The sequence below is a fragment of the Mesorhizobium sp. M0676 genome, from assembly GCF_040320535.1.
Classification (GTDB): domain Bacteria; phylum Pseudomonadota; class Alphaproteobacteria; order Rhizobiales; family Rhizobiaceae; genus Mesorhizobium.
Genome location: NZ_JAMYPU010000005.1, coordinates 1 through 56,122 on the forward strand (window position 1 = coordinate 1; position 56,122 = coordinate 56,122).

The 56,122-nt window shown below is 63.1% G+C and carries 53 protein-coding genes and 2 pseudogenes (1 of these 55 cut by a window edge); 33 read left to right on the top strand and 22 right to left on the bottom strand.

Features of this window, described 5'->3' with window-relative positions; genetic code table 11:
- From NKI35_RS06775 to NKI35_RS06795, 5 genes are all read right to left on the bottom strand, one after another.
- A partial coding sequence (locus tag NKI35_RS06775) for a helix-turn-helix domain-containing protein (protein ID WP_352739200.1) occupies positions 1-558 on the bottom strand: 558 nt, incomplete at its 3' end.
- 123 nt (positions 559-681) lie between these two features.
- Positions 682-987, bottom strand: a complete 306-nt coding sequence (gene clpS, locus NKI35_RS06780; RefSeq protein WP_023683679.1) for an ATP-dependent Clp protease adapter ClpS — start codon at positions 985-987, stop codon at positions 682-684.
- Between the two features lie 135 nt (positions 988-1,122).
- Positions 1,123-1,470, bottom strand: coding sequence for a hypothetical protein (locus NKI35_RS06785; RefSeq protein WP_352739202.1), 348 nt, complete (start codon positions 1,468-1,470; stop codon positions 1,123-1,125).
- Between the two features lie 154 nt (positions 1,471-1,624).
- Entirely contained in the window at positions 1,625-1,855 is a 231-nt protein-coding gene (locus tag NKI35_RS06790; RefSeq protein WP_023670004.1) for a hypothetical protein, read from the bottom strand.
- Between the two features lie 39 nt (positions 1,856-1,894).
- A complete protein-coding gene (locus NKI35_RS06795) occupies positions 1,895-2,197 on the bottom strand; it encodes a hypothetical protein (protein WP_023670003.1) in 303 nt (100 codons plus the stop codon).
- A 258-nt stretch (positions 2,198-2,455) separates the two neighbouring features.
- Here NKI35_RS06795 and NKI35_RS06800 point away from each other — a divergent pair, with 258 nt between their 5' ends.
- From NKI35_RS06800 to NKI35_RS06810, 3 genes are all read left to right on the top strand, one after another.
- Positions 2,456-3,172, top strand: coding sequence for a response regulator (locus NKI35_RS06800; protein ID WP_023744277.1), 717 nt, complete (start codon positions 2,456-2,458; stop codon positions 3,170-3,172).
- Positions 3,169-4,578 (top strand): ATP-binding protein, encoded by a 1,410-nt coding sequence (locus tag NKI35_RS06805; RefSeq protein WP_023670001.1) that lies wholly within the window; start codon positions 3,169-3,171, stop codon positions 4,576-4,578. Before NKI35_RS06800 ends, NKI35_RS06805 begins: the two co-directional genes overlap by 4 nt.
- Before the next feature lie 93 nt (positions 4,579-4,671).
- Complete coding sequence (locus NKI35_RS06810) at positions 4,672-5,076, top strand: YciI family protein (RefSeq protein ID WP_352461960.1); 405 nt, start codon at positions 4,672-4,674, stop codon at positions 5,074-5,076.
- 18 nt (positions 5,077-5,094) lie between these two features.
- Here NKI35_RS06810 and NKI35_RS06815 read toward each other — a convergent pair whose 3' ends face one another.
- Positions 5,095-6,570 (bottom strand): pyridoxal phosphate-dependent decarboxylase family protein, encoded by a 1,476-nt coding sequence (locus NKI35_RS06815; RefSeq protein WP_023754940.1) that lies wholly within the window; start codon positions 6,568-6,570, stop codon positions 5,095-5,097.
- A gap of 19 nt (positions 6,571-6,589) precedes the next feature.
- Positions 6,590-7,675, bottom strand: coding sequence for a PLP-dependent cysteine synthase family protein (locus tag NKI35_RS06820; protein WP_023754941.1), 1,086 nt, complete (start codon positions 7,673-7,675; stop codon positions 6,590-6,592).
- 201 nt (positions 7,676-7,876) lie between these two features.
- Between NKI35_RS06820 and NKI35_RS06825 the strand changes: the two genes are divergently transcribed.
- A complete protein-coding gene (locus NKI35_RS06825) occupies positions 7,877-9,904 on the top strand; it encodes a transcriptional regulator (protein ID WP_352739205.1) in 2,028 nt (675 codons plus the stop codon).
- 97 nt (positions 9,905-10,001) lie between these two features.
- Here the strand turns inward: NKI35_RS06825 and choV are convergent, their stop codons facing one another.
- The 3 genes from choV to NKI35_RS06840 form a co-directional block, all read right to left on the bottom strand.
- Entirely contained in the window at positions 10,002-11,183 is a 1,182-nt protein-coding gene (choV, locus tag NKI35_RS06830) for a choline ABC transporter ATP-binding protein (RefSeq protein ID WP_023669996.1), read from the bottom strand.
- Positions 11,180-12,034, bottom strand: a complete 855-nt coding sequence (gene choW / locus NKI35_RS06835; protein WP_023817402.1) for a choline ABC transporter permease subunit — start codon at positions 12,032-12,034, stop codon at positions 11,180-11,182. The genes choV and choW overlap by 4 nt, the downstream gene beginning before the upstream one ends.
- A 137-nt stretch (positions 12,035-12,171) precedes the next feature.
- Positions 12,172-13,107 carry a choline ABC transporter substrate-binding protein gene (locus NKI35_RS06840; RefSeq protein ID WP_023686157.1) on the bottom strand — a complete coding sequence of 312 codons (936 nt, stop codon included), beginning with the start codon at positions 13,105-13,107 and terminating at the stop codon, positions 12,172-12,174.
- Between the two features lie 237 nt (positions 13,108-13,344).
- Between NKI35_RS06840 and NKI35_RS06845 the strand changes: the two genes are divergently transcribed.
- From NKI35_RS06845 to NKI35_RS06875, 7 genes are all read left to right on the top strand, one after another.
- Positions 13,345-13,956 (top strand): thymidine kinase, encoded by a 612-nt coding sequence (locus tag NKI35_RS06845; RefSeq protein WP_023683669.1) that lies wholly within the window; start codon positions 13,345-13,347, stop codon positions 13,954-13,956.
- A gap of 14 nt (positions 13,957-13,970) precedes the next feature.
- Positions 13,971-15,149, top strand: coding sequence for a glycosyltransferase (locus tag NKI35_RS06850; RefSeq protein WP_352739208.1), 1,179 nt, complete (start codon positions 13,971-13,973; stop codon positions 15,147-15,149).
- 86 nt (positions 15,150-15,235) lie between these two features.
- Complete coding sequence (locus NKI35_RS06855) at positions 15,236-15,619, top strand: c-type cytochrome (RefSeq protein ID WP_352739210.1); 384 nt, start codon at positions 15,236-15,238, stop codon at positions 15,617-15,619.
- A gap of 321 nt (positions 15,620-15,940) precedes the next feature.
- A complete protein-coding gene (locus tag NKI35_RS06860) occupies positions 15,941-17,029 on the top strand; it encodes a hypothetical protein (RefSeq protein WP_023669990.1) in 1,089 nt (362 codons plus the stop codon).
- Positions 17,030-17,056: 27 nt separating this feature from the next.
- The gene (locus NKI35_RS06865; RefSeq protein WP_352739212.1) at positions 17,057-18,202 is read left to right on the top strand and encodes a hypothetical protein; all 1,146 of its coding nucleotides are present in this window, start codon (positions 17,057-17,059) and stop codon (positions 18,200-18,202) included.
- A gap of 48 nt (positions 18,203-18,250) precedes the next feature.
- Positions 18,251-19,030 (top strand): Fic family protein, encoded by a 780-nt coding sequence (locus tag NKI35_RS06870; protein ID WP_352459836.1) that lies wholly within the window; start codon positions 18,251-18,253, stop codon positions 19,028-19,030.
- Positions 19,031-19,032: 2 nt separating this feature from the next.
- On the top strand, positions 19,033-20,943 hold the full coding sequence (locus NKI35_RS06875; RefSeq protein WP_352739214.1) for an ATP-binding protein: 1,911 nt from the start codon (positions 19,033-19,035) through the stop codon (positions 20,941-20,943).
- A gap of 67 nt (positions 20,944-21,010) precedes the next feature.
- Here the strand turns inward: NKI35_RS06875 and NKI35_RS06880 are convergent, their stop codons facing one another.
- Positions 21,011-21,148, bottom strand: a complete 138-nt coding sequence (locus NKI35_RS06880) for a hypothetical protein (protein WP_352739216.1) — start codon at positions 21,146-21,148, stop codon at positions 21,011-21,013.
- 127 nt (positions 21,149-21,275) lie between these two features.
- Here NKI35_RS06880 and NKI35_RS06885 point away from each other — a divergent pair, with 127 nt between their 5' ends.
- The 3 genes from NKI35_RS06885 (at position 21,276) to NKI35_RS06895 (ending at position 25,713) form a co-directional block, all read left to right on the top strand.
- A complete protein-coding gene (locus NKI35_RS06885; protein WP_352739218.1) occupies positions 21,276-22,580 on the top strand; it encodes a DUF6638 family protein in 1,305 nt (434 codons plus the stop codon).
- Positions 22,581-22,596: 16 nt separating this feature from the next.
- Positions 22,597-23,721, top strand: coding sequence for a DUF2333 family protein (locus NKI35_RS06890; protein WP_352739220.1), 1,125 nt, complete (start codon positions 22,597-22,599; stop codon positions 23,719-23,721).
- A 312-nt stretch (positions 23,722-24,033) separates the two neighbouring features.
- Positions 24,034-25,713 (top strand): formate--tetrahydrofolate ligase, encoded by a 1,680-nt coding sequence (locus NKI35_RS06895; protein ID WP_352739222.1) that lies wholly within the window; start codon positions 24,034-24,036, stop codon positions 25,711-25,713.
- Positions 25,714-25,785: 72 nt separating this feature from the next.
- Here the strand turns inward: NKI35_RS06895 and NKI35_RS06900 are convergent, their stop codons facing one another.
- The gene (locus NKI35_RS06900; RefSeq protein ID WP_352739224.1) at positions 25,786-26,421 is read right to left on the bottom strand and encodes an isochorismatase family protein; all 636 of its coding nucleotides are present in this window, start codon (positions 26,419-26,421) and stop codon (positions 25,786-25,788) included.
- Between the two features lie 128 nt (positions 26,422-26,549).
- On the opposite strand from NKI35_RS06900, the gene NKI35_RS06905 reads away from it, so the two are divergent.
- Positions 26,550-27,545: a GlxA family transcriptional regulator gene (locus NKI35_RS06905; RefSeq protein WP_023749107.1), complete on the top strand. Its 996-nt coding sequence runs from the start codon at positions 26,550-26,552 to the stop codon at positions 27,543-27,545.
- 15 nt (positions 27,546-27,560) lie between these two features.
- On the opposite strand, the gene NKI35_RS06910 is transcribed toward NKI35_RS06905, so the two are convergent.
- On the bottom strand, positions 27,561-28,118 hold the full coding sequence (locus tag NKI35_RS06910) for a sugar O-acetyltransferase (protein ID WP_023728279.1): 558 nt from the start codon (positions 28,116-28,118) through the stop codon (positions 27,561-27,563).
- 154 nt (positions 28,119-28,272) lie between these two features.
- Between NKI35_RS06910 and NKI35_RS06915 the strand changes: the two genes are divergently transcribed.
- From NKI35_RS06915 to NKI35_RS06930, 4 genes and pseudogenes are all read left to right on the top strand, one after another.
- On the top strand, positions 28,273-28,734 hold the full coding sequence (locus NKI35_RS06915; RefSeq protein ID WP_352739226.1) for a DUF4126 domain-containing protein: 462 nt from the start codon (positions 28,273-28,275) through the stop codon (positions 28,732-28,734).
- A complete protein-coding gene (locus NKI35_RS06920) occupies positions 28,731-30,122 on the top strand; it encodes an FAD-containing oxidoreductase (RefSeq protein ID WP_352739228.1) in 1,392 nt (463 codons plus the stop codon). Before NKI35_RS06915 ends, NKI35_RS06920 begins: the two co-directional genes overlap by 4 nt.
- 115 nt (positions 30,123-30,237) lie before the next feature.
- Positions 30,238-31,417: pseudogene (locus tag NKI35_RS06925) on the top strand (MFS transporter).
- A gap of 91 nt (positions 31,418-31,508) precedes the next feature.
- On the top strand, positions 31,509-32,564 hold the full coding sequence (locus NKI35_RS06930) for a succinylglutamate desuccinylase/aspartoacylase family protein (RefSeq protein ID WP_352739230.1): 1,056 nt from the start codon (positions 31,509-31,511) through the stop codon (positions 32,562-32,564).
- A 1-nt stretch (position 32,565) separates the two neighbouring features.
- On the opposite strand, the gene NKI35_RS06935 is transcribed toward NKI35_RS06930, so the two are convergent.
- Complete coding sequence (locus NKI35_RS06935) at positions 32,566-33,336, bottom strand: isocitrate lyase/PEP mutase family protein (protein WP_023683653.1); 771 nt, start codon at positions 33,334-33,336, stop codon at positions 32,566-32,568.
- Between the two features lie 321 nt (positions 33,337-33,657).
- On the opposite strand from NKI35_RS06935, the gene NKI35_RS06940 reads away from it, so the two are divergent.
- Positions 33,658-35,847 (top strand): anthranilate synthase, encoded by a 2,190-nt coding sequence (locus NKI35_RS06940; RefSeq protein ID WP_352739232.1) that lies wholly within the window; start codon positions 33,658-33,660, stop codon positions 35,845-35,847.
- 23 nt (positions 35,848-35,870) lie between these two features.
- Positions 35,871-36,800, top strand: a complete 930-nt coding sequence (locus tag NKI35_RS06945; protein WP_196815238.1) for a cation diffusion facilitator family transporter — start codon at positions 35,871-35,873, stop codon at positions 36,798-36,800.
- Between the two features lie 259 nt (positions 36,801-37,059).
- Here NKI35_RS06945 and NKI35_RS06950 read toward each other — a convergent pair.
- Both NKI35_RS06950 and NKI35_RS06955 read right to left on the bottom strand, forming a co-directional pair.
- Positions 37,060-37,862: pseudogene (locus NKI35_RS06950) on the bottom strand (DUF4272 domain-containing protein).
- Positions 37,792-38,841, bottom strand: coding sequence for a hypothetical protein (locus tag NKI35_RS06955; RefSeq protein WP_502897129.1), 1,050 nt, complete (start codon positions 38,839-38,841; stop codon positions 37,792-37,794). The pseudogene NKI35_RS06950 and the gene NKI35_RS06955 overlap by 71 nt, the downstream one beginning before the upstream one ends.
- Positions 38,842-38,989: 148 nt before the next feature.
- On the opposite strand from NKI35_RS06955, the gene NKI35_RS06960 reads away from it, so the two are divergent.
- The 5 genes from NKI35_RS06960 (at position 38,990) to NKI35_RS06980 (ending at position 42,626) form a co-directional block, all read left to right on the top strand.
- Entirely contained in the window at positions 38,990-39,418 is a 429-nt protein-coding gene (locus tag NKI35_RS06960; RefSeq protein ID WP_352654030.1) for a DsrE family protein, read from the top strand.
- Between the two features lie 74 nt (positions 39,419-39,492).
- Positions 39,493-40,272, top strand: a complete 780-nt coding sequence (locus NKI35_RS06965; RefSeq protein ID WP_352739236.1) for an SDR family NAD(P)-dependent oxidoreductase — start codon at positions 39,493-39,495, stop codon at positions 40,270-40,272.
- Positions 40,273-40,350: 78 nt separating this feature from the next.
- Positions 40,351-40,659, top strand: coding sequence for a putative quinol monooxygenase (locus NKI35_RS06970; protein WP_023686181.1), 309 nt, complete (start codon positions 40,351-40,353; stop codon positions 40,657-40,659).
- Between the two features lie 80 nt (positions 40,660-40,739).
- Positions 40,740-41,828: an AbrB family transcriptional regulator gene (locus tag NKI35_RS06975; RefSeq protein WP_023751272.1), complete on the top strand. Its 1,089-nt coding sequence runs from the start codon at positions 40,740-40,742 to the stop codon at positions 41,826-41,828.
- A 45-nt stretch (positions 41,829-41,873) separates the two neighbouring features.
- Complete coding sequence (locus NKI35_RS06980; protein WP_023669968.1) at positions 41,874-42,626, top strand: SDR family NAD(P)-dependent oxidoreductase; 753 nt, start codon at positions 41,874-41,876, stop codon at positions 42,624-42,626.
- 56 nt (positions 42,627-42,682) lie between these two features.
- Here NKI35_RS06980 and NKI35_RS06985 read toward each other — a convergent pair whose 3' ends face one another.
- Complete coding sequence (locus NKI35_RS06985) at positions 42,683-43,579, bottom strand: LysR family transcriptional regulator (protein WP_352739238.1); 897 nt, start codon at positions 43,577-43,579, stop codon at positions 42,683-42,685.
- A 146-nt stretch (positions 43,580-43,725) separates the two neighbouring features.
- Here NKI35_RS06985 and NKI35_RS06990 point away from each other — a divergent pair, with 146 nt between their 5' ends.
- Complete coding sequence (locus tag NKI35_RS06990) at positions 43,726-45,261, top strand: MFS transporter (RefSeq protein ID WP_023686183.1); 1,536 nt, start codon at positions 43,726-43,728, stop codon at positions 45,259-45,261.
- Between the two features lie 10 nt (positions 45,262-45,271).
- Here the strand turns inward: NKI35_RS06990 and NKI35_RS06995 are convergent, their stop codons facing one another.
- Genes NKI35_RS06995 through NKI35_RS07005 form a run of 3 tightly spaced genes read right to left on the bottom strand, consistent with a single transcriptional unit; the run spans position 45,272 to position 47,534 of the window.
- A complete protein-coding gene (locus NKI35_RS06995) occupies positions 45,272-45,586 on the bottom strand; it encodes a nuclear transport factor 2 family protein (protein WP_031192978.1) in 315 nt (104 codons plus the stop codon).
- A complete protein-coding gene (locus tag NKI35_RS07000) occupies positions 45,586-46,362 on the bottom strand; it encodes an esterase family protein (RefSeq protein ID WP_023705945.1) in 777 nt (258 codons plus the stop codon). The genes NKI35_RS06995 and NKI35_RS07000 overlap by 1 nt, the downstream gene beginning before the upstream one ends.
- A gap of 5 nt (positions 46,363-46,367) precedes the next feature.
- Positions 46,368-47,534, bottom strand: coding sequence for an ATP-grasp domain-containing protein (locus NKI35_RS07005; protein WP_023821621.1), 1,167 nt, complete (start codon positions 47,532-47,534; stop codon positions 46,368-46,370).
- 482 nt (positions 47,535-48,016) lie between these two features.
- Here NKI35_RS07005 and leuA point away from each other — a divergent pair, with 482 nt between their 5' ends.
- From leuA to NKI35_RS07025, 4 genes are all read left to right on the top strand, one after another.
- Positions 48,017-49,693 carry a 2-isopropylmalate synthase gene (leuA, locus tag NKI35_RS07010; protein ID WP_023744262.1) on the top strand — a complete coding sequence of 559 codons (1,677 nt, stop codon included), beginning with the start codon at positions 48,017-48,019 and terminating at the stop codon, positions 49,691-49,693.
- Positions 49,694-49,886: 193 nt separating this feature from the next.
- Entirely contained in the window at positions 49,887-51,656 is a 1,770-nt protein-coding gene (locus NKI35_RS07015; RefSeq protein WP_023831449.1) for a tetratricopeptide repeat protein, read from the top strand.
- 103 nt (positions 51,657-51,759) lie between these two features.
- Positions 51,760-52,563: an alpha/beta fold hydrolase gene (locus NKI35_RS07020; protein ID WP_023695841.1), complete on the top strand. Its 804-nt coding sequence runs from the start codon at positions 51,760-51,762 to the stop codon at positions 52,561-52,563.
- Positions 52,564-52,647: 84 nt separating this feature from the next.
- Positions 52,648-53,265, top strand: coding sequence for a hypothetical protein (locus tag NKI35_RS07025; protein WP_023695842.1), 618 nt, complete (start codon positions 52,648-52,650; stop codon positions 53,263-53,265).
- Here NKI35_RS07025 and NKI35_RS07030 read toward each other — a convergent pair whose 3' ends face one another.
- Positions 53,266-54,192, bottom strand: coding sequence for a metallophosphoesterase family protein (locus tag NKI35_RS07030; protein ID WP_023695843.1), 927 nt, complete (start codon positions 54,190-54,192; stop codon positions 53,266-53,268).
- 71 nt (positions 54,193-54,263) lie between these two features.
- On the opposite strand from NKI35_RS07030, the gene NKI35_RS07035 reads away from it, so the two are divergent.
- Positions 54,264-54,764, top strand: a complete 501-nt coding sequence (locus NKI35_RS07035; protein WP_031197573.1) for an NUDIX domain-containing protein — start codon at positions 54,264-54,266, stop codon at positions 54,762-54,764.
- A 16-nt stretch (positions 54,765-54,780) separates the two neighbouring features.
- Here the strand turns inward: NKI35_RS07035 and NKI35_RS07040 are convergent, their stop codons facing one another.
- A complete protein-coding gene (locus NKI35_RS07040) occupies positions 54,781-55,767 on the bottom strand; it encodes a glutathione S-transferase family protein (RefSeq protein ID WP_352667071.1) in 987 nt (328 codons plus the stop codon).
- 271 nt (positions 55,768-56,038) lie between these two features.
- On the opposite strand from NKI35_RS07040, the gene NKI35_RS07045 reads away from it, so the two are divergent.
- Positions 56,039-56,122: the 5' end (the start) of a GNAT family N-acetyltransferase gene (locus tag NKI35_RS07045; RefSeq protein WP_023823375.1), read on the top strand. 453 nt of this gene lie beyond the right edge of the window; 84 of the gene's 537 nt are visible here — the first part of the coding sequence; the start codon lies at positions 56,039-56,041; its stop codon lies beyond the right edge, outside the window.

Sequence of the window (56,122 nt, forward strand, 5' to 3'; positions counted from 1 at the left end):
GGCCGTCGACCCCGTCGCTTCGAGCGCCAGAAGATAGCGGCTCGACGCATCCATCACCGTCAAGGGTTCGCAACGCCAGCCGTCGCGGGTCCGGAACCAGCCCTTGTGATCGCCAGTCCACACCGCGTTCGGTTCTTGCGGCTGTGGCCAGGGTCCATTGCCGCAGGCCCGCAGGCGGGGTCGCTTGCGGGCGCGGACAAGCCCATGCCGCGCAAGGATCGCGCCGACCGTCGAGGCTGAAGGCCACATGAACTCGGGAGCCGTGCGCCTGAGCCGTGCCACGATCTTCTTTGGACCCCAAAGCGGATGCAGCTCCTTGGCCGCCACAATCCGCTCAACCAGATCCTGAGCTGTCGCCCGGCCATGATTGAGCGGGGCTCGCGGCAGGTCGTGCAAACCCTCAGGCCCAAACGTCCGATAGCGTCCTAGCCATTTGTAGCCGTTCTTGCGTGAGATCCCGTAGGCCGCACAAAGCGCAACCATCGTCTCATCCCCAGAAAGACACTCCACAACAAACCGTAGCCGCTCGTCCATGATGCCAGTCTCTCGCCAAACCATCGCCGGTCCTCCGGCGGACAAGAAAACTGTCACCCATGCTATCGGTCCATTCTGTTACCTATCTATCCGGTTCGGACACCGGACATTTCTCCCCGTATAGTGAGGGGGAGAAAGACGCTCAACCTACTCCTCCGGCTCCGTCGTAAACAGCAGCGGGTACCCCTTGGCCTTGGCCGCGTCGATGGCCCGTGTCGCCTTGGTCTCGGCCACATCCCTGGTGAAGACGGCAACGACGCAAACGCCGAGCCGGTGCGCGGTGATCATCACCCGGTTCGCCTGGTCTTCGCTGAGCTTGAACTCGCCCTTCAGCACCGTCACCACGAATTCGCGCGGCGTAAAATCGTCATTGATGAGGATGACCTTGTAGAGCTTCGGTCGCTCGGTCTGCGGCTTGGTCTTGGTCCGGGGTTTGGAGCTGATTTCAGGCATAGGGAACCGCGGTATCGCGCGAGGGGTAGCTCTCACTTTGTCATGGGGGAAAGCCGTCGTCCATTTTGATCGGCGCGCCAAACCGGCTTCCCGGAAGTGCTGCCGTTCACAAATTTAGGAAGTGTACGCTGCGGTTCAACGGCCCTGGCGATCGGCGACGCGACGAGCCTGGAATTGCCGTGCGCTGGATGCCGCATCCGGCCTTGATCCGGCCGCCTTGTATTCGACCCAGGCGACCGCGAGCGAGCCGAAGAAGCAGGCCAGCGCCGCGCCGGTGATCACGGTAAGCAGCAGGCTTTGCCATGGTGTGATGTATTGCCAGCTGCTGGAGATTGCCGGTGCAAACAGCGACGGCTCCGTGCGCCCGCTCACCGGATCGGGCACCGGGCTGGCGGTAAACTGGACCAGCACCCTGACCATTGCCGAGGCGACAAGGCCGCCGATGGCCATCGACCGCAGAATGGATGAAAGCCGCTTCTTCATGCGGGCTGTCCTACTGGACCGGCATTGCAAACGGGTTAAAGATCTGGGTGGCCGGCACCCATCAACGGGTAATCATGCTCTCACACGACAAGGCCGCTCCAGCCGGGGGGTGCTGGAGCGGCCTTGTTACAGACAAGCCTGTTGGCTGTCTGGATCAGGCCTTCGGGGCGTCCGTCTTGACGACCTTCTTCGCCTTCTTGTGCTTCTTGACGGGCTTCTTGGCGACGACCTTCTTCACCGGGGGCTTGGCGGTCGTGGTCGCCGGAGCGGTGGTCGTGGAAGCAGCCGGAGCAGCGGTCGTGGTGGCAGCGGCATTGCCCAGAGCCGGCATTGCGAAAGCGAGAGCGACGGCGAGACCGGTGGCGGAGAGGATGGACTTTTTCATGGCTTCATTTCCTTCTTTGTGCGGGTCGAGTTTCGAGTGTCACTGAACCGGGTCGATCGGTGTCACTCCAAGCAGCTTCAAAGCGTTCGCGAGCATCCGGATACCCTGTGCCTGTTTCTTGTTGGCGCAGAACCGGTTTCCCTTTCTTTGCAGTGCTTTCGCCGCGGTGACCTGCGTTGCCGCGGCATGGGTTTCGAGGGCTTCGTCTACCTGGCGATTGAGATCGATACAGCGCTCGCTCCTTGTGATCGGCGTCACCTTTGCGGTTGTGGCTCCGACCGCGGCTGTGACGAGCGGAATGCTGAGCAGCGCACCCATCAAGCTGGTCGTGAACCTGTGCATCGGTAATGTCCGTTACTCCGGAGACTTCGCGTCGCAGCCGATGTCCTGACCGCCACGACACCCTTTATGCCCTTGATTTTTTTCGGGAGTTTTTCCGGACTATAGAATTTTGTTTCTGGATTGTTTCTGGCAAATCGGCTTTGCGGGCGATCATCGCCGCTGGCCAACATGTGGCCAGAATTCTATCGTGTGGGTGACGCCACAGAAGCAGACTCAGAAGGCAGCCGCCGACCGGCCGCCAGCAATGACAGGATCGCCGTGAAATCCGATGCGCACATACTGATCGTCGACGACGACAAGGGCATTCGCGATCTGCTTCAGGAATTCTTCCAGAAGCGCGGCCTGCGCACCACGGTTGCCGCCGACGGCATCGAGATGGAGGACATACTGCGCCGCACGCAGGTAGACCTGATCGTGCTTGATGTGATGCTGCCGGGAAAAAGCGGGCTGGAACTCTGCCGCGACCTGCGCGCCAGCTACTCGACGCCGATCATCATGCTGACGGCGGTGACCGAGACCACCGACCGGGTCGTCGGCCTGGAGATGGGCGCCGACGACTATGTGCCCAAACCCTTCGATCCGCGCGAGCTGCTGGCCCGCATCCGCGCCGTTTTGAGGCGCAATGGTGCTGCTGAGCCGAAGCGCGCCACCACCAAGCAAATCTACCATTTCGCCGGCTGGACGATGGACTGCTCGCGCCGGCGGCTGATGGCGCCGGGCGATGTCAGGGTCGAGCTGACGATGGCGGAGTTCAACCTGTTGCAGACCTTCGTCAAAAGCGCGCAGCGCGTGCTCACCCGCGACCAGCTCATCGAGCTTTCCGGCGGTGACAGCGACTATTCCTTCGATCGCAGTATCGACATCCTGGTCAGCCGTCTCAGGCGCAAGATGGAAGACGACCCCAAGACGCCGAAACTGATCCTGACCGTGCGCAGCGGCGGCTACCAGTTCCTGCCCGAGACCACCTCCGAATGAGACGGTTCCTGCCGCAAACCCTGCCGGTCTGGGTTTTGCTCATCGTCATTGCCGGCCTGCTGATCAGCCAGGTCGCTACACTCTATATCGTCTCGCGCGATCGCGCCGTCGCCAATGACGAGGTCGATCTCTACCGGCTTAACGACCGCGCCTATTCGCTGGTGCAGCTGATGCATGACGACACGCCGGAGCAGCGCAAGCTGACGGCCTCCGGTCTGTTCAACGCCACCTATGCGCTGACCGTGTCGGACACGCCCGCGGTCACCTCGTCGATCGCCGGCGACGACGAACTGGCCGAACTCGAGGACATCCTGGTCGGGCGGCTGTCGAAATTCGGCATCACCGACGCCCGCGTCCGGCGCGATCCGGCAACCCAGGCAGCCAACGCGCCTGGCGGTGTGGCCGTGACCAAGGATGTCGGCGCGGTGGAGCGTGACCTGTTATCGCTGGCGGCCAGCTTCGCCCAGAGCGACAAGCTGACGGCATCTGTCCGCTTCGCCGACGGCCAATGGCTGAATTTCACCGAGCCCAACACGCCGGTCGGACCGATATTGAGCTTCGACAGCCTGCCGCTCTATTCGCTGATCGCGGCCCTGGTGGTGATCATGTCGATCTGGTCGCTGCGCCGGCTGACGGCGCCCTATCGGATGATGGAAACGGCGGTCAACCGGATCGGCACGGACCTGAAGAGCCCGCCGATCGCCGAGACCGGCAGCCGCGAAATCCGCGCCGCGGCCAAAGCCGTGAACGCCATGCAGGTGAGGCTGCGCGACTATGTCGAGGACCGCGAACATCTGGCCGCCGCGCTCGCCCACGATCTGCGCACGCCGCTGACCCGCATGCGGCTGCGCCTCGAACTGTTGCGCAGATCGACGGCGCGCGAGGCGCTCGCCCACGACCTCGCCGACATCGAGAGCATCGCCAGCTCCGTCATCGACTTCGCCACCTTCGAAGTCACCGAGGAGAAGAGCGAGCGGATCGATTTCTGGTCGCTGGTGGAATCCATCGCCGACAGTTTCGAGGACGTCACGTTCGACCATGACGGCGCCAGGCCGCGTGGCATGATCTGCATGGCGCGGCCGGTGGCGCTCAAGCGCTGCGTCAACAATCTGGTCCAGAATGCCGTGACCTACGGCAAGAAAGCCCATGTCAGCCTGCGGCAGTCGGACGGCACGGTCACGCTGGTTATCCGCGACGAGGGGCCGGGCATACCGCAGGCGCAGCTCGATCAGGTGTTCGGTTCCTTCGTGCGGCTGGAGCAATCGCGCAACCGCCAGACCGGCGGCCTCGGCCTCGGCCTGACCATTGCCCGCAACATTGCGCGTGCCGCCGGCGGCGATGTCAACCTGTCCAACCATCCCCGCGGCGGCCTGCTGACGGAGCTCAGCCTGCCGCTGGCGGCATAAGGCAGCAGACTAGCGTCTCGATGGGCTCCGGGGGTGGATCAACCAACCCGCCCTTGCAATAGTGCGGCCGCTCGAACAGGAGGAGATCGCCGCATGTTTTACGCCATCCTGGCCTATCACGTCGAACAGACCATCCAGTCCCTGACGCCGCAGCAGGATGCGGCGCTGATGCACGACCTGCTCGAAGTCAACGCCAGGCTGACCCGCGAAGGCAAGCTTGGGCCGGCGGCAAGACTGGGCGCGACCGCCGAGGCCGTCACGCTGCGCGGTCCGGGCGAAGGCATCGTCATCGACGGGCCGTTTGCCGAGACCAAGGAACAATTGCTGGGTCTTTATGTCCTCGACTGCGCCACGCAGGAGGCGGCGATTGCGGCTGCGCGCGACTTGCGCCGCGTGAATCCCTCGGCAGTCTACGAAATCCGGCCGATCACATTTTACCTTCCCGGCGTGACGTTTCCCGCTACGGAGAGCGATTTAAAGGAGGCCGCCAGCGGCTGAGAACTACCCCATGGCCGGTCAGGCAGAAGCGATCTCGTTGCCCAGGCGGACCGTTTCGGCGACGAGAAGGTCGAGATCCTCGCGCCGGGTCCGGTGGTTGTTGATCGCCACCCTGAGGCAATGCCGGCCTTGCACCGTGGTATCGGAAATGGCGGCGGTTCCGTCTTCCTGCAGCCTCAGCATGATCTCGGTGTTGAGCGCTTTCGCGCGCTCGCCATCGAGACCATCCGCGCGATAGCGGAAGCAGACGATGTTGATGCTGGTCGGCGCCGTCAGTTCGAGCGCTGACTCGGCCGCGATCAGCCCTGAGAGATACTGCCCCTGCGCAATGTTCTGGTCGATCAGGCGGCCGAATTTTTCGACACCGTGTTCTCGCAACGCCATCCACACTTTGAGTGCCTTGAAGCCACGTGTCGTCTGCAGGCCATAGTCGTGCAGCCATTGGCCGGAGGCGAGGCCGCGCGGTGTCGATTCCAGATATTCCGGCGTCACCGCGAAGGTCTTGCGATGCGCCGAGGCATCCCTGACCAACGCGCAGCCTGCCTCGAACGGCGCATGCAGCCATTTGTGCGGATCGAGCGCGATGGAATCGGCCCATTCGATGCCGGCGACGCGATGCGCATTCTCGGGCGCGATCGCGATCAGCGCGCCGATGCAGCCGTCGACATGGAACCAGAGATCCTCCTCATGCGTCAGCTTGGCCAGCGCCTGCAGATCGTCGATGGCGCCGGTGTTGACAGTGCCGGCATTGCCGATGATGCAGGCCGGCTTGAACCCGGCCGCGCGATCTTCCGATATCGCCGCCCGCAAAGCTTCGATGTCGATGCGAAGTCCGGCGTCGCTGGCAATGCGCCGCAGCGCCTTGTTGCCGAGGCCGAGCGCTTCCATCCCCTTGCGGTGACAGGAATGGACCTGGTCCGAGCCATAGAAACGCAACGGCTTTTCGATGGCGGCAACGCCGTGCTCGCGCACGTCGATGCCGGCCTTGGTGTTGCGCGCCACGGTCAGCCCGATGATGTTGGCCATCGAACCGCCGCTGACCAGCGTGCCGCTGGCCGAAGCCGGCATGCCGGTCATCTGCTTGCACCAGTCGACCACCTGGCCGTCCATCAGGGCGGCGGCATGGTTGCCGCCGCCGAGATTGGAGCCCTGGATTGCCGCCAGGAAATCGCCGATCGCGCCGGTAAAATTGCTCGACCCCATATACCAGGACCAGAAGCGCGGATGGATGTTGCCCATCGGATAGGGCATCACCTTGTCCACGACATCGCCATAGATGTCGGCAAGCGGGGTCGGCGATTGCGGCAGAGAGGCGGTGAAGAAATCCCTCACATCTCCAGGCATCTCCTGCCACACCGGCCGTTGCCTGACATCGCGCAGGTAAGCGACGGCATCGTCAACGATCCGATGCGACAGGCTTTGCACATCGGCCCAGTCCGAGGGGTCAAGCGTTTCCTCGGTACTGGTAGCCGAGTGTCCAGGCATCGCGTCCATGCAATTTGCTCCCGCGTCATCATGCCGGGAACTGGCAACCGGGCGTCGAGCGCGAGAGAGCAAGCTCTTCCGCATTCATCTCGGCCTCGATGCCGTCGAACAAAGGCGTGGTCATGTAGCGTTCACCGGTATCGGGAAGCATGCACAGGATCACCGATCCGGCCGGTGCCGTGCCGGCGATCTGGCGCGCCACGGCAAAAGCCGAACCGCCGGAAATGCCGGTGAAGATGCCTTCCTGCTGCGCCAGCGCCTTGGCCCATTTCATGCCCTCCGGCCCGGCGATCGGCATCACCTCGTCATAGAAGTTGCCATCGATGGCCTCCTGCAGGACGTGCGGGATGAAATCCGGCGTCCAGCCCTGGATCGGGTGCGGTTCGAAAGCCGGATGGCTGGCGGCCGGCGCTCCGCCGGCGCCACGCATCTGCGGCTTGCCGCTGCCGACAAGCTGCGCATTAACCGGTTCGGTGAGCACGATCCGAGTCTCAGGCCGCTCGCGGCGCAGCACCCGCGCCACGCCGGCGACGGTGCCGCCGGTGCCGTAGCCAGTGACGAAATAGTCGAGCCGCGAGCCGGCGAAATCGTTGACGATCTCGCGTCCCGTGGTTGCTTCATGGATGTCGGCGTTGGCCTCGGTCTCGAACTGGCGGGCCAGGAACCAGCCATTGGCTTCGGCCAGTTCCACCGCCTTCTTGTACATGCCGAAGCCTTTCTCGGCGCGCGGCGTCAGCACCACCTTGGCGCCCAGCATCCGCATCAGCTTGCGGCGCTCGACCGAGAAACTGTCGGCCATCGTCACCACCAGCTTGTAGCCCTTCTGCGCACAGACCATGGCAAGACCGATGCCCGTGTTGCCGCTGGTCGCCTCGACGATGGTCTGTCCCGGCTTGAGCGCGCCGGTGCGTTCACCTTCCTCGATGATGTTGAGCGCCAGCCGGTCCTTCACCGACGCAGCCGGATTGAAGAACTCGGCCTTGACGTAGATGGTGGCGTGCGCCGGTCCGAGATTATTGACGCGGATGACCGGCGTGTCGCCGATGGTGTCGAGAATGCTGTCGAACAGGCGGCCGCGGCCGGCCGTGGTTCTGATTTTCTGCTGATGCAACATGGTAGACTCCTGGTTCTTGCTCACGGGCCGGTACACACCGGCGGTTTGAGCGGCGAGATTTCGACACCTTGCCGCACTACAGGTCCTTGACGTGCGGCAGTGTGGTAAACACCACATTCGGCGCACAAATTTTGCCAGCCGGGTGCACTTTGTCGTGCTCGGTGGTAAAGCAGGGGCCGGCAGGTCAGCGTGGGAGCAGGCGTGGTATCTGGCGTGGAATCGAGCCTGGCGAGCAGCCATCAAGGTGTTGTCGTGCGCCTGTTTGGGCCGCCGACAATTGCGCGCGACGGCGTCCCGGTGGTCTTGCCGGCATCGCGCAAGCTGCGCGCGCTGCTGGCCTATCTGGCGCTGGCGCCCCATCCGGTCGGACGTGGCAAGCTCTGCGAGTTGCTGTGGGATGTTCCAAATGATCCCAGGGGTGAGCTGCGCTGGTGCCTGAGCAAGCTGCGGGCCGCGCTCGACGAACCGGGCCGCCGCAGGATCGAAACATCGGGCGATACGATCGCGCTCGATCTCGACGGCATCTCAGTCGACGTTCTGGATGTCGCGGCGGCTGCCGCAGGCATCGAAACGCTCGAGCCGACGCGACTGCAGTTGCTCTCCGGCCTGTTCGTCGGCGACTTCCTCGAAGGGCTGGAGATCGACCGCTGCCCTCTCTTCAACAGCTGGCTGACCGCGCAGCGCCGCCGTTTCGGTTCCTGCCACGCGGCTATACTGGAATGTCTGGTCAAGACGCTCCCGGCCGATTCCGAAGACGTCTCCGCTCATCTCGAAAAATGGCTGGAATTGACCCCGTTCGACAGCAGCGCCCATGTCGCACTCCTGGTGAGGCTGGCGCGGCGCGGCCAGTTCCGTGCCTGCGAGGACCATCTTGCCGCAGCAGCATCGCTCTTCCAATCGGAAGAGCTGGATTTCGGCCCCGTGCGCCAGGCGTGGCTTGCCATTCGCGCGGAACGTCACTGCGCCACTTTGCCGGCACAACCGGCAGCTCCGCCCGGGCCGAACAAGGCGTCAATCATGCTTGCCGGTTCAGAAGCCGCGACGCCGCACAAGGCTTCGCTGGCCGTGATGCCATTTGCCGAAGACGCCGCTAGCGGCGTTCGTGGCGGGCTGGCCGATGGCTTGACCCACGACATCATCACCCGCCTCGCCAAGCTCAGGGACTTCTTTGTCATCGCCCGGGGCTCGGTCTTTGCGCTGGCGGAAAAGGACATCGCGCCGGAAGATGCCGGCCGAAGGCTGAATGTCAACTATGTCGCCACCGGCACGGTGCGCAGCCTGACCGGCCGCCTGATCGTCACCGTCGAGCTCGTCGAGGTCCGCACAGCCAGGATCGTCTGGGCCGAGACCTTCGAGCGCAAGCCCGACGATCTTTTCGCCGTGCTTGACGATATCGGCAACAGCATCGTGGCCTCGGTCTCATCCGAGATCGAGACCGTCGAGCGCAACCGCGCCATGCTGAAAGCGCCCAATTCACTTAACGCCTGGGAGGCCTACCATCGCGGCCTCTGGCACATGTATCGCTTCACCCGCAGCGAGAACGACCTCGCACGGCATTTCTTCGACATTGCTGTCAGGCAGGATCCGACCTTCACCCGCGCCTATGCCGGCCTCTCCTTCACCCACTGGCAGAGCGCCTTCCAGCGCTGGGGCGACCGCGACCAGGACAGCGTGCTTGCCTTTGAGGCGGCCGGCCAGAGCCTTTTGGTCGACGATCATAATCCCGCCGCGCACTGGGCGATGGGCCGGGCGCTGTGGCTGCGCGGCGAGGGTGACGCGTCCGTGCTCGAACTGCAAAGAGCCGTCGACCTCAGCCCGAACTTCGCGCTTGGCCACTATGCGCTGTCCTTCGTGCATTCGCAGTCGGGCGACCCGCACGCGGCGATCGGATCGTCGGATCATTCGCGCCATCTGTCGCCGTTCGACCCGATGCTGTTCGGCATGCTGGGCGCACGCGCCATGGCGCATGTCCGCCTCGGCCAGTTCGACGAGGCAGCCGAATGGGCGCTGAAAGCGGCTGCCCGCCCCAACGCCCATGTCATCATCCTGTCGATCGCCGCTCACTGCCTGGCGCTGGCGGGGCGACTGGACGAGGCGAAAACTTTCGCCGCCGCCATCCGCAAGACGCTTCCGGACTACCGTGCGGACGACTTCATCCACACCTTCCGCTTCGACCGGGATGCCACAGCCCTGTTCAAGCTCGGCGCCACGCGCATCGGGCTGGCTTAGAGCATGATCCCAAAAAGTGGGTACCGGTTTTTGGAAAAGATCATGCTCCAACAAAGGGTTAGATCATGATGAGATTTCAACCAAATCTCATCATGATCTAGCGCCGCAACACCGCGCTCAGCACGTCGCGTATGCCGATCGCCCCGACAAAGCGCGACTGGTCGTCGAACAGCGCCACGGGTGCCGTCTGCGAGCGGTGCATGGCCAGCATCACCGTCTTCAGCGAGGTCCCGGGATTGGCCCAGAATACTTGCGCCGTCTCCTCCGGCTGCGCCTCGACATCGGCGCATGAAACCCATACCGCCGGTTTGCCGTCGCGTTCCGCCGCCGCCACCAGCCCGTGCTCGTCGATCTTGAAGCGCGTCGTCTTGCGCCGGTCGAGCCACACCCAGCCATTATCGCCGTGCTCGAGGTCGCGGCTGTCGCGCATGACGTTCCAGGCGGTCAGCACCGACAACGGATTCACATTGGCGATGAAGTCGCGGACATAGTCATTGGCGGGCTTGAGCACGATGTCTTCCGGCGCCCCGGTCTGCACGATGCGCCCGCCTTCCATGATGGTGATATGGGTGCCGATCTTCAGCGCCTCTTCCAGATCATGGCTGACGAAGATGATGGTCTTCTTCAGCTCCGCCTGCAGCTGCAGCAATTCGTCCTGCAGCTTGGTGCGGATCAGCGGATCGAGCGCCGAGAACGGCTCGTCCATCAGCAGGATCGGCGCCTCGGTGGCGAAGGCACGGGCCAGGCCGACGCGCTGCTGCATGCCGCCGGACAGCTCATGCGCGTATTTCTTCGACCACTGGTCGAGATTGACCAGTTTCAGCTGGCGTTGCACGCGCTCCTTGCGCTCTTGCTCCGGCACGCCGGCGAGTTCGAGGCCAAGGCCGACATTCTCCTCCACCGTACGCCAAGGCAGCAGGCCGAACTGCTGGAACACCATCGCCACCTGCTTCTGGCGCAGCCGCCGCAGCGTCGCCTGATCGCAGGTCACGACATCGACGATATTGTCGCCGTCCTTGACCAGCACCTGGCCGCGCGACACCACGTTGAGCCGGTTGACGGCCCGCAGCAGCGTCGACTTGCCCGAGCCGGACAGGCCCATCAGCACCGAGATTTCGCCCTCATGCACGGTCAGGCTGGCGCCGGCGCAACCCAGCACATTGCCGGTCTTTTCGAGGATTTCGGCGCGCGTGGCGCCGCCGTCGATCAGCGCCAGCGAACCGGCCTGGTCGGACCCGAAGACGATATCGACATTTTTGAAATCGACGGCGACGGTCATTTCTTGCCTCCAACGCCGATACGCGTCATCCGGTCGAGCACGATGGCGAGTACGACAATCGCCAGGCCCGCCTCGAGCCCGAGATCGATGCGGCGCGAGCCGAGCGCGCGGTTGATTTCAGTGCCGAGGCCGCCGGCGCCGATGAGTGCTGCAAACACCACCATCGACAGCGACAGCATGATCGATTGCGTCAGCCCGGCCATGATGGTCGGCAGCGCTGAGGGCAATTCGACCTTCCACAGCAGCTGCTGCTTGGTGGCGCCAAACGCCTCGCCGGCCTCGATGATCGACTTCGGCACCGAGACGACGCCGAGATGGGTGAGCCGGACCGCGGTCGGGATGACGAAGATGATGGTGACGATGAGGCCGGGCGCGTTGCCGAGACCGAACAGGGTCAGGACCGGGATCAGGTAGACGAAGGTCGGCAGCGTCTGCATCAGGTCGAGCACCGGCAGCATGATGCGGTAGACCTTCGGCTTGTGCGCGGCCCAGATGCCGAGCGGCACGCCGATGGCCATCGCCATGGCGGCGGCGGCCACGACCAGCACCAGCGTCTGCACCGTCTGCTTCCAGAGGTTCTGGTTGATGATGAAGATCAGGCCGAGAAAGACGCCTATGGCCAGCGGGCGCGAGCGCTGCAGCAGCCAGGCGATGATGGCGATGATCAGCGCCAGCAGCACCGGCGGCACCATCAAAAGGATGCTAACCAGCCCGTCGAGCAAGAAATTGAGGCCATTCGAGAAGGCCCTGAACACGGTGTCGAAATTGTCGGTGAGGAAACCGAAGAACGCCTTTCCCCAGGCGCCGATCGGTATCTTGTGATCGACCATGAATTTCGAAATCGGATCCATATCGCCCCTCTCATGCGAGAGACCGCCTGCTTCCGGCCTCCGCTGTCGTTAGGTCATCTTCTCACAGGATATGAAAAAGGGCAGCCTTTTCTAGATTGGCTGCCCTTCCTGGTTCGGCTTTGCCGAATTCAGTCGGCTCAGCTTCCGAGCGCGGTCTTGACCGCCGCTGCCGCATCACCGCCATCGAAGGTGGTGACGCCGGCAATCCACGGCGCAACCGCGTCAGGGTGCTTCTTCAGCCAGTCGGCAGCGACCGTGTTGGCGTCGCCGCCCTTCAGGATCGCGTCCATCATCTCGCCTTCCATATCCAGGTTGAACTTCAGGTTGGCGATGAACTTGCCGGCATTCGGGCATTCGGTGGTGTAGCCCTTGCGCACATTGGTGTAGACGGTGGCGGCGCCGAAGCCGCTGTCGCCCATGCCGTCGAGATAGGTGAGCTTCATGGCGCCCATCACCGGATGCGGCGTCCAGCCGAGGAAGGCAATCCACTCATTGTTCTTGATCGACTGCTCGGCCTGCGTCAGCATGCCGGCTTCCGAGGACTCGACCAGCTCGAAGCCTTCGAGATTGTCCTTCGGGTTCTTGATCATGTCGAGGATGATGCGGTTGCCGTCATTGCCCGCCTCGATGCCGTAAATCTTGCCGTTGAACTTGTCCTTGAACTTGCCGATGTCGGTCAGCGACTTGACGCCGGCCTCCGCGACATAGGTCGGTACGACGATGCCGTAGCCGGCGCCGGTCAGGTTGGTGCCGATCGTCTCGACCGAACCATCGGCGGTGTAGTCCTTGATGTCGTTAGTCATCGACGGCATCCAGTTGCCGAGGAAGACGTCGAGATCCTTGTTTTTCAGCGACGCCATGGTCACCGGTACCGATAGCTGGATCGTCTGCGGCTCGTAGCCGAGCGCGGTGAGCAGCACCGAAGCGACGCCGGTGGTTGCCTGGATGTCGGTCCAGCCGACATCGGAAAGGCGCACCGCCTTGCAGCTCTCCGGATCGCCGGCAAGTGCAGCGCTCGTGGACAGAAAAGTCGCCAGGCCGAGACCGGCGACGAAGGTGTTCATACGCGACATTGGCAGTCTCCCATTGTGATTCTTTGGCGAAGCGTAGTTACGGTTTCTCTGCCCGCCTTGTTTCGTCAGCCAAACACCATTCTGGTGTGGTTTCAAGCGCTAAGACAATCACGATCAACGGCGCGGACTGGCCAAACAGCGACACGCCCGCCGCTTTTTCGATTGCAGACGGCTTTTCCCATGAAATGCAGCGGTGCCCTCTCCCCGCGCCGCGCCAACTCGGCTTAAAAGGACGGCATGGCCAAGCTCTACTTCCACTATGCGACGATGAATGCCGGCAAAACGACAATGCTGCTGCAGGCGTCCTACAATTATCGCGAACGCGGTATGACGACCATGCTGTTCGTCGCCGGCCACTATAGAAAGGGCGATACCGGGTTGATCTCGTCGCGTATCGGCCTGGAGACGGAGGCCGAGATGTTCCGCGACGGCGACGATCTCTACGCTCGCGTCGCCGAGCATCACGAACATACGACGGTGCATTGCATCTTTGTCGACGAGGCGCAATTTCTCGAGGAAGAGCAGGTCTGGCAGCTCGCCCGTATCGCCGACCGGCTGAACATCCCGGTGATGTGCTACGGCCTGCGCACCGATTTCCAGGGCAATCTGTTTTCCGGTTCGCGAGCGCTTCTGGCCATCGCAGACGATCTGCGCGAAGTGCGCACCATCTGCCGCTGCGGCCGCAAGGCGACGATGGTCGTGCGTCTCGGCGCTGACGGCAAGGTGGCCAGACAAGGCGAACAGGTGGCGATCGGCAAGGACGTCTATATCTCGCTCTGCCGCCGCCACTGGGAAGAGGAAATGGGCCGCGCCGCGCCCGACGATTTTATTGGCTTCACCAGAGGCTGAACGGCCGGGACAACATGAAAATTCTGCAGTTCACAGTCGATTGCCCGTTTCCGCCGGTCTCCGGCGGAGAGATCCGGAACGCCGCCAATGCACGCGCTTTGGCATCGATGGGCGAGGTCCTGACGGTAAGCCTGACTGGCGCCCCGGCACCCTCCACACCGCCGAACATCCGTCACCGGATCATCGAGGCAGCGCGCGGCAGGGCGCCTTGGGGCAGGCGCAGCCCGCACCCGACCGTGCATATGATGCCGGACGACGAGCTGGCCGAAGCCGACGCCATCTGGAGGGAATTCGCGCCCGATCTCGTGGTGATCGAGGAGATCGTGCTTTCGCAGCTGCTGACGCTGGCGCCGAAGCATCGCGCGCGCACCGTCCTTGACCAGCACAACATCGATTCCCGGACGGTGTCCGACCGGATCGCCGGCCTGACGCTGTGGCAGCAAATACGAGACTGGCGCCAAAACAGGCGAAGGAAGGCAGAGGCGCGCGAAGCCGACAGGTGTGCGGCTGCCCTGGCCGACCAGATCTGGGTTTGTTCGCGGGCCGACGAAGCGCTTCTGTCCGCTCTCGGCCCCGTCAACGACGTCAGGTTCGTCGCCAACCCCATTCCAGACGAGAGCGTGCTTTCCCTGCCAATTGCTGCCGAGCGCTTCAGTGAGCTCAGCCTGTGCTTCATCGGGCATCTCGGCTATTTCCCCAACATCGACGCCGTCAAGCAGATCGGCCGCGCGATGGCGCCGCGCCTCGCCGCTTCCGGCCGGCCCTGGTCGATCACCGTCGCCGGCAGAAACCCGCGCGATGTCGTGCGCGGTCTATGCACCAGGCATGGTCTGCGGTTGATCGAGAACCCGCCGCATCTGCCGGAATTGCTTGGCCGCGCCGGCTATGCGCCGATCCCGCTGCACTTCGGCGGCGGAACCCGCATCAAGGTGCTGGAGGCGATGGCGGCGGGCTTGGTCGTCGCCGCCACCGAAAAGGCCGTCGAAGGGCTTGGGCTGCAGGCGGGCAGGCATTTCCTGTCCAGCGACGATGCCGGCAAGTTGGCATCGAAAATCATCGATCTCGCGACACGCCCGCAAGCGGCCGCCGAGATGGCGGAGATCGGCCGCGCTTTCGTGCGCGATAACCATTCGTCGGCGGCGATTGAAAAGCAAGTCAAGCAGGCGGTTGCGGCGATCCCGCGCACGGATTGAGCCCGTTCCGCTATCCAGCCGCCATACTGCGTTTGTTAAGGCCTGCTGCCTATTTTGCCCTCAACAAGAGCCAGCCGGGACCCCCCATGCTTCGAGCCATTTCATCAGCCCTTGTCATTTACTTGGCCGGTATCCTCGCCGCGCAGGCCGACGGCGATGCAGCACTTGGCAAGAAAGTGTTCTACCGCTGCATGGCCTGTCACGAGGCGGCAAGCGACCGCGACAAGGTCGGCCCGCATCTCCTCGGTATCGTCGGCCGCACCGCCGGCACCGCCCAGAATTTCAACTATTCGCAGGCCATGAAGGACGCCGGCGCGGCCGGCCTCGTCTGGGACGAAGCCAACCTCAAAGCCTATCTTGGCGCTCCCAAGCTGAAAGTGCCGGGCAACAGGATGGCCTTCTCCGGCCTGAGCAGCGACGAGGACATCGCCAACGTCATCGCCTATCTGAAGGCCGATCCGAAGCCTTAAACGTCGCGATGGGTAGCCTGATGGCGACGGCTTCCGCCAGCTGTCTCGCGCTTGCAACTCGTTGAGTCCTCTGTCGAATTCAGGACACCCACACTGTCCGAGATCGACTTCTTCGCAGCCGTCAAAGTTCAATGACAATTGAACAATACTTGGCCGGCTGGTTAATCACGCCATGACCCCGCCTTCATTGCCTTTCAAGACGACCAGGCATTTTTTTGTTTTCGGGGCGGGTCTTGTCTTGCGTCTTTCAATCCCCTGATACCCCACATATATTCGCCGCTGTTCGCAGCCAGCGACCGGAAGCCGAAGCGGGAGGCCCCTATGGCGACATTGCAGAATTTCGATGCCGAAATTGCCAAGACCAGGCAGGTCGTGCAGGACATGCGCTCCAAGATCGAGCAGTCGGGCACGGTGCTTGATACGCTGGCCACCGCCGACAAGAAGATCGGCGACGCCAATTTCGACATCGAGAATGCCCGCATCGAGGACGTGCTGAAGCAGCAGAAGGTGATGGAAGGCAACATTGCCGACCTGATCATCGGGCTGGAAGACGCCACCAACGTCTTCGGCACCGAATTCGAGAGCATGAAGAACTACACCGGCTGGGAAAGCTTCGTCGGCGTCTTCTCGGCGCAACGCAAGCAGCGCATGCGCACCGACCGCGTCCGCAACATGTCGCTGGCCGGCAATCTGCAGGAGCTTCTGGTTAAGTCCGACACCATCGTCGGCATCCTGAAAGCGCAGAAAGAGGTCCTCGACCAGCGCTACAAGACCTCGGAAAACAGCCTGTCGCAGGTGATCGAGCGCCGCAAGGTCACCATGACCAACCTCGAGGCGGTGCAGAAGCGCATCGAGGAGGTCAATCCGCTGCTGCTCGACATCGAAAACAAGATCGCCGCTTCGACCAGTCAGAAGGAGCGCACGCAGCTTGAGGGCGAGCGCTCGAAACTGGCGACCGAATACAATGAAAAGCAGGCCAAGGAGCAGGAGCTTCTGGCCGAAAGCCAGACGCTGGAACGCTACACCTCGATGTTCCAGACCTTCGTCGATTCGCTCAACAATCAGATCGCAGCGCAGTCGACGCTGATCAACAAGCTGACAATCGATACCGAGCAGCGCATCGTGCTCTACAAGGCACTGGAAGATTCCTTGAAGACCGCCGCCCAGCAGGATGTCGCCCACAAGATCAACACGCTGGGCAGCCAGGTTGACAACACCGCCGAAGAGACCATGGCCGGCATTGGCGCCGCCTCGCAAAAGCACATCGGCGATCTTCTCGAAATGCACGAGAAGAACATGGTCGCCAGCTCCGACATCCAGCGCCGCAAGAAGCTCGCCGACGACGCCTTCGCCCGCCGTTTCGACGACGTGATGAAGAAGCACAATTCGGCCAACTACGTGCAGTCGTAAGGAGCGGCTGCACGCGGGCACACCGGCATGACTCCCGAAAACGAAGCGGCGGCGCGCTATTTTTCCGCCATCACCGCGGCACTCAGCGGCCTTGAAGTGTTCATGCGCGACGACCGCTCGCCGCTTTACCGGCACGGCATCGTCGCCAAGATCGTCGCCGAATACATTGCCCGGCTGGACAAATCGTTTTCCTGCTGGCGCAACCGGCTCGGCTTCATGGACACGTTCCGCATTTCGCGCGCCGACAGCGGCTATCCCGTCTTCCAGAACCTGCTCGAACTGGAAAACGACCGCCGCCAGGCCGAGGCGCGGCTGGCCAACATTCCGCTGGCCGGCGAATTGCGCGAGGAAATGGCCGACTTCATCCTGCGCCACAAGGAATTCCCCGAAGCGCTGCAGAAGTCGATGGCCGAGCGGCTCTATCTCGAGGACGTCAAGAGCGAACAGACTTTTGGCCCGTTCTCGCTGGCGCAGACGGCAAAGGTCTCGGTCAATCCAAAGACCGGGCGTCCCTATTACCTCGTGCACTGGGCGAGCTTCGACGGCAGCGCCAACCTGCCGCTCGTCTACATGGTGACGGTGGAGGATTCTTCCGAAAGCATGATCCGGCAGCTCGTTGACAGCAACCGCAAGCTCAATGAACGGGTCGACATCCCGCTGCCGGTGGACGGCCTGCTCAACCCCGAACTCGCCCATCGCTTCGACGATTTCACCGAGAAGAATTCCGCCTATAGGCTTTCGCCCGCAACGATTGCGGTCAATCTCGACAAGGATTTCGAGCCGCTGCACCCTAAGCAGCTGCGCCGCGTCGTGCTCGGCCCCTTTTATTCCGCAGGCATTACCGACAACAATTCGACGGTGACCGAAGTGCTGGCCAAGGTGCGCAAGCCGGAAAATGCCTGGCTGCTCACCTGGACCATCCAAGAGGTCTACTCCAAGGGCGAGAAGCCCGGCCGCAAGGGGCTGTTTTCGAGCGAGAAGACGACGCAGGAATTTTTTATCAACACCGACGATCTCGAAGCCGCGCGCCAGGGTGTGTCGAGCTACGAGAACCACGCCCTGATCCCGCACGAAGCCTATCAAGCACTCTACGCCGCCGGCGAAGCTCAAAAGATCTTTTCCGGCTACAAGGTTCACATCCTGTCAAATGGGCAGGTGATTTCAGATGTGTAAGAGTCTCGCTTGTGACGCCAATCGCCAAGCTGAGCCGAGGCGTGGCCGATGATGCCAGCGGTCTTCGCAAAGAAGAAACAGCTTGATGCTCTGAGGAAGACTGTCCGGGCCGGCGCGCTGGAAGGTCTGGAGCACAGCCAGCGCATCGACATCACCTACACGTCCAATGCGATCGAAGGCAACACGCTGACTGCCGGCGAAACAGCCCTGGTGCTCGAGAAGGGCATCACAATCAGCGGCAAGCCCCTTAAGGACCATCTGGAGGCAGTCGATCATGCGCGAGCACTGAATTGGGTGCTGGAAATCGCCTCGCAACGCGACATGCCGATAATCGAGGCCGATATCCGTAACCTCCACCACCTGGTTGTCGCGAATTCCAGGCCCGAGATTGCAGGCAGCTATGCCGATACCGCCCGCTATGTGAATACCGATGCCGGTGTTCACAATTTTCCGACGCCGACGGAAGTCCCGGCCCTCATGGAAGCTTTTTCCCATTGGCTGGGCGTGGCACGCAACACGCCGAAGACCGCCTTCGAAGCGCATAGACGGTTCGTCGGCATTCATCCTTTCAACGACGGGAATGGTCGTACGGCACGTCTGTTGATGAACCTCATTCTGGCGCGGGCCGGCTATCCGCCGGTAGCGATTCGTCCCGAGGATCGTCCGGCCTACATTGCCGCCCTTGAGATCGATCAACGCGGCGGCGGCCATGCCGCCTTTGACAAGTTGCTTTTCGACAGGCTGGACCAGACGTTGGATATGTATCTCGACGCCGCTCGCCAGGCGCGCGATTCGTCGGCCAGCAAAAGTATTCCTATGAGGAGCTGACCATGGACACGGGCCTGACCACCATCCCGGAAGCGGCTATCGAAAAGCACCGCGCAACCGCGCAAAGCTTCATCACCCGCGTCGTCGTATTGGAAGACCCCTCGCGCGAATCCGGCACAGCGCTGGCCGGCACCAATCGCCGCTTCGTCTCCACCGTCTCGGTCGGCTCGGTGCGGCGCACACGCGAGGTCGAGCTGGTCAAGACCGTCGCCGCAATCCATCCCGACGACCAGCTGATGAGCATCCCGCAGCACACGCTGTTGTTCCGCGCCCGCCGCGGCCTGGCGATTGCGCTCGCCATCTCCGACGTCTTCGCCGAGGGCTCCGACCTCGAAAGCCTCCAGGCCAAGAACACCCGCGCGCCTCTTGAGGGCGATGAGGCGGCGACCTTCAAGAAGCTTCTGTCAGCCTCGGCTTACGTTTCAGCCTTCAGCCTCGCCTCTTACCTGTTCCAGCTGATCGACAGCGACGGCGAGGCGCCCAACGATATCCCCGAACCGGACTTCCTGTTCGACACGCCGCAGGACGCGGTGAAGTCGATCGTCGCCGGGTTGGACAAGGCGATTGCAGGCTCCAAGGACGATGGCGACCTGACGACGCGCGCGCGAGCTTTTGCACGGGTCGCCATTGATGGGCTGCTGGCCCGCAAAGGCCGCTTCGACGGCATCGGTCCGTTCGAGAACGCCCATATCCGCATCGACGCCGACGATTTCACCCTCGACGGCTTCGACGTCGCGCCCGGCAAGCGTTCGAAACCGCTGGTGATGACCTTCAAGAAGCCCGAAGAGGTCGTCGGCAACCACATCGCCAAATACCAGTCGGTCAAGCTCGCCAAGATGCTGATGGCCTATGATTTCGAGCGCGAGCTGAACCCGTTCGTCGAGCTCGGCGGCTTCCTCTTCACCTTCATCGGCGATGGCGCGCCGGGCACCGGCAAGACGACGCTGATCCAGATGATCGCCGGCCTCGTCAACAATTATTGCCAGGTTGCGGGCTATCCCTTCGCCTATGAGAATTTCGGCGTCGACCAGATCTCGTCCTACCAGGGCAAATCCGGCCAGAATTGCCGCCAGTTCATCAACAATGTCTTGAACCCACGCGTCATCGGTTTCGGCACCGTCGACGACATCGACCAGGTGGCGGCCCGCCGCTCCGACGACCGCGCCTCGGCCGGCCAACAGGAAATCACCGGCGTCTTGATGGACGCCTTTGCCGGCGCCGGCACGGTGGTGCGCGGCAATTGCTCGTTCGGCATGTTTTCCAACTATCCCGAAAATGTCGACGATGCGCTGCGCCAGCGCGCCGGGGCCCGCTGGCTGGTCGACGGCCCACAGAGCCGCGACGACTATATCGACATCTTCGTCCTGCTTGCCGGCAAGAACCACAAGATCCCACTCGGCGACCACAAGCTCTATGCCGCGCAGGAGATCCAGCGCGCGGTGACCGAAGCCTATGACGAGCACGAGAAGCCTCAGGAAGACGGGCTGATGAAGGTCTATGAGCGCTACATGAAGGAGAATGGCGCACCGAAATCGATGGCCGACGTCGGCACTTATCTGCACCTGATCAAGGATGCCGAGCCGCGCTTCACCGGCCGAGCCATCAAGAACGTCACCGACGCCATCAAGATGCGCGCCATGGACATCGAGCTGCCCGACGCCTGGTTCGAGAAGCCGGAAGCCTTCATGCACAAGGGCTACGACGAAAAGAAGGCCATGATCGAGGAACTGCGGGGGCCGTTCTCGATGGACATGGTCATGCAGGAGATCAACCGCTACGCCGACTCAGAGTTCCGCTATTCCGACAAATCCGACGACGCCGCGGTGGAGAAGCTGCTGCGCGACGCACGCCTGCGCGAACGGGCGGGGCGCGAGATGGAGGAGATGAAGAAGAAGGGGCTCTGGAATGCGTGAGCTTCCTTCGCTGCCCGCGGGTGCTGAAAGGCTTGGCGCTAACGCTGACGCCCGCTCTCCCCGTCCTTCACGGGGAGAGGGTAAGGGTGAGGGGCAGCGCATGCGTGGACCAGAGATCGCTACGACCATACTGGCAGCTATCGAACAGCGCCTCGATCGGCACATCCGGACCAATGATCTTCGATTTATTGCCGCCAAAGGCCATGGGGAGACATGTCCTTGAATGCTAGCGCTGCCCCTCACCCTTACCCTCTCCCCGTGAAGAACTGGGAGAGGGAGGCGTCAGCGTTGGCGCTTCGCCACAACAGGCAACGCCACTCGGAACGTTCTGCATGAGCCACGCCAAAAAGCCCGACCTTCTCCGCGACAATGAGCTGATCTACGGCCGCTTGCTCACCGTCGACGAGTCGCACCTCATCCAGCGCTACAACAAGGCGCTTGTTGCCTTCGGCCTCAAGCCCACCAAGCTGAAGAGCTTCCAGATCGACCGCACCGGCTTCTCGCCCGAAGTGGCCGAGGAATGCGGCGATTACGATTATCTCGACCCCAATGAGGTCAACCGCCGCTTCATCATCCTGACGCCGTCGCAGATCGATCTGCCGGTGGTGCACACCGCCTTTTCCAACACCTCGCAGCTGATCTTCGAGTTCATGTCCAAGAACCAGCGCGCCATCGATGCGCTGACCATCAAGGATGTCATCTACGGCGAGATCGAGGATTCCGTTCCCCTGGTCAACGACATCGAGGATCTGCTGTCGATCAGCCAGGTCGAGTTCCGGGTGCTTTCGGCCGAGGACGTGCTGGGCAAGGCCGCCGAACTCGGCAAGCTGGTCGACCGGCTGAAGCAGGAGCCCGATGCCTGGCGCGACAACACCATGCTGAGCCGTATGGTGGAGCTGGCGAAGGTCTGCGGCGATATCCGTGAGAATGCGCTGGTGCCCGACCAGGTGATCTTCCGCCACAACGCCTACTGGACCAGCCATTTCGGCGGCGTCTACGTCTTCGTCGATCCTGATATGACCACCGTCATCGGCGACCCGGCCGCCCCCGGCTTTCGCCGTTCGCGGCCCTGGCAGGTCAGCTATCTCTCGATCAACGATGCCGACAAGGTGTTCAAGTTCCTGGCCAGCACCGGCCGCATCGAACTGCCCCGCGCGTCATGGGTCGAAAGCTCGGGCTATCTCGAGCATCGCGCCGAGATGGTGGTGCGCGCTCTCATCCGCGACACAGAGCCGAACCGCAATTTGACCGAGGTCGACAAGGTCTGGCTGCAGACCTGGATCCATGGCCATGCCGATCTGATCACCAAGGACGGCAATTTCCCCTTTCTCAACGCCGCCAAGCGTGAGATCGCCCAGCTCGGCCATCTCAAGATCGAGGATGTGTTTCCGCAACAGCGCTTCCTGGTCGTGCGTGGCAAGCCCGACCATCCCGACGCCTGGCTGACCAACCAGCTGATCTCGGATTTCGTGCCGCAGGACTTCGTCTCGCGTTACGTCTTCAACAAGCCGGGCTTCTACAAGGACTATGACGGCTACAGCGACGCTTGGCGGTCGCATGTTGTGGACGTTCTGAAAACCACATATTTGAAAGACAAAGTGGCGTTTCGCACGCGCCTTTACGGCCTGACTGACTGAGGGGTGGACGAGAGCCATGCTTGATCCGATCGTGAATTTCTTCACCCGCATCTTCCAATGGATAGGCCGCGGCATCGGCCTCGTCATCGGCGCGATCCTGTGGCCGTTCCTCTGGGCTGGGCGCTGGTATACGCAGCGCGGCTGGATCCTGAAGGCTGTGGTCGGCCTCGCGCTTCTGGTGTTGATCGGCCTCTACGCCAATTTCTTCTACGCCACCCAGTGGTGGAACAAGTTCGATCCCAACTACGTCGACAAATACACCTTCGAGAACCGCAACATTTCCGCCGGCGAACAGGTCACCGCCGGCGCCGGCACCGACACCGCCAAGACCTGCGGCAATTCGGGCATCGCCCAGGTGGCGGCCGACCTGACGGACTTCAACGTCAACCAGAATGCCTGGATCTCGTCGATGATCCTCTACAAACTCGGCCTGTTCGGCATCGACTGGGACAACACGCCGTTCATGGACAACAAGGCCTCGTTCCAGCGCGGCATCAACCAGGCGGTGCGGCGCACCGCCACCGAGCTTGCCGACAATCTCGGGCGTGTTCGCACCACATCGCAGATCGACGGCGACCTGCAGGATGCGCGCGGCAATCTGCAGTTCGACGAGGAGACCTGGTATTTCGGCATCAACCCGTTCGGCCCCAAGACGCCGACGCCGAGCTATTATCGCGATGCCGTCACCAAGCTGCGCTCCTTCAACGCCCGCCTCGGCAGCTGCCAAGCGACGTTCGATGCCCGCGCCGACAATCTGAAGCAGTATATCGACCGCATCTCCTCCGACATCGGTTCCACCTCCGCGATCCTCAAGGAGCGCGCCGAAAACCACAACAATGGCTGGTTCGACTTCCGCGCCGATGACCGCTTCTGGTTCGCCTATGGCCAGCTCTATGCCTATTACGGCCTGATGAAAGGCGCCCAGGCCGACTTCGAGGACGTCATCAAGGAAAAGCATCTCGGCAATCTGTGGGACACGATGGATGCGCAATTCGTCTCGGCGCTGCGCATCCAGCCCTTCATCATCGCCAATGGCCGCGAGGATGGCTGGATCATGCCGACGCACCTGACGACAATGGGTTTCTACGTGCTTCGCGTGCGCTCCAACATGGTCGAGATCAGCAACGTCCTGACTCAGTAGCGTTCACAGCTTTCCCGGCGAGCGATGGCGAATTTGCGCCGTCGCCTCTGTCGCATTCCGTGCATTGGGCGGCTGTTTTGAGACGGCGGAACGTCGCGTCCTCTGGCTTCTATACGGCGCGGCAACGGAGCCAGGAAGAACCTGCGACAGGTCGGCCGGCCGCGGAGACACTTTCTTCATAGGAAACAGAGTTGCATGCAAGTTGACGCCGCGGGAGCGACAGGGTTAGAACATGCCCGCGCCCGGGTTCAACATGCCTGCGTGTGAGATCAAACCCGTCCCCTCCACCGTCCAATCCGAAGGAAAGCCGTCATGGCCGAAGTGAAGTCCGACATCGAGATCGCGCGCGGCGCCAAGAAAAAGCAGATCCAGGAGATCGGCCAGAAGATCGGCATCCCGACCGAGCACCTTTTGCCCTACGGCCACGACAAGGCGAAGATTTCAGCCGAATTCATCAAGTCGGTGAAGGCCAACAAGGACGGCAAGCTGATCCTCGTCACCGCCATCAACCCGACGCCGGCCGGCGAAGGCAAGACGACCACCACCGTCGGCCTCGGTGATGGCCTCAACCGCATCGGCAAGAAGGCGATCGTCTGCATCCGCGAGGCTTCGCTCGGCCCGAATTTCGGCGTCAAGGGCGGTGCCGCCGGCGGCGGCTACGCGCAGGTCGTGCCGATGGAGGACATGAATCTCCACTTCACCGGCGACTTCCACGCCATCACCACGGCGCACAATCTTCTGTCGGCGCTGATCGACAACCACATCTACTGGGGCAATGAGCTCGGCATCGACACCCGCCGCGTCGCCTGGCGCCGCGTCATGGACATGAACGACCGGGCGCTGCGCGAAATCATCTGCTCGCTCGGCGGCGTCGCCAACGGTTATCCGCGCGAGGCAGGCTTCGACATCACCGTCGCCTCGGAAGTGATGGCGATCCTGTGCCTTTCCACCGACCTCAAGGATCTGGAAAAGCGCCTCGGCGACATCATCGTCGCCTACCGCCGCGACAAGACGCCGGTCTATGCCCGCGACTTGAAGGCCGATGGCGCCATGGCGGTGCTGTTGAAGGACGCCATGCAACCAAACCTGGTGCAGACGCTGGAGAACAACCCGGCCTTCGTGCATGGCGGCCCGTTCGCCAACATCGCGCATGGCTGCAACTCGGTGGTCGCCACCACCACGGCGCTGAAGCTCGCTGACTACGTCGTCACCGAAGCCGGCTTCGGCGCCGACCTCGGAGCCGAAAAATTCTTCGACATCAAGTGCCGCAAGGCGGGTTTGAAGCCGGCGGCTGCCGTCATCGTCGCCACCGTGCGCGCCATGAAGATGAATGGCGGCGTCAAGAAGGAAGACCTCGGCAAGGAAAACGTCGAGGCGGTGAAGAAGGGCTGCGCCAACCTTGGCCGCCACATCGAGAACATCCGGCAGTTCGGCGTGCCGGCGGTGGTTGCGATCAACCACTTCTATTCCGACACCGACGCCGAGATCCAGGCGATGAAGAACTATGTCGCCTCGATGGGCGAGGAGGCGATCCTGTGCAAGCACTGGGCCAATGGCTCCGCGGGCATCGAGGAGCTCGCCAACAAGGTGGTGGCGCTGGCTGAATCCGGGGCGTCGCAGTTCGCGCCGCTCTATCCCGATGACATGCCGCTGTTCGAGAAGATCAACACCATCGTCCAGCGCATCTATCGCGGCTCGGAGGCGATCGCCGACAAGTCGGTGCGCGACCAGCTCAGGGCCTGGGAAGACGCCGGCTACGGCAAGTTGCCGGTCTGCATGGCCAAGACCCAGTATTCCTTCTCGACCGACCCGAACCTGCGCGGCGCGCCGACCGGCCACACCGTGCCGGTGCGCGAGGTCAGGCTTTCGGCGGGCGCCGGCTTCGTCGTCGTCATCTGCGGTGAGGTCATGACCATGCCCGGCCTGCCCAAGGCGCCGTCCTCGGAAAAGATCTTCCTCAACGAGGCCGGCCAGATCGAAGGCCTGTTCTGAAAGTTCGAGATCGTTGCGAGATCCAAGAAGGGCGGCCACTGGCCGCCCTTTTGCTTTTCGGGCGCAGATTGCCTATGCGGCGTTGCGCGCCAGCGCGCGCTGGTTGGACGCATAAGGCGTGTCGCGTTCGGGCAAAGCACCGGTCTTCAGGCAATCGATCCATTCGGCGGTCTTGAGCACGGCCGCAAAGCGCGACTGCAGGATGATGCTCACCACGCGGTGGATCTCCTCGGCCGAGGCGTAGCCGGCGCTGTTGGCGTAAGGCAGCGAACCGGTGGCGTCGGACAAGAACTCGACCGCAAAGCCGACATGCGCAGCGTGGATGATGGTCGACAGGTCGCAATTATGCGTCATGTAGCCGATCACCGTTATCGTATCGATGGTATTGGCGCGCAGCCACGCCTCGAGGTCGGTGCCGGCAAAGGCGCTAGGCAGTGACTTCTCGACATGGTGGTCGCGGCTTCGCCGGGCGATCTCGGGATGCAGTTCGCCGCCATGGCTGCCCTTGGCGAAGACCGGCGAGGTCTCGGGCGCCATCTGCTTGACGACCACCACCTTCACGCCGGCCGCAGCGGCGGCATCCATGGCGCGCGCGACATTGACGACGCTGTCGCGGAACGGCGGATACTGGATGGCGAGGTCGCCGCCGTCATAGTCGTTCTGGACATCGATGACGATGAGCGCGCGGCGCGGGGTGTTGGCGGACATGGTATTTTCCTCTCAGGCTTGAATGGGACGGGCCGAAACTAGGCGGATCGCCCTGTTGCCAAAAGTGTCCCGATTGACATCATTCGAAAGAATTGGGACAATTGTCCCTTCCTTGCTGGATACTTCTCATGACCGATCCGATCATTGCCGTTCTCGCCTTTGACGGCATCAGCCCGTTCCATCTCTCCGTGCCGTGCCTGGTGTTCGGCGCCGACCGCACCAAGCTCGGCCTGCCGCGCTTCGACTTCCGTGTCTGCGGGGTCGAGGAAGGCATGATCCAGACCGACGCGGGGCTGAGCATCCTCGTGCCGCATGGGCTGTCCGCGCTCGATGACGCCGATATCGTCATCGTCCCGAGTTGGAAGGATCTCGAAGCTCCTCTCGCCAAGCCCTTGAAGGAAGCGCTCGGCCGTGCGCACCGGCGCGGCGCGCTCATCGTCGGGCTCTGTCTAGGCACTTTTGCCCTTGCCGCCGCCGGCCTGCTTTCGGGCCGGAAAGCGACCACGCACTGGGCCTATACGGACCAGTTGCAGGCGCTTCATCCCGATATCGCCGTCGACGCCGATGTGCTCTATGTCGACGACGGCGACATCGTCACCTCGGCCGGCGTCGCCGCCGGGCTCGATTGCTGCCTGCACATTGTGCGCGCCCGCTATGGCGCAGAGGTAGCGCTGCGGCTGGCAAGGCACATCGTGCTGTCGCCGCACCGGCAGGGTGGGCAAGCGCAGTTCATCGAGCGCCCGCTGGCGAAAACCCCGGCCACCGACCGCTTCACCCTGGCGCTCGACACGGTGCGGGCAACGCTCGGACAAACGCACAACCTCGACCGCGTCGCGGAGGCCGCGGGCCTGACCCGGCGCACTTTCACCCGCCGTTTCCAGAAATCGATCGGCACCAGCTTTGGCGAATGGTTGGCCGGCCAACGCATCGAACTGGCGCAACGGCTGCTGGAGGCGACGGAAAAATCGATGGACATGGTGGCCTTCGAAGCCGGCTTCGGCAGCGCCACCTCGCTGCGCCAGCATTTCGCCGCACGGCTCAAGACGTCACCGGCCCAATACCGGCGTGAATTCTCGCGGCGAGCCGGTCCGGACGAGCGTATGGCACGCACGGCTTCATACTGACCGCCCACGACGAGTTCAGCCCCGCTTGACCGCCCGCGCCGGATTGCCGACCACCGTGGTGTTGTCAGGCACGTCGCGCGTCACCACCGCGCCGGCGCCGACTATGGCGCCATCGCCGATGCTGATGCCGCCGAGGATGATGGCGCTGCCGCCGATCCAGGCGTCATTGCCGATGGTGACCGGCCGGGCAATCTCCAGTCCCGACTGACGGCCCGCGGCCTCCTTGTGGTGCTCAGCGCAGTAGATCTGCACATTGGGGCCGAGAAGCGTCCGCCTGCCGATACGCACCGGCGCGGGGTCGAGGATGGTGCAGCCGGCATTGAGGAAGGCGCCGTCGCCGAGATGGATGTTGAAACCGTAGGCGCAGTGGAAAGGCGCCTCGATCCGGGAGCCTGCGCCCGCGCTGCCGAGCAGCGCCAATAGCGTCGGGCCGATATTGCCGCGTTGCTGGGGCGGCAGCGCGTTGTGCTCGAACACCGCATCGCGCGCGATCACGCGGAGCGCCTCCAGTTCGTCGTCGATGCAGGTGTACCATTCGCCTGCAATCATCCTTGTGCGTTCGCTTCCGGCCATCACAGCGACTCCGTCCCTTCGTCGTGTTCGACTGTTTACCAAAGTACAATGCTCACTGATGGAAGAAGCACCATCGCCTACTCTCGTCAAACGCAGGACCTATGCTAGCTTGCCCTCGTGGGCCAGTCCCGGGCCTGCTTTCGAGGGGATCTACATGCTCCATTTGCTTGCACTTCTGATCGGCGTCATTGCCGGTCTTCGCGCCATGACCGCGCCGGCCGCGATCGCCTGGGGCGCGTATCTCGGCTGGCTGCCGGTGGCCGGCAACTGGGCAAGTTTCATGGGCCATTGGGCCGCCGTCGGTATCTTCACCATCCTCGCCATCGTCGAACTGGTCACCGACCAGCTGCCCTCGACGCCGAGCCGCAAGGTGCCGCAGCAATTCGGCGCCCGCATCCTGCTTGGCGCCTTCAGCGGCGCCGTGATCGGCGCCACCGCCGGTTCCACCATTGGCGGCCTGATTGCCGGCGCCATCGGTGCTGTCATCGGCACCTATGGCGGCGCCGAAGCGCGCGGCCGGTTGGCCGCCGCCTTCGGCAAGGATTTGCCTGCCGCCCTCATCGAGGACGCGGTGGCGATCATCGGCGGCCTGCTGATCGTGGCGGCGGTGGTATGACTGCCCAAGCCTCAGACGCCAAGACATACGACGCCATCATCATCGGCGCCGGACAGGCCGGCCCTCCTCTCGCCGGCCGGCTGACGTCAGCCGGCATGAGCGTGGCGCTGATCGAGCGCAAGCTGGTCGGCGGCACCTGCGTCAACACCGGCTGCATGCCGACCAAGACCATGGTCGCCAGCGCCTATGCGGCGCATCTGGCGCGGCGTGCCGCGGACTACGGCGTGACGTTCTCAGGCCCTGTCGGCGTGGACTACAAGAGGATCAAGGCGCGCAAGGACAAGGTCACCAACGACTCCCGCAGCAATCTGGAGACGTGGATCGCCGGCATGAAGGGCTGCACGCTTTATCGCGGCCACGCCCGCTTCGAATCCGCCAACACCGTGCGCGTCGGCGACGACCTTCTGACCGCCGAAAAGATCTTCCTCAACACCGGCGGCCGCGCCTCGGTGCCCGACCTGCCCGGCGTCAACGACGTCGACTACCTCACCAACTCCTCGATGATGGACCTCGACGTTTTGCCGCGCCATCTCATCGTCGTCGGCGGCAGCTACATCTCTCTTGAATTCGCGCAGATGTTTCGCCGCTTCGGCTCTGAAGTCACCGTCATCGAGAAGAGTTCGCGCCTGACCGGCCGCGAGGACGAGGACGTGTCGGCGGCCATCCTATCGATCCTCCAAAACGAAGCCATAGAAGTCCATGTCGACGCCGACGACATCCGCTTTGCCAGACAGGGCAAGGACATCGCCGTGACCTTCTCGTCCGGCAAGCCGCCGGCGGTCGGCTCGCATGTGCTTCTGGCACTCGGCCGCACCCCCAACACCGACGATCTCGGTCTCGACAAGACCGGCATCGCGGTCGATCTGCGCGGCTTCGTCACCGTCGACGACCAGTTGCGCACCAGCGTGCCCGGCATCTGGGCGATGGGCGACTGCAACGGCAAGGGCGCCTTCACCCACACCTCCTACAACGACTATGAGATCGTCGCCGCCAATCTGCTCGACGACGATCCGCGCAAGGTCAGCGACCGCATCGAGGCCTATGCGCTCTACATCGATCCGCCGCTCGGCCGCTGCGGCATGACCGAGGCGGCGGTGAAGAAATCCGGGCGCAAGGCGCTGGTCGGCCAGCGGCCAATGACCCGCGTCGGCCGCGCCATCGAAAAGGGCGAGACGCAAGGTTTCATGAAGATCCTGGTCGATGCCGACACCAGGCAAATCCTCGGCTGCTCCGTGCTCGGCCCCGGCGGCGACGAGGCGGTGCACTGCGTGCTCGACCTGATGTACGCCAAGGCGCCGGTCGATACGCTGGCGCGCGCCGTGCATATCCACCCCAACGTCTCGGAGCTGTTGCCAACCATCGCCCAGGAGCTGAAGCCGCTCGCCTGACATGACTCCGCGTCAAGCTCGGCGCTTTCTGCATTGGTGCGTTGCAGCAATGTGCATTGCGCGCGGCAAGGCTTCTCGTTCAGTCTGAATTGAACCGATTCAGTCTGGATTTTCCATGCCTTTGCCGATCCTTGCGCTTGCCATTGCGTCTTTTTGCATCGGCACCACCGAATTCGTCATCATGGGCCTGTTGCCGGAGGTTGCGGCCGATCTCGGCGTGTCGATCCCCTCGGCCGGCCTGCTGGTTACCGGCTATGCGCTGGGCGTCGTCTTCGGCGCACCCATCGTCGCCATGGCCACCGCGCATCTGCCGCGCAAGCCAGTGCTGGTCGCGCTGACGGCGATGTTCGTCGTCGGCAATCTGCTCTGCGCCATTGCGCCCAATTACTGGCTTCTGATGGCCGCGCGCGTCTTCACCGCGTTCGGTCATGGCGCCTTTTTCGGCATTGGTTCCGTCGTTGCCGCCAGCCTGGTGCCGCGCAACAAGCGCGCCAGCGCCATGGCGATGATGTTCGCGGGATTGACGCTCTCCAACATTCTCGGCGTTCCTGCCGGCACCGCGCTTGGCGAAGCCTTCGGGCTGGCGCTCCACCTTCTTTGCCGTCGTTGGCATCGGCCTGATCTCTGTTGCGGCCATCGCCTGGCTGGTGCCATCCAATGTCGCCGAACCGAGCGGCGGCGGCCTGCGCAGCGAACTGCGCGTGCTGGGCAAGCTGCAAGTCTGGCTCGCCATGCTGATCGCCTCGCTGGCCTCGGCCAGCCTGTTTGCCGTCTTCACCTACATCAAGCCCTACCTTGCCGATGTCTCCGGCCTGTCGACCTCCGCGGTCACCTGGGTCCTGCTGCTGTTCGGCGCCGGCATGACCATAGGCAACATCATCGGCGGCCGGCTGGCCGACTGGAAATTGATGCCGACGGTGATCGGCACGCTGCTTTTGATGGCGGTTCTGTTTGTCGGCTTCATGCAGTTCGGCGCTATCGCCAGCGTCGCCATCGGCGTCGTCTTCTTGTGGGGACTGCTGATCTTCGTCGTCGTGCCGCCGCTGCAGATCCGCGTCGTCGAAGCGGCTTCGGAAGGGCCGAACCTCGCCGCCACGCTCAACCAGGGCGCATTCAATATCGGCAATGCCAGCGGGGCCTGGATCGGCGGCGTGGCTCTGTCGGCCGGCGTTTCCTATGCTCATTTGCCGCTGGTCGGCGCGGTGCTGGCCCTGCTGGCGGTCAGCGTAGCCGTTGTCTCGCAGGCGCTCGAAGGATCGGCGCCGATAACGACGGTTCCGGCCGCCGCCGAATAATTCCATTGCGCCCATGGCGGCGCGAACTGGACCAATCGACAGCCCTTCGGCAAAAGTGCATGTGTTCTGCCTCTTATCCTGGAGGCATCCCATGCAGAAATCGATCGAACGCATCGCCGGCGACTCCGAAGGCGTTTCCTACGAATTCCCGGTGTTCCGCTTCGCCGGCACTGATAAGGCCGCACCCTCGGCCTATCTGCAGGCGGCACTCCACGCCGGCGAACTGCCTGGTGTCGTCGCCATCGACGCCTCGATGCCGGCGCTGAACAAGGCCGAAGCTGAAGGCCGCATCAAGGGCAACATCACGGTCGTGCCCTGGGCCAATCCGATCGGCCGCGCGCAATATCATTTCGGCGAGCACCAGGGCCGCTTTCATCTCGGCACCCGCAACAATTTCAACCGCGGCTTTCCGTTGCTCGCAGCACCGGACGCCAAGCTTTTGCCCGACACCACGCTTGGCACCCCCGACCAGCGATTGAAGACCCGTTTGGTGCAGCTGTCGCTCGGCCACGACATCGTGCTCGACCTGCATTGCGACGACGAGGGCCTGGCCTATCTCTACGTCCACACCAGCCTGTGGCCGGCGATGGCCGATTGCGCCGCCGCCATGGGCATCGACGCGGTGGTGTTGTGGAGCGAGGACACGGACGGCACCTTCGAGGGCGCCACGATCATGCCCTACCAGAACGTCCCCGCCAACGTGGCGAAGCTCGACCGCCGCGTTGCCACCACGGTAGAATACCGTGGCATGCTGGATGTCGACGGCACGCTGGCAAATTCCGATGCCGAAGGCCTCTACCGGCTGCTGGTAGCGCGCGGCGTGATCGCCGATGCCGCCCTTCCCGAACCCGGCCCGTTCAAGGGCCTCGTCGCGCCGCTGGAGAACATCGACATGATGCCGGCGCCCCGGGCCGGCGCCATCCTCTACGACGTCAAGCCCGGCGACCGCGTCGCCAAGGGCGCGCGCCTCGCCACCATCGTCCACACACCGGGCGAGGCCGGCGGCCGCACCGAAGTGCTGGCGCCGCAGGACGGCGTCATCCTGACCCGCCGCTCGCGCCGCATCATCCGCGCCGGCGAGGATCTCTTGAAGCTGGTCGGCGACAAGAAGAGCGCCGACGCGAGGTCAGGCACGCTGGAGGACTGAGCTAACCCGAAATCGCCAGCCGCGCCTTGGCCTCCAGCCATTCGGCCATCTGCCGGTACGGCACCGGGCCGTGGCTGACACGGGCGACACCAAGCTCGGCCAGGCGCTGGCGCGGCGGCACATGCGCCAGCGCGATGATGTTGACCGGCAATGCCGTCGCCTTGCACAGCGCCTCGATCAGACCCTCGTCGCCGAGCCCCGGCGCAAAGAAGCCGCTCGCTCCTGCCTTTTCATAAGCGTGCGCCCGCTCGATGGCCTGGTCGAGCAGCACGCTGTCATGCGCATCCGGCTTGGCCTTGAGGAAAATGTCGGTACGGGCGTTGATAAAGGCGGGAATGCCGGAAGCCTTCACCGCCGCCGCTGCCGCCTCGATGCGCTTCACCTGTATGGCGATGTCGTGCAGACCGGCGCCGCCGACGATCTGGTCCTCGAAATTGAAACCGATGGCGCCGGCCTGCAGGGCACGTGTCACCGTCTGGGCGACAGTCTCCGGCTCGACGCCGTAGCCGCCTTCGAGGTCCATGGTCACCGGCAGGTCGACTGCCGCCACGATGCGCCTGATGTTGTCCAGCGCTAGCTCCAGCGGAATTTTCTCGCCATCGGCATAACCAAAAGCAGCCGCGACCGGCCAGCTTCCGGTGGCGATCGCCTTGGCGCCCGCCTTCTCGACGATCTTGGCCGAGCCCGGATCCCAGGCATTGTAGAGAACGATCGGGTTGCCCCTGACGTGGAGCGCATGGAACCTGCGTGCGCGCTCGATCTGCTCGGTCATTGCTGTCTTCCCGTCTTTCCGATGTTGGACGAACAGTCTAGGCAGGACCCCAAGCCTTGGCGATGTGCCATGGGCTGCGGAAGCGGCGGCCACAAACAGGCCTTTCAAACCTGTTGCGCATCCGGCTTTTCGCCGCTATGGATTTCGCCCATGAACATGCGCTCGATCAAGACCATTTGGTGGTGGGCTCGCTGACAGCGGCCTGTTCGAACGCGTGCGCGTGAAAATAGAGGGTGGCCGCAACGGAATGTCCGGGCGGCCATTTGTTTTTTCAAAGCCAGTCCCGGGTCCGTTGCCCCAACAAGCCATATGGAGACGGCAATGACGATCAAGGCTCTGGAAAACGGCGCGGAAAGCTTCGTGACCGCAGGTGGTGTCACCATCACCCGCGAACGCCACGACAAGCCTTACGCCGGTGCGATCGATGCCTATGTCGATGGCTTGAACTCGCGCCGTGGTGCGGTGTTTTCCTCGAATTACGAATATCCGGGCCGCTACACACGCTGGGATACGGCCATCATCGATCCGCCGCTGGTGATTTCCGCGCGTGGCCGCGCCATGCGCATCGAGGCGCTGAATGGCCGTGGCGAAGTGCTGCTGCCGGTGATCGGCAAGACGCTGGCCGGCGTTGCCGAGGTGACGATTGCTGAAACCTCGAAAAAGCTGATCCGCCTCGATGTCGCCAAGCCCGGCCGCGTCTTCACCGAGGAAGAGCGCAGCCGCGTCCCCTCTGTGTTTACTGTGCTGCGCGCCATCACCGCTCTGTTCAAGACCGACGAAGACGCCAATCTCGGCCTTTACGGCGCCTTTGGTTACGACCTCGCCTTCCAGTTCGATCCAGTCGACTACAAGCTTGAGCGCAAACAGAGCCAGCGCGATCTCGTGCTGTTCCTGCCTGACGAGATCCTGGTCGTCGACCATTATTCGACCAAGGCCTGGACCGACCGCTACGATTATTCCGGCGACGGTTTTTCAACCGAGGGGCTGCCGCGCGACGAAATTGCCGAACCGTTCAAGACCGCCGACCGCATCCCGCCGCGCGGCGACCATGAGCCGGGCGAATATGCCAATCTGGTGCGCAAGGCGATGGATAGTTTCAAGCGCGGCGACCTGTTCGAGGTCGTGCCCGGGCAGATGTTCTACGAACGCTGCGAGACGCAGCCTTCCGAAATCTCGCGCAAGCTGAAGTCGATCAACCCGTCGCCCTATTCCTTCTTCATCAATCTCGGCGAAAACGAGTATCTGATCGGCGCCTCGCCCGAAATGTTCGTGCGCGTCAATGGCCGCCGCGTCGAGACCTGCCCGATATCCGGCACCATCAAGCGCGGCGACGACGCCATTTCCGATAGCGAGCAGATCCTGAAGCTGCTCAACTCCAAGAAGGATGAATCCGAGCTGACAATGTGCTCGGACGTCGACCGCAACGACAAGTCCAGGGTCTGCGATCCGGGCTCGGTGCGCGTCATCGGCCGCCGCCAGATCGAAATGTATTCGCGCCTGATCCACACCGTCGATCACATCGAAGGGCGCCTGCGCGAAGGCATGGATGCCTTCGACGCCTTCCTGTCGCATGCCTGGGCGGTCACCGTCACGGGTGCGCCGAAACTGTGGGCCATGCGCTTCATCGAGCAGAACGAAAAGAGCCCGCGTGCCTGGTATGGCGGCGCCATCGGCATGGTCAATTTCAACGGCGACATGAACACCGGCCTGACGCTCCGCACCATCCGCATCAAGGACGGCATTGCCGAGGTGCGAGCCGGCGCCACGTTGCTCTTCGACAGCATCCCCGAGGAAGAAGAAGCCGAAACCGAACTGAAGGCATCCGCCATGCTCTCCGCCATTCGCGACGCCAAATTGGGCAATGCCGCAGGCGCCGAACGCACCACCGCGCGCGTCGGCGACGGCGTCAACATCCTGCTCGTCGACCACGAGGACTCCTTTGTCCACACACTGGCCAACTATTTCCGCCAGACCGGTGCCAGTGTCTCGACCGTGCGTTCGCCGGTGCCGGAAGAAGTCTTCGAACGGCTGAAGCCCCATCTCGTCGTGCTGTCGCCCGGACCGGGCACGCCGAAGGATTTCGACTGCGCCGCGACCATCAAGAACGCCCGCGCCCGCGACCTGCCGGTCTTCGGCGTCTGCCTTGGCCTGCAGGCGCTGGCCGAGGCCTATGGCGGCGAACTCAGGCAGTTGCACGTGCCGATGCACGGCAAGCCGTCGCGCATCCGCGTCTCCAAGCCCGGAATCATCTTCTCCGGCCTGCCCAAGGAAGTGACCGTCGGCCGCTACCACTCGATCTTTGCCGATCCGGTGCGGCTGCCCGACGATTTCATCGTCACCGCCGAGACCGAGGATGGCATCATCATGGCCTTCGAACACCGCAAGGAGCCGATCGCCGCCGTCCAGTTCCATCCGGAATCGATCATGACGCTCGGCCACAATGCCGGCATGCGCATCATCGAAAACATCGTTGCGCATCTGCCGCGCAAGGCCAAGGAAAAGGCCGCCTAGAAACGATGGCGGCAACGGACAACATGGCGGCGATCGCAGCGAAGGCAGCGGCCAGGCAAAGGATCGCCAGCCTTGCCTTCTGGTCGATTGTCATCGCCTGCGTGGTGCTCGCGCTCAAGCTTGCCGCATGGTACGTCACCGGCTCCGTTGCGCTCTATTCGGATGCGCTGGAGTCGATCGTCAACGTCATAGCCTCGGCCGCCGCCTATTGGGCGGTCCTGGTCAGCTACAAGCCGGCCGACCAGGACCATCCGTTCGGCCACCACAAGGCCGAGTATTTTTCGGCGGTGCTGGAAGGCGTGCTGATCGTGCTCGCCGCGCTTTTGATCCTCAACGAGGTCTGGCGCTCCTGGCAGACGCCGACCCCGCTCGAACAACCCTGGGAGGGCCTGGCGATCAACGGTGTCGCCACCGTCATCAACGCCTTCTGGGCCTGGACGCTGATCCGCGCCGGGCGCAGCGCAAAATCACCGGCGCTGGTCGCCGACGGCCGGCACATCATGACCGACGTCGTGACCTCGGTCGGCGTCTTCGGCGGCCTCGTCGGCGCTATCCTGACCGGTTGGCAGATCCTCGATCCGGCGCTTGCCGTCATCGTCGCGCTCAACATCCTGTGGCAGGGCTGGCACGTCATCGGCTCGTCGATGAACGGGCTGATGGACCGCGCAGTGGACACGTCCGAACACATGCACATTCGCGACATCATCTCGGCCAATTGCAAGGGCGCGCTGGAGGTTCATGACCTCAAGACCCGCATCGCCGGCCGCGCCACCTTCATCGAGTTCCACCTGGTCGTCGACGCCGACATGACGGTCGGCGCCAGCCACGTCATTTGCGACCGCATCGAGGACGCGCTGAAGGCCGAAATCCCCTCGGTGCGCGTCACCATCCATGTCGAGCCCGACGACGAGGCGAAGCTGCCGAAAGGCACGACGGCGGTGCCGTTCGCGTGAGGAAAAACTCAGGGCATCATCCTCGGGCGAGGATCTGCCGACCTCGCCGGATCGATTGCGCCATTACCGCCATGTGGGGTAGCCCGCCAATGGCTACATCCAGGCGTTGATTGCCTCCAAATCGGGCAGCGCCTGCTGCTCAAGCGCGCGCCAGCTCGGCCTCGGCAAAAGCGTAGTCAGGCGAACCGTCTAAGTTCGTCAAATCCAAACTCGGCAAGCGAAGTCCGATCCAAGGTAGCACCCGCTTGCGATCGGCTCATCATGTGTCGGTCGAGATGTCATCCCATTCCTGCCCCATATACCCAATCAGCCAATTGAGCGCGTAATGACGTTCGACAACCACGTCTCGTTCCAATCCTGCCGGCGCGGCTTTCCCATTCACCCGCGCATCCATCACAGCCCAATTGTACCGATAGATCAGATCGGCAGCATCGAGAAGCTCGCTTTGCGGGCGCAAATTGGCCCGCTTGAGCAGCCCTTCCGTGTCGAGGTCACGCAACACCGAAACCATACGCGACACATCGCAAGGCTTGTCTGGACGCCCAAGGTTTTTGAAGACTTGCAACGCCCACAACATTACGAAAGCCCCTTCATAGCGCCAGCTAAAATTTGCGCGATCTTGCTCGGTTGCAACGGCGTTACCGACAAACGCTTGCTCTTTGGGCGTAAAAAACCCTTCGGCTCCAAACTGGCTGATCAAGTTGCTTAAAAGATTTCGATCATTGGCTCCGCTGTGACGGCCACGATCACCAGTGCGATGGCGCGTTTAACCACCTCGTCCTTCGTTCGTCGCCGACTTTCGGCTTCGGTTTCGATCGTCGGCAAATGGTCGATGAACGGCACGCCCTCCTTCTTCAACTGTGCTGTTGAGGCCGCCTTGCGAGCCTCAGCCTCGCCTTCAGCGTTGGCGGAACCGATGAAAGCCAAGGAAGTCAGAAAACCAAGAAAGCTGCGACGCATCGTATTCATTTCCAAATGGCTGCTAAAGTGACTAAGGCGCACACGCCGACTGCGGCATGGCCTCCAACCGGTAAACCTTGTCATCGGACTTCGTCTTGCCATCCGCGGTCTTCGAGCACAGATCGACAATCGCCAGGCTGCTATTGGGGTTGGCCAGCATCAGGGTGCCGTTGGCGCCGCGCTTGAGGAAGATTTCCTTTTGCGCGATATCGCAGGAAAAATTGCTCATCTTCGAACTGGCCGCGCAGCGCCATTGATCCGCTTCGCCCTGGCAGGAATAGGTCTGCGTGACCTTCGTCCCGTTCTTCCTGGTGGTCACCGAAACCGCGATGTCTGCGCCGTCGGGCCAATTTGTGACATCGCCGCCTGAGGCGAAGGAGGCAAGCTCGACCGGTCCGCGGAAGACCCGGATCGACTGCGTCAGCTGGTCGGGATGAGAGCTCAGGTGCGCGGCATCGTAATTGCGTCCGAAGCAGAAAGGCTGGTCCGGCTTCAGCCGCTCGCGCAACGGCGCACCCAGCGCCGGATCGATCGGATCGATCTTGGCGAATTCGGCCTTGCAGGTTGCCGCCGGCATCGGGTCGAGGCGGAAATTGTCGTCCTCTGAGCCCAGCGCCTGCCGATCATATTCAGCCTCGCCCAGTTCGTCTTCCGATCCGGCGTCGAGATAGAGATCGGACGAAACATCGGTGAGGATCAGGCGGCCTTTGTCATCGAGTTTCAGCGAAGCCATGGTGCGGTCGCAGTCCATGCCGCAGCGGATCGGGCCCGACTTGCCGTCCTCCGACTCGTGATTGCACCAGCCGCCGGCCCATTGCGGCGTCTTGGCGCCACGCACCGTGGTGGTGAGAAAGCCATTGTAGGAGGTGTCCGCATTCGCCGTCGGCTCCTCGTTCGGATGGCTCACCGGATCATGGCCATAGAGGAAGAAAATCCGCGCCACCTTCTGCTTCGGATGCGCCTTGAGATGGGCTGCGTCATAGACACGGCCGAAACAGGCATCGGCGCCACTCGCACTGAGTTGGGGCAATTTAAGCGCATCGTCGGCCACGGCCGAACCCGCAAGTGCGCCGAGCAGCATGGCGCCAAATCCGGCGACGGCGAAATTCTTCCACTTCCTGAATGCCACTGGACCCCCTCCTCGCATCGACAGGACGTAACGTCAATTTATGCTAGTATCATGGCCGCAGCCACGCAATTTTCTATGAGCACCAGCCGAGGAGGATGCCATGCGCCGACGCGACATTTTCCGTGCCAGCCTTGCCGGCGCCGCCGGCCTGTTCGGCCTGGGCCGGGCGGCCGCCGCCGAGGACAGACCGAAGGTGGCCTATCATCTCAGCGACCTCGACAAGGTCAATTTTGTGCTCGGCAACATCAAGAACCACTATGAAGGCACCGGCGGCAATTTCGACATCGTGCTGGTCGTGCATGGTCCCGCCCTTGCCGGTTTCAAGTCGAAAGGCATATCGGCGGCGATTTCGGGACGCTTTGCCGGCCTCGTCCAGCAGGGTCTTGAGCCGCATGCTTGCGGCAACACAATGCAAAGCATGGAGATCACCCTTGCCGACCTGCTCGATGGTTTTCACGCCGCCGACAAGGGCGGCGTCGTCAAACTCGCCGAGTTGCAGCGCCAGGGCTACGCTTATCTCAGGCCATAAGCCGCCACGGACTTGAACGTGAAGGCGGTGTAAGCTTACGAAGGCAGAGCAGACATCCCGAAGGAAAAGTGCCCATGACCGCGACCGCTCTTGTCATCCCAGATCTTGCCGGCAAGGCGGTGCTGGTCACCGGCGCTTCGACCGGCATCGGTGCCGCCCTTGCACTGGCCTACGCCGCCCAGAAATGCCGGGTCGCCCTGCACTACAATTCGAGCCGGGAGGCCGCAGAAACGCTGGCCAAAAACATCCGCGACAGCGGCGGTGAGGTGTTCCTGACACAGGGCGACTTCTCACAGGCAGCCGATGTCGAGCGGGTAGTCGAGGAGAGCGCCGAAACATTCGGGCGGCTCGACGGGCTGATCAACAATGCCGGCGGCATGCTCGGCCGCGTACCTTATGCGGAGCAGACCGAGGCGCACTACGACGCGGTGATGGACCTCAACGCCCGCTCGGTGCTGACGGCCTCGCGCAAGGCGATGCCATGGCTGAAGAAGCAGGGCGGCTTCATCGTCAACACCTCGTCGATCGCGGCGCGCAATGGCGCTGGCGGCGGCGCCGGGCTGTACGGTTCGGCCAAGGCCTTTGTCTCCAATGTGACGCGCGGCATGGCCAAGGAACTGATCGGCTTCGGCATCCGCGTCAACGCGGTGGCGCCGGGCACCATCGCGACACCCTTCCATGAGCGCTATTCCACCGACGAGCAGATGAAGGGCATGGTCGCCACCATTCCTCAAGGGCGTGCCGGCACGGCCGAAGACTGCGTCGGCGCCTATCTCTTCCTGTCCTCCGATCTCCTGAGTGGTTACATCACCGGCCAGGTGATCGAGGTGAACGGTGGCCAGTTGATGCCGTGAGCCGGCAATTGCATACTGCGTCTCGCAACCATGCATGTCGTGCGCACGTTTGCTGAGGTTGGAAGAAGGGGAGAGGCAATGTACGGATTGATCGGAAAAATGCGGGCGTCGCGCGGCCAGCGCGACGCGATCATGGATGTGCTGCTCGCCTCGACCGGCGCCATGCCGGGTTGCCTGAGTTATGTCATCGCCCGCGACCCGGCCGATGCCGACGCGATCTGGGTGACCGAAGTGTGGACCGACGCCGCAAGCCACAAGGCTTCGCTGCAGCTGCCGGAGGTCCAGGCAGCGATCGCCAAGGCCCGGCCGATCATCGCCGGCTTCGAATTCCAGGTCGAGACCCATCCGGCCGGCGGTTTCGGCCTGCCCGCCATCAAGAACGAGTGACATCCCAACGCGGGGTCGGGGTCGTGAATTTCGTCCGAGACAGCGTTCGCATTTTTCTCTTCCAGGTCTAAGACCCAAACATGGACTCTTCGCCAGACCAACCGGCCGTCGAACGCATGGCGCGCATGCGTCCGGTTCGGCAGTGGGTGGTGCTGCTGATCGTCTCGCTGCTGTTCGCCGGCGCGCTGGAATACGCCGCACTGCCGGCGGCGCTGCTGATCGGCCCGATGCTGGCGGCGATCCTTGCCGGCACCAATGGCGCCACGGTGCGCGTGCCGCGGCCGCTGTTCGCCGCCGCCCAGGCCTTGGTCGGCTGTCTGGTCGCGGCGTCGATCTCCACCGACATTTTTTCGGTGTTCTACAAGGAATGGCCGCTGGTCCTTGTCGTGGTGCTGGCGACCCTTGCGGCGTCCAGCCTGCTTGGCTGGTTGATCAGCCGCTGGCGCATCCTGCCCGGCACCACCGCGGTCTGGGGCTCGTCGCCGGGTGCTGCCACTGCCATGGTGCTGATGGCCGGTGCCTTCGGCGCCGATCAGCGCCTCGTCGCCTTCATGCAGTATCTGCGCGTCATCTTCGTCTCGATGACGGCAGCACTCGTCGCCAAGATGTGGGTCGACACTTCGGGCATCGAGGTACCAGCCATCGTCTGGTTCCCGCCGATCGAACCGGCAGCCTTTGCCGCCACGCTCGGCGTGGCGCTGGTCGGCGGCCTGCTCGGCCGGTTGTGCCGGCTGCCGTCACCCTTCTTCCTCGGCACCTTCATCATCGGCACCATCGTCCATCTCGGCTTCGGCGTGGCGATGCAATTGCCGCCATGGCTGCTGGCGCTCTCCTATGCGATGGTCGGCTGGTCGATAGGGCTGAATTTTACCCGGGCGATCCTGCGTCATGCGACACGGGCGCTGCCGCAGATCGTCGGCTCTATCGTCGTGCTGATCGCCTTTTGCGGCGGGCTAGCCTGGCTGATCAGCCACGTCCTTGGTATCGATCCGCTGACCGCCTATCTCGCGACCAGCCCCGGCGGCATGGACAGCGTCGCCATCATTGCCGCCGCCGCCCAGAACGTCGACATATCCTTCGTCATGGCCTTGCAGTCGGCCCGCTTCCTGGTCGTGCTCATCGCCGGGCCGAGCATAGCGCGGCTGATGGCGAGAGCCGTCAGGGACTGAGATTCAAATATCCAGGGAAGAGGAAAAGTGCCCATGAAACGTCGTGTGAATGCCGTCGATCTCTCAGGCCGGGTCGCCGTGGTGACCGGCGGCGCGCAAGGCATCGGCCTTGCTGTCGCCCGGCGACTGCTGTCATCGGGCGCCAGCGTCGCCATCTGGGATGTGGACGAGACCGCCATGGCGAAGGCCGTTTCCGAACTCGCCCCGCTCGGCCGGGTCGAGGGTTTGCTGTGCGATCAATCGCTGATGGAGGCCGTCGACAGCGCCGCGACCGAAACCGAGCGCTCGCTTGGTCCGGTCGATCTGCTGGTAAACAATGCCGGCATCGCCGGACCGGCAGCGACGGTGGCGGATTATGATCCTGCCGCCTGGCGCCAGATAATCGACATCGACCTCAACGGCGTCTTCTACTGCTGCAAGCGCCTGGTGCCCGGCATGATCGCGCGCAGCTACGGCCGCATCGTCAACATCGCCTCGGTCGCAGGCAAGGAAGGCAATCCGAATGCCGCCGCCTATTCCGCCGCCAAGGCCGGCGTGCTCGCGCTGACAAAATCGCTCGGTAAGGAACTGGCCGGCCACGACATCGCCGTCAACGCGCTGACCCCATCGCCCGCCCGCACCCGCATCCTCGAACAGCTCACTGAGGCCCAGGTCGCCTACATGCTGGGCAAGGTGCCGCGAGGCCGGTTCGTCGAAGTCGAAGAGGCGGCTGCGATGATCGCCTTCATGCTATCGGACGAAAATTCCTTCACCACCGGCGCGACCTTCGACCTGTCCGGCGGCCGCGCCACCTACTGAGAAGCAGAGCTATTCCTCGCTGTCTTCGTTATCGCCGTCGGCCGCGAAGGACTAATTCAAGAGCCGCTCAGCGTCGCGGCAAGCCGGTCGGGAAGGAAATCGACGAAGGCGCGAACCTTCGGCGACAAATGACGATTGGACGGCCACAACAACCGGAACTGGCCGCGGCCGTCGACATGGTCGTCCAGCACCGTGCGTAGCTGGCCGTCACGCAGCGCCTCGCGGACCAGGAAATCGGGCATCGAGCTGATGCCGAGCCCGGCCATCGTGGCGCCCTTCAGCGCCTCCGTGTTGTTGCAGGTCAGCATCGAGCGGACCTGCGGCTCGGCGCTGCCGCCGATGAACGGCCAGCCTTGCAGCTTGCCGCTGTTGGGAAAGCGGAAGCGGATGCCGTAATGGTTCACGAGATCGTCCGGGCGGCTCGGGTTGCCGTGCTGCTCGATATAGGAGGGTGCCGCACACAACAGCAGCCGGAAGGGTGCAAGCGGCCGCGCCACCAGGCGCGAATCCGGCAGGTCGCCGCTGCGGATCGCGATGTCGACGCCTTCGTCGATGAGGTCGACGATGCGGTCGTTAAAGTCGATGTCGAGTTCGATTTCGGGATAGCGCGCCATGAACTCCGACAGCACCGGGAACAGCAAATGATAGGTCACGATCGGCGTCGAAACGCGCAGCCGCCCATGCGGTGTTTCGCGGCTCCGCGACAGCATCGCCTCGGCATCGTCGATGTCGTCGAGGATGCGCCGCACCCGCTCGTTGAACAGCTTGCCCTCTTCGGTCAGGCCGATGCGGCGCGTGCTGCGCTGAAGCAACCTTAAGCCGAGATCCTGCTCGAGCCTGGCGACGCTCTTGCCGACGGCCGATGCCGAGATTCCGAGCGTGCGGCCCGCAGCGATGAAGCTGCCGAACTCAGCCGTGCGGGCAAAGGCCAGGAGCCCATTGAGGCGTTCCATCGCATCTCTCCATTCGAGCGTTTCAGTCCGGTATATCTGGAGATTTAACACTATTTTTCTCGAAGTGTCGCGAGCCTATCTTCCCGTTACGACCGGCGCAGCAAGCTTGCGGCAGGCCGGCGGATCCTGGTTCAGATAGGAAATCCATGACCTCGAAGACCACAAACGGCGCGGTCGCGCCATGGCTTGTCCTGTTGTCGGTATGCCTTGCCGCCATGACAATGCCCTTGACCTTCACCGGCCCGGCCGTCGCGCTTTCCCGCATTGCGGCCGACCTCGGCGGCAGCCCGATCGCGCTCAACTGGGTGACCAACGCCTTCATGCTGACCTTCGCCGCCACCTTGATGGCATCAGGCGCGCTGGCCGACAATCATGGCCGCAAGCGGCTCTTCCTTGTTGGCCTCGCCACCTATGTGCTGGCATCGCTGGGATCGATGTTTGCCCCTGATATCGTCTGGTTCGATGTGCTCAGGGCTGCGCAAGGGCTCGGCAGTGCCGCCGCCTTTGCCGGCGGCGCCTCCGCTCTTGCCCAGGAATTCGATGGGCCATTGCGGCTGCGCGCCTTCTCCTTCCTCGGCACCAGTTTCGGCATCGGCCTCGCTTTTGGGCCGATCGCGTCGGGCCTGCTCATAGATGCTTTCGGCTGGCGATCGATCTTCGTCTTGGTGGCAGTGCTCGCGATTGCAGCCGCTTTGCTCGGCCTGCGCACCATCAGGGAATCGCGCGATCCGGATGCGACCGGCCTCGACTGGGCGGGAGCCGGCACCTTTACGATCGCGCTGGCATCGCTGACCTACGGCGTGCTGCAAGCGCCGCAGAGCGGCTGGACCGATCCCCTGGTGATCGGGCTTCTCGTGGCGGCCGCCCTTTGCTTTGCCGCTTTCGTCGTCGTCGAGCGGCGCGTGCGCCGGCCGATGCTCGATCTCTCGCTGTTCCGCTTTCCCCGCTTCGTCGGCGTCCAGTTCCTGGCGGCCGCTCCCGCCTATGGCTTCGTCGTCCTGCTGGTGCTGTTGCCTATCCGCTTCATCGGCATCGAGGGGATGAGCGAGATCAAGGCGGGGCAGTTGATGATCTGCCTGTCGGGACCGCTGTTGATCCTGCCACTGCTCGCCGGCCAGGTAGCGCGCTGGATCGCTCCGGCAACGATCTGCGGTGTCGGCCTGCTTGTGGCCGCCGGCGGCCTTGTCTGGCTGAGCCTGACACCGCCTGTCGTCGCAGCGCTGGTGGCGCCGCTGATCCTCATCGGCGTCGGCATCGCCTTGCCCTGGGGGCTGATGGACGGACTTGCCGTCGGCGTCGTGCCGAAAGAGCGTGCCGGCATGGCGGTCGGCATCTTCAACACCACCCGCGTCGCTTGCGAAGGCGTGGCGCTGGCGATCGTCATGGCAGTCCTGTCGGGTTTCACGGCAGCCCAACTGGCGGCTCAGGGAACGGCGTCTTCCCTGGATGCAACCGCCGCCGCGCAGCTGCTGGTGACCGGCAACATCGGCGAAGCGGCAGCCCGCTTGCCGGGTGCCGGAGCCACGGTCCTGGTCCAGGCCTATGAGATCGCGTTCGACAGGCTGCTGATCGTGCTGGCGGCAATCACCATCGTCACCGCCCTTGTCGTCTTTCTCGGCTTGCGCCGTGGATCGGCGGTGGAACACGAGACCATTGCTCTGCCGGTTTGCCAGGAAGGGTAGCTGAGCCGCGTCAGGAGATGACGAGGCTCGCTATGCGGTGGCCGTCCAGCACGAAGGTCATGTCACCCTCGCCGTTGAAGCCATTGCCTTTCACGGCAATGCGGACGCGGTAGCTGCCCTCGACCTCGGCGATGCGGACAATGCGAAGATTGGACTTCACGCCGATATTGTCCGACTGGTTCCAGCGCGCGATCTGCTGGCGGCCTTGGAAGGACCGCCCCCAGTCGGTCAGGGACGCATCGGCTGTGAACGTGTGGAGAACGGCTTCGCTATCACCCGCATTGGTGGCCTCGATAAAGCGGCGGATAGGTTCGGGTGTGGTCATCAATCGAGCCGGTGCATCAGATCATCATCCAGCCAGCGGCCGAAGAAATAGACCAGCTGCTTGTGCCACCATGGCCAGTCATGACTGACATCGCCGCCCCAATAGTCGACCCAGGCGGGAATGGATTTGTCGCGCAGGATCTGTTCCAGCCTGCGGGTCTCGACCAGCATCCGCTCTTCCCAGGCGCCCTGCCCGCAGCAGAAGATCATCCTCAGCGACTTCAGCCGGGCAAGCAGTTTTGGGTCTACGATGCCGGGCAGATAGTCGAGCGGCGAATTGTAGAAAATGTCGCCTTCCAGCACCTTGCCGAAGAAGTCGCCCGCCGAATAGACGCCCGACAGCGCGATGACGCCGCTGGCGAGTTCGGGAAAGCGAAAGACGAAGTTCGAGGAATGATAACCGCCCATCGAACAGCCGGTGAACAGCGGCTTTAATTTGCGCCCGCCATTGGCTTGCTCGGCGGTCGCCAGAAACTCCGGCAGCGCCTCCTCGCGCACATATCGGAAATAAGCCTCGTGGCGACCGATACGGTGGGCGGCGCCGGCATGCTTGTTGAAGAACGATTCCGAATCGACGCCGTCGACCGCGAACAGCTGGATGCGGCCGGTATCGATGAATTCGGCCAGCGCTCCAACCCCTCCGGAATCCTCGAATTGGTAGAACCGCCCCTGCGACGTCGGGAACACCACCACCGGCCGGCCGGCATGGCCGTAGCGCTTGTATTCCATGTCGCGGCCGAGATTGCCGGAGAAATGCTTGTGATAGGAGATGTCCATCGCGTTCAAGCCTTTTCCGCGTGGATGTAGGCGACGGCCGCGCGCAGTGCTGCTTCGTCTTTCGAGCGCATCTGGTAGGCGTAATTTCCCATGGCGCGGCTGAAAACCTCTTCAATTGGCTGATGATGGACGATCTTGTCGCGATGCGCGGCTATCACGTCCTCATGGCTGTGCAAATAGTGGAGGTGCTGCTTGCGGCTGGCATAAGCGGTGAAATACTTGCCCTCATAAGGACCACCGGCGGCATCCTTCACCACCATGTCCGCCCAGGCCGCGTAGACGTCGATGTCGAACGTGTAGTTGATCGCATCGGTCATCCAGGCGCCGGGCGGCCGCATGTTGACCTCAAGCGCGATGACGCGGTCGTCCTTGGTTTCGAACAGCTCGATGTGGAAGAAGCGCTCGCGCACGTCGAACGCCTTGAGGATTTTGCGGCCGGCCTCTTCGATCGCCGGTCGGACCTTGGGAAAGCAGGTGTAGCTCATGTGGCGATCCTTGTTGACCACTTCCATGATGCTCTGGTCGTAGCGGTGGCTGGCCGCCAGCACCACCTCGCCGTCACGGTTGACCAGCCCATCGAAGGTCACCACCAGCCCCTCGATGAATTGCTCCATGACGAAGGTCACGTCCTCGGGCTTGTCTCTGAAGAACTGGTCAAGCTCCCTGGCGTTGGAAATCTTGAAGGTGTTCGAGGCGCCGGACCCGGAATCGGGCTTCACCACCACGGGATAGCCGACGCGGCGGATGAAGGTCATGGCGCCGGCCCGGTCGGAGCATTTGCGCTGGGCGATGGTGTCGACGCCGCTCTTGCGGAAGAATGCACGCATGCGGCTCTTGCGCTTCAAATTCTTCACGAAATCGAGCTTGGTGCCGTAGATGTTGAAGTCGGTGCGGATGTTGGCTTCCAGCTCCAGCCAATGCTCGTTGAGTGACTCGAAGCGCTCGATCCGGCCCCATTTGTGGATGAAATGACCCATGGCCCGGAACACCGGATCGTAGTCCTCCATGTCGGCGATGCGGTAATATTCCGACAGGGCCACCTTCAGCTTCCCGTCCAGCGCCTCATAAGGCGCATCGCCAATGCCCAGCACCGTAGCGCCGGCCTTTTTCAGCCGGTCGCAGAAATCGGCGCCGTTGGCGGGAAAATGCGGCGAGAAGAAAACAAAATTCACGGATGATCCCTCCGACGGCGAAGCATTGCGGCCTCGGCCACACGCAAGTCTGGCGCATTTGCCGCGCATGGGGAAGAGTGCTCGCGAGTGGTGGAATGGCAGCCCACTTGCCTGTCCATGGCGGCTCCTGTATGAACCCCGCCATGAACACGCGCGTCTCCTCCGTCGCTTCCCGTCCGACCGGCTTTGCCGGCGAGACCGTGCGCGCGCTGGCATCGACCCTGCTTCTTCTCGGCCTTATCGGCGATCGCCGGGTTCGCTGAAGGAGCGCCCGGCGGTCGAACCGCCGCTTACGCGCACGCTCCTTGGCCAGTTCAGAAATTGGCAATTCACATCAAGCGAACGAAAATCTGATAAGGCGCTGCTCGCCCTGGAATCCGTCCGAAGACCGATCCGCGAGCCGCCGGGAGAACAAGACGATGAACGCACGAGAAGACATCCGCGCCGGCGAAGCCGAAAGCGTAAAACGCGCGGCCGGCCACATGCCGGGCGCGGCCCGAAAATACCAGCCCTACCCGACGGTCGGTCTCACCGACCGCACCTGGCCCAACAAGGTCATCGACAAGGCACCGATCTGGTGTTCGGTCGATTTGCGCGACGGCAACCAGGCGCTGATCGATCCGATGGGTCATGAGCGCAAGGCGCGCATGTTCGCCCTGTTGCTCGACATGGGCTTCAAGGAGATCGAGATCGGTTTCCCCTCGGCCTCGCAGACCGATTTCGATTTCGCCCGCTGGTGCATCGAGGAAGGCAATGTGCCGGCTGATGTTTCGCTACAGGTGCTGGTGCAGTGCCGTCCCGAACTCATCACCCGCACCTTCGAATCTCTGAAGGGCGCCACCAACCCGATCGTGCATTTCTACAATTCGACCAGCGAGTTGCAGCGTCGCGTCGTCTTCGAGAAGGATGTCGGCGGTATCAAGCGCATCGCCACCGACGCGGCCAAGATGATCACCGACATGGCGGCCAAGGCCGGCGGCGGTTATCGCTTCGAATATTCGCCGGAGAGCTTTACCGGCACCGAACTCGACGTGGCGCTGGAGATCTGCAACGCCGTCACCGAGATCGTCAGGCCGACGCCCGACAACAAGCTGATCATCAACCTGCCCTCGACGGTCGAGATGTCGACGCCCAACATCTACGCCGACCGTATCGAGTGGATGTGCCGTAACCTCGACAACCGTGAAAACTTGTTGATCTCGCTGCATCCCCACAATGACCGCGGCACCGGCATCGCCACCACCGAGCTCGGCCTGATGGCGGGTGCGGACCGCGTCGAAGGCACGCTGTTCGGCAATGGCGAGCGCACCGGCAATGTCGACATCGTGACGCTGGCGCTCAACATGTACACGCAAGGCGTCGATCCCCACCTGGATTGCTCGGACATCAACCGGATGAAGGACGTCTACGAATATTCCAACCAGCTGAAGATATCCGAACGCCATCCTTATGTCGGTGAACTGGTCTACACCGCCTTTTCCGGCTCGCACCAGGACGCCATCAACAAGGGCATGAAGGCCTTGAAGAAGGCCAACACGCCGGTCTGGGAAGTGCCCTATCTGCCGATCGATCCGGCCGATGTCGGGCGCAGCTACGAGGCGATCATCCGCATCAACTCACAGTCAGGCAAAGGCGGCATCGCCTATGTACTGCAGGCCGATTACGGCCTCAATCTGCCGCGCAACCTGCAGATCGAGTTCAGCCAGGAGATCCAGGCGATCACCGACGCCGAAGGCAAGGAAGTGCCGGCAAAACGCATCCATGACCGCTTTATCGAAACCTATGTCGACCAGCCCGGCGCACGACTGAAGTTCCTCGACCATCACACCTATCCCGATACCGAGAAAAAGGGCCGGCGCGTGGTCGAGGCGGTGATCCTCGACAACGGCAAGGAGACGACCATCGCCGGCTCCGGCACCGGCCCGATCGACGGCTTCGTCGATGCGCTGTCGCGTCATGTTGGCGTCGACATGTCGGTGCTTGATTATTCCGAACATTCGCTCCAGCGCGGCTCGAACGCCTCGGCGATTTCCTATGTCGAGATGGAATATCCCGGCGGCAAGCTGTTCGGCGCCGGCATCAACACCAACATCGTCGCCGCCTCGCTGGAAGCCGTTGTTTCGGCCGCCAACCGGATAATCGGCCGCAAGGCCGGCTGATATTTTCCCGGGCGCCGAATGTCCGCGGCGCCCGGAAATCCCCCATTTGCCGAGGGAAATTCCGGTCTTTTGTGTCAACCACCGGCAACTATCCGGTGTGTTACGCGATCGCATAACATAAGCATGCTTGTATGGAAGTGCAGGCTCTATATGATTGCGCCTCAACCTGTGCCGACTTCGAGAGGATCGACACTTGCAGCATGCCACGCCTGCCGCCCCCGCAGTGCGCGAGACACTGGAGCGACTGCTCGCCAGCGAAACGTTCGGACGTTCCGAGCGCGCGCGCAAGTTGCTGCGCTATCTTGTTGAGCGCGAGCAGGCCGGCGAAGCCGACAGGCTCAAGGGTTTCTCCATCGCCATGGACGTCTTCGGCAAGGACGGCGATTTCGATTCGTCGACCGACGCCGTTGTCCGGGTGCAGGCAGGCCGGCTGCGCGAACTTCTCCAGCATTATTTCGCCAATGAAGGCATAGCCGAACCGGTTCGCATTGCCATTCCGCGCGGCGGCTACGTGCCGTCCTATGAGCTCAACGCCATACGCCTGCCGGTTGGGCAGGAGCCGCTTGCGGCGGCGGTAGCCGCCTTGCCCGGATCGCCCGACCAGGCGGCTCTTGACGCCGTTCCCGCTGCCGCGACAGCTTCGGGGGTTACAGAACCTGGGCCTTCGCTGGCGCGCCATCTCCAGTTCTTCTGGGTCGCCATGACGCTGGTCATTCTCATGCTGGGCGTGCTCATCCTGCGCCAGGGCAGCGGCGCATTGCTTGCCAGCAGCGATCCTACCGCGGTGGTCGAGACCGCAGGCGTAACGAGCAGCATCGCATCGCCGTCGATGGAGGCCCTGCCCCTCGTCTACATCGCGGTGAAGGCCACCGGCCCCGAGGCCGGCCGCGTCGCCGCTTCGCTGCGCGCCGGCCTTGCCGGTTTCGACACGATCGACTTCATCGGCCGCGACGCCGACAGCAAGCGCGATCCGAGCACCGACCCGACCAGCTTCGTTTTCGATGTCCTGCCGGGACCAATGGCAGGTGACGTGACGCTCGAACTGCAGAGCGTGGCGACCGGCCGCGTGCTTTTGTCCCGCAGTCTGACGGCCGCCGACAGCGCACCTGGCACCGTCGAGGATCGTATCGCCGCCATCCTCAGCTCGACCATTCCCGCCTCCGGCCCGCTCTACAGCTACATCGAACAGAACGGCATTCAGACCGGGCTGACGAGCTGCCTGATCCTCAACGACAGATACTATCTCGACCAGAGCACCAGGACGCACGAGGCCGCCTATCGCTGCCTGGACAACCTCGTCGGCCAGGGTGCGAAATCGTCGTTGGTCTATTCGGAACTGGCCTCCCTGACCCTTGAGGCCGCCACCGATCATTACGCCTATCCGCCTGGCGCGACGGTCGAACAGGCAATGTCTTTCGCCCATCGCGCCATCCAGATGGGACCGACCAGCCCCTATGCGCACCGCGCCTATGGCTACCTCAATTCGCGCCTCGGCAACACCGAGGAATCGATCCGCTGGATGCGCAAGGCCTATGAGCTCAACCCCTACGACCTCGGCATGGCTGCCGCTTACGGCTATGGCCTGATCTTTGCCGGCAAATATGCCGAGGGAACACCCATCCTGACCCATGCCGTCGAGACGTTCAGCGGCCATCCGACATGGTGGGATTTTGGGCTTTTCGCCGGGCAATTCATGCTGGGCGACATGAACAAGGCCGCGATAGCCAGCGAGTCGCTGCGCACGACGGCGATGAAATCGCATTATCTGGCGGCGCGGCTGATCGGCGCCAAGGCTGCCGGCCGCGAACAGCTGGCAGCCAAGCTTCTGGATGAGCTGACCACCAAATTCCCGAAATTCGCCGCCGATCCGCGCGCGGCCTTCGCCGAGCGCAAATATCCCGCCGATCTGACCGACCGGCTGGTTGAGGCGCTGCGCGCCGCGGGCCTCGGCAACGCGAGCTAGTCTTTCCGGATCGCGAAAACTTTACTGGCCATCGGTCTGGACTGGGAGCAATCCAGCCTCGATTCGAATTTCCTCTCCAGTCTTGCAATAATCGCACATTTTCATGGTCTCATCCCTCTATGTTGCCGAGCGGGGCGCCGGGCCGAAGACGGTCGTCCTGCTGCATGGCTTCGGTGGTTGCCATGATATCTGGCGCGAGGTGACCGCGTCGCTAGGGCCCGATGTCAGGACCTTGGCCTACGATCTTCCGGGACACGGACTGTCTCTCGTATTTCCTGGCAGCGGCCCGGCCAGAACAGCGGCGCGAGCGGTTCTCGCCGATATCGCCGCACGCGGGATAGCAAGGGTGCATGTCGCCGGTCATTCGATGGGCGGCGCGGTCGCCTCCCTGATGGCGCTTGCCGAGCCTGAAAGGATAGGCTCGCTGACGCTTCTGGCGCCGGGCGGTGTTGGCCCCGAGATCAACGGACCGCTGTTGCGCCGCTACGCCGCGGCCGCCGACAGACGGGAAATCCGCGCCTGCCTTGCCGCCATGTCGGGACCGCGAAGCCCGCCGCCCGAACGCATCGTTGGCGTCCTGGCGGACGTACGCCGTCGCCCCGGCCAGTTGCGCAAGCTGATTGAGATATCGGCCGTCATGACCAGGAACGAGCGGCAGGGGGTCATACCCCGCGAACAGCTGGACACGCTCGACATGCCGGTGATGGTGGTTTGGGGAACGGACGATCCGGTGCTGCCCTTTACCCAGGCTGATTGTCTGCCGGCGCATTTTCATATTCATCACGTGCTCGATGCCGGCCATATGCTGGTCGAGGAAGTGCCTGATGTGGTCGCCCAGGCCGTGCGCCGAAACATGGCACGCCGCGGCAGGCGCCTGCGTCCGACATTCGAGGCCGCGGCGAGCTAACTTACTTGCGCCCCGCACCTCGCCAGTGCATTTTGCCGCCGCCTGTGTTAACTCGCAATTAACCATATCAGCGAGGCGACGCCGATGAAGGACACTGGCGAAAACATCACCCCCATCGACACCTCCCGCAAACTGTCCGACGCCGTTCGCGATGTGAAAAATGCCTTCGCCGATCGCGACGATGTCGTGGTCGACATGCGCGAGGCGCACCGGATGCGGCTTGATCTGCTCGCCGCTGAGCTCGCCCCGGTCTTTGCCGACGTGCCCGCCGACATGGACAATTTCGACTTCGTCATCTCCTCCGGCCTGCAGCCCCGCCTGTGGATCGACGCCGTCAGCCATGTCGCCATGGGGCGCGACCGCCGCACCTACCGCTTTCTCAGGGATACCCGCATCGGCCGCGTCGTGCTCGCCGAATCGACCGATATGAAACCGGTCGCCGATCAGGTCACGCGCTATGTGGCGGAGCGCATCGTCGAGCGCCAGCGCATGATGGAGGGCGGTGTCGAGCCGGCCGTCGCCGACCTGAAACGCGCCGCCGTGCCGGAAGCTGAGCCGCCCTTGCAGGCAGCCGTGCCCCGCAAGGGCTGGTCGACGTTCCTTTCCGGTCTCGGCTTGGTCGCCGCCGGCGCGCTTGTTGGCCTGGCGGTGGCGGCCGCGCTGTTTTGGGATCGCCTGATGGCGATGAAGATCAGCTTCTGATCAACGATCTGAAGGCCTCGGTGTCTGCGCGCCGAGTTCAATGACCTGCAGGTCCGATGGCGGCAAGGCCGGCCCGGTCAGGCCGCGCCGCGTCAGGCGAATCAGCCAATTGCCCTTCTCCCCGTCAATATCGAGCAGATTGTACTGTGCCGCCGGGTTCTTGCTGCCTGGCGACTGCCCGGCGGCGGCGACGCCGACGACCGGAATCCTGGCGCCGCGCCCGCCGATGAAGAACAGCGACGGCAGATGCGAATGGCCGTGCAGCACGAGTTCGGCGCCATGCCTATGAACGGTCTTGTGGAAGCGGGAGATGCCGAACAGGCGCTTTTGCTGGGCGACGGCGCCGCGCACCGGCGGATGATGGATCATGATCACCCGCAACAGGCCGCGTTTGTTCGTTGCGTCGAGCACTGTCGCCAGCCTTTGCGCCTGACCTTCGAGGAAGAAGCCGTTGGCCATGAACGGCGCCGTGGCGCGCGCCGTCGAAACGCCGATCAGCGCGACATTGCCGCGTACGCGCAGATAGGGAAAAGCGTTGCGGTCGATCGGCGCAGTCACGCCGTCGCCGCTCATCCACGCCGCCCAGGAGCGGCAGACCTTGTCGAAGGCGCCCGGCACATAGGCGTCGTGGTTGCCCGGCACCACCGAGACATCCTCCGGCGAACCCAGCGTCTCAAGCCAGTGCTTGGCCATCTCGATCTCGCCGTCGAGCGCCAGATTGACCAGATCGCCGGTAACGGTGAGGTGGTCGGGTGTGCTCGCCTTCATGTCGGCGACGATGGTGTCGATGACGGCATCGTGCATATGGCGGCGGCGGTTGCGCTGCCAGTTGACGTAGCCGACGACGCGCTTGGACGCGAGTTCGCGATAGGTTACACCGGGAAGCGGCCCCAGATGGACATCGGAAATATGCGCGAGCCTGAACATCCTTCCTTCATAGGCGACGCGCTCCCCGCTTTCCACTCACTGTTTCCTGCCCATCCACGGTTTCGCTAGTCATGGCTATATCGGACCCGGAGCAGGCGTTTCGCCAGACCGGCTGGGCAGGCCTCAGGGCAAGGCTGTTCCATCTCTATTTCCTGCTGCGGCGGCCGATGACGCTGGGCGTGCGCGGCCTGATCCACGATCGCGCCTCGAACACCGTCTTCCTCATCCGCCACACCTATGTCCCCGGCTGGCAATTGCCGGGCGGCGGCGTCGAGGTCGGCGAAACGCTTGGCGAAGCGCTGGCGCGGGAACTGGCCGAGGAAGGCAATATCGCGCTCACCGCCCCGCCGGTGCTGAAGTCGATGCATTTCAACCGCCGCTCCAGCCGCCGCGACCATGTCGGCCTCTATCTCATCGAAACCTTCAACCAGACCGCGCCGAAACTGCCGGACCACGAGATCGCCGAAGCAGGCTTCTTTCCGCTCGACCGCTTGCCGCATGGCACGACGCCGGCGACGCTGCGGCGGCTTGCCGAGGTTTTTGAAGGCCAGCCGGTATCGCCGTACTGGTAGGCTGTCAATCCGATGCTCACGCCGCCTGCCTGAACCGCGCCCGGTCGTGCGGCGCGCCATAGTCGAGCCCAGGCCCGACCGGCACGATGCGCGTCGGGTTGATGCTCTCGTGGCTGCCGTAATAGTGCATTTTGATGTGGTGCAGGTTCACCGTGCCGGCGATACCAGGCACCTGGTAGAGGTCGCGCAGATAGTTCGAAAGGTTCGGATAGTCGGCGATGCGGCGCAGATTGCATTTGAAATGGCCGACATAGACCGGGTCGAAACGCACCAGCGTGGTGAACAGCCGCCAGTCGGCCTCGGTGATATGCTCGCCAGTGAGATAGCGCTGTTTTGACAGTCGGCCCTCCAGCGTGTCGAGCGCCGCGAACAGCTCGCCGAACGCCTCTTCATAGGCCGCTTGCGTGGTGGCAAAGCCGGCGCGGTAGACGCCGTTGTTGACGGCTGGAAAGACCAGCGCATTGACCTTGTCGATCTCGCCGCGCAGGCCTGGCGGATAGAAATCGAGAGCGGCATCGCCCCACTCGTCGAAGGCCGAATTGAGCATGCGGATGATTTCGGCGGATTCGTTGGAGACGATGGTCTGTTCCTTCTTGTCCCACAGCACCGGCACCGAAACCCGGCCCGAATAGGCTGGATCGGCCTTGGTGTAGATTTGGTGCAGGAAGTCGAGGCCGTAGAGCGTGTCGCCGGTGGCGCCATCCTCGGCCAAAAACGTCCAGCCCTCAGCACCGAGGAAATGATGCACGACCGAAACCGGGATGATGTCTTCGAGCTTCTTCAGCGCGCGAAAGATCAGCGTGCGGTGCGCCCACGGACAGGCGAGCGAGACATAAAGATGGTAGCGTCCGGGCTCGGCCTTGAAGCCGCGCGTACGACCTTGCGCCGGCGCGCCGTCGCGCGTGATCCAGTCACGCCACTGCGTCTCGGTGCGGATGAACCTGCCGCTGCTATCGACATTGGCCGGACGGTCCTGCCATTTGCCTTCGACCAGCAATCCCATACGAAATCTCCTTGCGTGCCTTGGCCAATCTAGTCGCAAGGCGGCAATGCCGAAGCCGTCATCTGCTGAACAGAGCGTCACTCGTATGAAACGCCGGATGAAAACAGCCGATTGCAGCCGCCGGAAATTGATGCTAGCGGACACTCCGCATGTTCGATCTTGGCTTGATCCGGTTTGACCGACGACGAAAGGGCGCCCGCGCTTAGAAAGCGCTGACTGGCGAACGCTGCCGCTTGCAGCAACCTTTCCTCTTTATCGGACCGCGAAGACCATGAGCCTTGCCGACGTGAAATACCTGCCGGAAACTCCGGCGCATGATCCCGAAATCGAAGCCATCAACGACGAAGCCTTTGGC

What these genes read in the sequence shown, in the direction of transcription:
- choW (WP_023817402.1), bottom strand. Translation starts at nt 12,034, where the DNA reads ATGGATCCGATTTCGAAATTCATGGTCGATCACAAGATACCGATCGGC.
- NKI35_RS06875 (WP_352739214.1), top strand. Translation starts at nt 19,033, where the DNA reads ATGGACACGGGCCTGACCACCATCCCGGAAGCGGCTATCGAAAAGCAC.
- NKI35_RS07000 (WP_023705945.1), bottom strand. Translation starts at nt 46,362, where the DNA reads ATGGACATCTCCTATCACAAGCATTTCTCCGGCAATCTCGGCCGCGAC.
- NKI35_RS06905 (WP_023749107.1), top strand. Translation starts at nt 26,550, where the DNA reads ATGACCGATCCGATCATTGCCGTTCTCGCCTTTGACGGCATCAGCCCG.
- NKI35_RS06960 (WP_352654030.1), top strand. Translation starts at nt 38,990, where the DNA reads ATGCGCCGACGCGACATTTTCCGTGCCAGCCTTGCCGGCGCCGCCGGC.
- NKI35_RS06955 (WP_502897129.1), bottom strand. Translation starts at nt 38,841, where the DNA reads ATGCTGCTCGGCGCACTTGCGGGTTCGGCCGTGGCCGACGATGCGCTT.
- NKI35_RS06910 (WP_023728279.1), bottom strand. Translation starts at nt 28,118, where the DNA reads ATGGCCGGAAGCGAACGCACAAGGATGATTGCAGGCGAATGGTACACC.
- NKI35_RS07020 (WP_023695841.1), top strand. Translation starts at nt 51,760, where the DNA reads ATGGTCTCATCCCTCTATGTTGCCGAGCGGGGCGCCGGGCCGAAGACG.
- NKI35_RS06860 (WP_023669990.1), top strand. Translation starts at nt 15,941, where the DNA reads ATGGCGACATTGCAGAATTTCGATGCCGAAATTGCCAAGACCAGGCAG.
- NKI35_RS07035 (WP_031197573.1), top strand. Translation starts at nt 54,264, where the DNA reads ATGGCTATATCGGACCCGGAGCAGGCGTTTCGCCAGACCGGCTGGGCA.
- NKI35_RS06900 (WP_352739224.1), bottom strand. Translation starts at nt 26,421, where the DNA reads ATGTCCGCCAACACCCCGCGCCGCGCGCTCATCGTCATCGATGTCCAG.
- NKI35_RS06810 (WP_352461960.1), top strand. Translation starts at nt 4,672, where the DNA reads ATGTTTTACGCCATCCTGGCCTATCACGTCGAACAGACCATCCAGTCC.
- NKI35_RS06915 (WP_352739226.1), top strand. Translation starts at nt 28,273, where the DNA reads ATGCTCCATTTGCTTGCACTTCTGATCGGCGTCATTGCCGGTCTTCGC.
- NKI35_RS06890 (WP_352739220.1), top strand. Translation starts at nt 22,597, where the DNA reads ATGCTTGATCCGATCGTGAATTTCTTCACCCGCATCTTCCAATGGATA.
- NKI35_RS06940 (WP_352739232.1), top strand. Translation starts at nt 33,658, where the DNA reads ATGACGATCAAGGCTCTGGAAAACGGCGCGGAAAGCTTCGTGACCGCA.
- NKI35_RS06840 (WP_023686157.1), bottom strand. Translation starts at nt 13,107, where the DNA reads ATGTCGCGTATGAACACCTTCGTCGCCGGTCTCGGCCTGGCGACTTTT.
- NKI35_RS06790 (WP_023670004.1), bottom strand. Translation starts at nt 1,855, where the DNA reads ATGAAAAAGTCCATCCTCTCCGCCACCGGTCTCGCCGTCGCTCTCGCT.
- NKI35_RS06855 (WP_352739210.1), top strand. Translation starts at nt 15,236, where the DNA reads ATGCTTCGAGCCATTTCATCAGCCCTTGTCATTTACTTGGCCGGTATC.
- NKI35_RS06970 (WP_023686181.1), top strand. Translation starts at nt 40,351, where the DNA reads ATGTACGGATTGATCGGAAAAATGCGGGCGTCGCGCGGCCAGCGCGAC.
- NKI35_RS06785 (WP_352739202.1), bottom strand. Translation starts at nt 1,470, where the DNA reads ATGAAGAAGCGGCTTTCATCCATTCTGCGGTCGATGGCCATCGGCGGC.
- NKI35_RS06920 (WP_352739228.1), top strand. Translation starts at nt 28,731, where the DNA reads ATGACTGCCCAAGCCTCAGACGCCAAGACATACGACGCCATCATCATC.
- NKI35_RS06845 (WP_023683669.1), top strand. Translation starts at nt 13,345, where the DNA reads ATGGCCAAGCTCTACTTCCACTATGCGACGATGAATGCCGGCAAAACG.
- NKI35_RS06975 (WP_023751272.1), top strand. Translation starts at nt 40,740, where the DNA reads ATGGACTCTTCGCCAGACCAACCGGCCGTCGAACGCATGGCGCGCATG.
- NKI35_RS06820 (WP_023754941.1), bottom strand. Translation starts at nt 7,675, where the DNA reads ATGTTGCATCAGCAGAAAATCAGAACCACGGCCGGCCGCGGCCGCCTG.
- NKI35_RS07040 (WP_352667071.1), bottom strand. Translation starts at nt 55,767, where the DNA reads ATGGGATTGCTGGTCGAAGGCAAATGGCAGGACCGTCCGGCCAATGTC.
- NKI35_RS06870 (WP_352459836.1), top strand. Translation starts at nt 18,251, where the DNA reads ATGATGCCAGCGGTCTTCGCAAAGAAGAAACAGCTTGATGCTCTGAGG.
- NKI35_RS06990 (WP_023686183.1), top strand. Translation starts at nt 43,726, where the DNA reads ATGACCTCGAAGACCACAAACGGCGCGGTCGCGCCATGGCTTGTCCTG.
- NKI35_RS06930 (WP_352739230.1), top strand. Translation starts at nt 31,509, where the DNA reads ATGCAGAAATCGATCGAACGCATCGCCGGCGACTCCGAAGGCGTTTCC.
- NKI35_RS06795 (WP_023670003.1), bottom strand. Translation starts at nt 2,197, where the DNA reads ATGCACAGGTTCACGACCAGCTTGATGGGTGCGCTGCTCAGCATTCCG.
- NKI35_RS06880 (WP_352739216.1), bottom strand. Translation starts at nt 21,148, where the DNA reads ATGGCCTTTGGCGGCAATAAATCGAAGATCATTGGTCCGGATGTGCCG.
- NKI35_RS06935 (WP_023683653.1), bottom strand. Translation starts at nt 33,336, where the DNA reads ATGACCGAGCAGATCGAGCGCGCACGCAGGTTCCATGCGCTCCACGTC.
- NKI35_RS06805 (WP_023670001.1), top strand. Translation starts at nt 3,169, where the DNA reads ATGAGACGGTTCCTGCCGCAAACCCTGCCGGTCTGGGTTTTGCTCATC.
- NKI35_RS06885 (WP_352739218.1), top strand. Translation starts at nt 21,276, where the DNA reads ATGAGCCACGCCAAAAAGCCCGACCTTCTCCGCGACAATGAGCTGATC.
- NKI35_RS06865 (WP_352739212.1), top strand. Translation starts at nt 17,057, where the DNA reads ATGACTCCCGAAAACGAAGCGGCGGCGCGCTATTTTTCCGCCATCACC.
- NKI35_RS06985 (WP_352739238.1), bottom strand. Translation starts at nt 43,579, where the DNA reads ATGGAACGCCTCAATGGGCTCCTGGCCTTTGCCCGCACGGCTGAGTTC.
- NKI35_RS07025 (WP_023695842.1), top strand. Translation starts at nt 52,648, where the DNA reads ATGAAGGACACTGGCGAAAACATCACCCCCATCGACACCTCCCGCAAA.
- leuA (WP_023744262.1), top strand. Translation starts at nt 48,017, where the DNA reads ATGCCGGGCGCGGCCCGAAAATACCAGCCCTACCCGACGGTCGGTCTC.
- NKI35_RS06965 (WP_352739236.1), top strand. Translation starts at nt 39,493, where the DNA reads ATGACCGCGACCGCTCTTGTCATCCCAGATCTTGCCGGCAAGGCGGTG.
- NKI35_RS06850 (WP_352739208.1), top strand. Translation starts at nt 13,971, where the DNA reads ATGAAAATTCTGCAGTTCACAGTCGATTGCCCGTTTCCGCCGGTCTCC.
- NKI35_RS07030 (WP_023695843.1), bottom strand. Translation starts at nt 54,192, where the DNA reads ATGTTCAGGCTCGCGCATATTTCCGATGTCCATCTGGGGCCGCTTCCC.
- NKI35_RS06945 (WP_196815238.1), top strand. Translation starts at nt 35,871, where the DNA reads ATGGCGGCGATCGCAGCGAAGGCAGCGGCCAGGCAAAGGATCGCCAGC.
- choV (WP_023669996.1), bottom strand. Translation starts at nt 11,183, where the DNA reads ATGACCGTCGCCGTCGATTTCAAAAATGTCGATATCGTCTTCGGGTCC.
- clpS (WP_023683679.1), bottom strand. Translation starts at nt 987, where the DNA reads ATGCCTGAAATCAGCTCCAAACCCCGGACCAAGACCAAGCCGCAGACC.
- NKI35_RS06895 (WP_352739222.1), top strand. Translation starts at nt 24,034, where the DNA reads ATGGCCGAAGTGAAGTCCGACATCGAGATCGCGCGCGGCGCCAAGAAA.
- NKI35_RS06995 (WP_031192978.1), bottom strand. Translation starts at nt 45,586, where the DNA reads ATGACCACACCCGAACCTATCCGCCGCTTTATCGAGGCCACCAATGCG.
- NKI35_RS06815 (WP_023754940.1), bottom strand. Translation starts at nt 6,570, where the DNA reads ATGGACGCGATGCCTGGACACTCGGCTACCAGTACCGAGGAAACGCTT.